Annotated in this window: 57 protein-coding genes and 3 pseudogenes (2 of these 60 only partly in view); 36 read left to right on the top strand and 24 right to left on the bottom strand. The window is 59.2% G+C overall.

Annotated elements, in window-relative coordinates:
• Positions 1-1818: the 3' portion of an RHS repeat-associated core domain-containing protein gene (locus GH657_RS14490; protein ID WP_153101561.1), read on the top strand. Its footprint begins 3006 nt before the window's first position; the window shows 1818 of its 4824 coding nt (coding positions 3007-4824); its start codon lies off the left edge, out of view; it ends in the stop codon at positions 1816-1818.
• A gap of 11 nt (positions 1819-1829) precedes the next feature.
• Complete coding sequence (locus GH657_RS14485) at positions 1830-2324, top strand: hypothetical protein (protein WP_153101560.1); 495 nt, start codon at positions 1830-1832, stop codon at positions 2322-2324.
• Positions 2325-2358: 34 nt separating this feature from the next.
• On the opposite strand, the pseudogene GH657_RS18565 reads toward GH657_RS14485, so the two are convergent.
• Positions 2359-2775, bottom strand: a pseudogene (locus tag GH657_RS18565) (site-specific integrase); the annotation flags it as partial.
• Here GH657_RS18565 and GH657_RS18560 point away from each other — a divergent pair.
• The 8 genes and pseudogenes from GH657_RS18560 to speG form a co-directional block, all read left to right on the top strand.
• Positions 2776-3036: pseudogene (locus GH657_RS18560) on the top strand (RHS repeat-associated core domain-containing protein); the annotation flags it as partial.
• Between the two features lie 418 nt (positions 3037-3454).
• Positions 3455-3733 carry a hypothetical protein gene (locus GH657_RS14475; RefSeq protein ID WP_153101558.1) on the top strand — a complete coding sequence of 93 codons (279 nt, stop codon included), beginning with the start codon at positions 3455-3457 and terminating at the stop codon, positions 3731-3733.
• Positions 3734-3790: 57 nt separating this feature from the next.
• Positions 3791-4663 (top strand): RHS repeat-associated core domain-containing protein, encoded by an 873-nt coding sequence (locus GH657_RS14470; RefSeq protein ID WP_246174087.1) that lies wholly within the window; start codon positions 3791-3793, stop codon positions 4661-4663.
• A 428-nt stretch (positions 4664-5091) separates the two neighbouring features.
• Positions 5092-5607 carry a PAAR domain-containing protein gene (locus GH657_RS14465; RefSeq protein WP_153101556.1) on the top strand — a complete coding sequence of 172 codons (516 nt, stop codon included), beginning with the start codon at positions 5092-5094 and terminating at the stop codon, positions 5605-5607.
• A gap of 3 nt (positions 5608-5610) precedes the next feature.
• Positions 5611-6372, top strand: coding sequence for a hypothetical protein (locus GH657_RS14460; protein WP_153101555.1), 762 nt, complete (start codon positions 5611-5613; stop codon positions 6370-6372).
• On the top strand, positions 6372-6995 hold the full coding sequence (locus GH657_RS14455) for a hypothetical protein (RefSeq protein ID WP_153101554.1): 624 nt from the start codon (positions 6372-6374) through the stop codon (positions 6993-6995). Before GH657_RS14460 ends, GH657_RS14455 begins: the two co-directional genes overlap by 1 nt.
• A gap of 278 nt (positions 6996-7273) precedes the next feature.
• A complete protein-coding gene (locus tag GH657_RS18045) occupies positions 7274-7558 on the top strand; it encodes a hypothetical protein (protein WP_174769957.1) in 285 nt (94 codons plus the stop codon).
• Between the two features lie 11 nt (positions 7559-7569).
• Positions 7570-8112: a spermidine N1-acetyltransferase gene (gene speG / locus GH657_RS14450; protein WP_153101553.1), complete on the top strand. Its 543-nt coding sequence runs from the start codon at positions 7570-7572 to the stop codon at positions 8110-8112.
• 29 nt (positions 8113-8141) lie between these two features.
• Here speG and GH657_RS14445 read toward each other — a convergent pair whose 3' ends face one another.
• Positions 8142-8771, bottom strand: coding sequence for a LysE family translocator (locus GH657_RS14445; RefSeq protein ID WP_153101552.1), 630 nt, complete (start codon positions 8769-8771; stop codon positions 8142-8144).
• A 306-nt stretch (positions 8772-9077) separates the two neighbouring features.
• Here GH657_RS14445 and GH657_RS14440 point away from each other — a divergent pair, with 306 nt between their 5' ends.
• The 6 genes from GH657_RS14440 (at position 9078) to gshA (ending at position 14760) form a co-directional block, all read left to right on the top strand.
• Positions 9078-9218, top strand: a complete 141-nt coding sequence (locus GH657_RS14440; protein WP_153101551.1) for a hypothetical protein — start codon at positions 9078-9080, stop codon at positions 9216-9218.
• Positions 9219-9266: 48 nt separating this feature from the next.
• On the top strand, positions 9267-9605 hold the full coding sequence (sap1, locus tag GH657_RS14435; RefSeq protein ID WP_153101550.1) for a surface attachment protein Sap1: 339 nt from the start codon (positions 9267-9269) through the stop codon (positions 9603-9605).
• 333 nt (positions 9606-9938) lie between these two features.
• Entirely contained in the window at positions 9939-10493 is a 555-nt protein-coding gene (locus GH657_RS14430) for a YaeQ family protein (protein ID WP_153101549.1), read from the top strand.
• A 338-nt stretch (positions 10494-10831) separates the two neighbouring features.
• Positions 10832-11923, top strand: a complete 1092-nt coding sequence (ada, locus tag GH657_RS14425) for a bifunctional DNA-binding transcriptional regulator/O6-methylguanine-DNA methyltransferase Ada (RefSeq protein ID WP_153101548.1) — start codon at positions 10832-10834, stop codon at positions 11921-11923.
• Positions 11923-12849, top strand: coding sequence for a DNA-3-methyladenine glycosylase family protein (locus GH657_RS14420; protein WP_153101547.1), 927 nt, complete (start codon positions 11923-11925; stop codon positions 12847-12849). The genes ada and GH657_RS14420 overlap by 1 nt, the downstream gene beginning before the upstream one ends.
• A 282-nt stretch (positions 12850-13131) precedes the next feature.
• A complete protein-coding gene (gshA, locus tag GH657_RS14415) occupies positions 13132-14760 on the top strand; it encodes a glutamate--cysteine ligase (RefSeq protein ID WP_153101546.1) in 1629 nt (542 codons plus the stop codon).
• Between the two features lie 124 nt (positions 14761-14884).
• Here gshA and GH657_RS14410 read toward each other — a convergent pair whose 3' ends face one another.
• From GH657_RS14410 to GH657_RS14375, 8 genes are all read right to left on the bottom strand, one after another.
• Positions 14885-15835, bottom strand: a complete 951-nt coding sequence (locus GH657_RS14410; protein WP_153101545.1) for a hypothetical protein — start codon at positions 15833-15835, stop codon at positions 14885-14887.
• Between the two features lie 7 nt (positions 15836-15842).
• Entirely contained in the window at positions 15843-16292 is a 450-nt protein-coding gene (locus tag GH657_RS14405; RefSeq protein WP_153101771.1) for a YchJ family protein, read from the bottom strand.
• A gap of 93 nt (positions 16293-16385) precedes the next feature.
• On the bottom strand, positions 16386-17513 hold the full coding sequence (locus GH657_RS14400; RefSeq protein ID WP_153101544.1) for an acyl-CoA dehydrogenase family protein: 1128 nt from the start codon (positions 17511-17513) through the stop codon (positions 16386-16388).
• Between the two features lie 12 nt (positions 17514-17525).
• Entirely contained in the window at positions 17526-18203 is a 678-nt protein-coding gene (locus GH657_RS14395; RefSeq protein ID WP_153101543.1) for an SDR family oxidoreductase, read from the bottom strand.
• Between the two features lie 82 nt (positions 18204-18285).
• Entirely contained in the window at positions 18286-19482 is a 1197-nt protein-coding gene (locus tag GH657_RS14390) for an acetyl-CoA C-acetyltransferase (RefSeq protein ID WP_153101542.1), read from the bottom strand.
• Positions 19475-20251 carry a carbonate dehydratase gene (gene can / locus GH657_RS14385; protein ID WP_153101541.1) on the bottom strand — a complete coding sequence of 259 codons (777 nt, stop codon included), beginning with the start codon at positions 20249-20251 and terminating at the stop codon, positions 19475-19477. The genes GH657_RS14390 and can overlap by 8 nt, the downstream gene beginning before the upstream one ends.
• Positions 20252-20363: 112 nt before the next feature.
• A complete protein-coding gene (aceK, locus tag GH657_RS14380; protein WP_153101540.1) occupies positions 20364-22196 on the bottom strand; it encodes a bifunctional isocitrate dehydrogenase kinase/phosphatase in 1833 nt (610 codons plus the stop codon).
• 98 nt (positions 22197-22294) lie between these two features.
• A complete protein-coding gene (locus GH657_RS14375) occupies positions 22295-22729 on the bottom strand; it encodes a MerR family transcriptional regulator (protein WP_153101539.1) in 435 nt (144 codons plus the stop codon).
• A 132-nt stretch (positions 22730-22861) separates the two neighbouring features.
• Between GH657_RS14375 and GH657_RS14370 the strand changes: the two genes are divergently transcribed.
• Positions 22862-23929: an MBL fold metallo-hydrolase gene (locus GH657_RS14370; RefSeq protein ID WP_153101538.1), complete on the top strand. Its 1068-nt coding sequence runs from the start codon at positions 22862-22864 to the stop codon at positions 23927-23929.
• A 37-nt stretch (positions 23930-23966) separates the two neighbouring features.
• On the opposite strand, the gene GH657_RS14365 is transcribed toward GH657_RS14370, so the two are convergent.
• The 5 genes from GH657_RS14365 to argS form a co-directional block, all read right to left on the bottom strand.
• Positions 23967-25550: an ABC transporter substrate-binding protein gene (locus tag GH657_RS14365; RefSeq protein WP_153101537.1), complete on the bottom strand. Its 1584-nt coding sequence runs from the start codon at positions 25548-25550 to the stop codon at positions 23967-23969.
• Positions 25551-25856: 306 nt separating this feature from the next.
• Positions 25857-26636, bottom strand: coding sequence for an SDR family oxidoreductase (locus GH657_RS14360; RefSeq protein WP_153101536.1), 780 nt, complete (start codon positions 26634-26636; stop codon positions 25857-25859).
• Between the two features lie 30 nt (positions 26637-26666).
• Entirely contained in the window at positions 26667-27305 is a 639-nt protein-coding gene (locus GH657_RS14355) for a thiol:disulfide interchange protein DsbA/DsbL (protein ID WP_153101535.1), read from the bottom strand.
• A gap of 173 nt (positions 27306-27478) precedes the next feature.
• Complete coding sequence (locus GH657_RS14350; protein WP_174769956.1) at positions 27479-28255, bottom strand: SPOR domain-containing protein; 777 nt, start codon at positions 28253-28255, stop codon at positions 27479-27481.
• Between the two features lie 65 nt (positions 28256-28320).
• The gene (gene argS / locus GH657_RS14345) at positions 28321-30111 is read right to left on the bottom strand and encodes an arginine--tRNA ligase (protein WP_153101533.1); all 1791 of its coding nucleotides are present in this window, start codon (positions 30109-30111) and stop codon (positions 28321-28323) included.
• Between the two features lie 363 nt (positions 30112-30474).
• Between argS and GH657_RS14340 the strand changes: the two genes are divergently transcribed.
• Positions 30475-30801: a DUF1840 domain-containing protein gene (locus GH657_RS14340; RefSeq protein ID WP_153101532.1), complete on the top strand. Its 327-nt coding sequence runs from the start codon at positions 30475-30477 to the stop codon at positions 30799-30801.
• A gap of 239 nt (positions 30802-31040) precedes the next feature.
• On the opposite strand, the gene metH is transcribed toward GH657_RS14340, so the two are convergent.
• The 5 genes from metH to GH657_RS14315 form a co-directional block, all read right to left on the bottom strand.
• The gene (gene metH, locus GH657_RS14335; RefSeq protein ID WP_174769955.1) at positions 31041-33758 is read right to left on the bottom strand and encodes a methionine synthase; all 2718 of its coding nucleotides are present in this window, start codon (positions 33756-33758) and stop codon (positions 31041-31043) included.
• Between the two features lie 109 nt (positions 33759-33867).
• On the bottom strand, positions 33868-34938 hold the full coding sequence (locus tag GH657_RS14330) for a homocysteine S-methyltransferase family protein (protein ID WP_153101531.1): 1071 nt from the start codon (positions 34936-34938) through the stop codon (positions 33868-33870).
• Between the two features lie 188 nt (positions 34939-35126).
• Positions 35127-35384 (bottom strand): BTH_I0359 family protein, encoded by a 258-nt coding sequence (locus tag GH657_RS14325; protein WP_153101530.1) that lies wholly within the window; start codon positions 35382-35384, stop codon positions 35127-35129.
• A 254-nt stretch (positions 35385-35638) separates the two neighbouring features.
• Positions 35639-36799, bottom strand: a complete 1161-nt coding sequence (locus GH657_RS14320) for a DUF3108 domain-containing protein (protein WP_246174086.1) — start codon at positions 36797-36799, stop codon at positions 35639-35641.
• A 259-nt stretch (positions 36800-37058) separates the two neighbouring features.
• Positions 37059-37901, bottom strand: a complete 843-nt coding sequence (locus GH657_RS14315; protein ID WP_246174085.1) for an IclR family transcriptional regulator — start codon at positions 37899-37901, stop codon at positions 37059-37061.
• 198 nt (positions 37902-38099) lie between these two features.
• Between GH657_RS14315 and GH657_RS14310 the strand changes: the two genes are divergently transcribed.
• The 6 genes from GH657_RS14310 (at position 38100) to rfaE2 (ending at position 43320) form a co-directional block, all read left to right on the top strand.
• On the top strand, positions 38100-39092 hold the full coding sequence (locus GH657_RS14310) for a fumarylacetoacetate hydrolase family protein (RefSeq protein WP_153101527.1): 993 nt from the start codon (positions 38100-38102) through the stop codon (positions 39090-39092).
• 20 nt (positions 39093-39112) lie between these two features.
• A complete protein-coding gene (locus tag GH657_RS14305; protein WP_153101526.1) occupies positions 39113-39301 on the top strand; it encodes a hypothetical protein in 189 nt (62 codons plus the stop codon).
• 22 nt (positions 39302-39323) lie between these two features.
• Positions 39324-40022, top strand: a complete 699-nt coding sequence (locus tag GH657_RS14300; RefSeq protein WP_153101525.1) for a PhaM family polyhydroxyalkanoate granule multifunctional regulatory protein — start codon at positions 39324-39326, stop codon at positions 40020-40022.
• 52 nt (positions 40023-40074) lie between these two features.
• Positions 40075-41235: a patatin-like phospholipase family protein gene (locus GH657_RS14295; protein WP_153101524.1), complete on the top strand. Its 1161-nt coding sequence runs from the start codon at positions 40075-40077 to the stop codon at positions 41233-41235.
• A 525-nt stretch (positions 41236-41760) separates the two neighbouring features.
• Positions 41761-42633, top strand: a complete 873-nt coding sequence (locus GH657_RS14290; protein ID WP_153101523.1) for a ferritin family protein — start codon at positions 41761-41763, stop codon at positions 42631-42633.
• Positions 42634-42837: 204 nt separating this feature from the next.
• Entirely contained in the window at positions 42838-43320 is a 483-nt protein-coding gene (gene rfaE2 / locus GH657_RS14285; RefSeq protein WP_153101522.1) for a D-glycero-beta-D-manno-heptose 1-phosphate adenylyltransferase, read from the top strand.
• A 5-nt stretch (positions 43321-43325) separates the two neighbouring features.
• Here rfaE2 and GH657_RS14280 read toward each other — a convergent pair whose 3' ends face one another.
• The 3 genes from GH657_RS14280 to GH657_RS14270 form a co-directional block, all read right to left on the bottom strand.
• Positions 43326-43565 carry a hypothetical protein gene (locus tag GH657_RS14280; protein WP_153101521.1) on the bottom strand — a complete coding sequence of 80 codons (240 nt, stop codon included), beginning with the start codon at positions 43563-43565 and terminating at the stop codon, positions 43326-43328.
• 72 nt (positions 43566-43637) lie between these two features.
• Positions 43638-44528, bottom strand: coding sequence for a type III pantothenate kinase (locus GH657_RS14275; RefSeq protein WP_153101520.1), 891 nt, complete (start codon positions 44526-44528; stop codon positions 43638-43640).
• Positions 44525-45430: a biotin--[acetyl-CoA-carboxylase] ligase gene (locus GH657_RS14270; protein ID WP_153101519.1), complete on the bottom strand. Its 906-nt coding sequence runs from the start codon at positions 45428-45430 to the stop codon at positions 44525-44527. Before GH657_RS14270 ends, GH657_RS14275 begins: the two co-directional genes overlap by 4 nt.
• A gap of 94 nt (positions 45431-45524) precedes the next feature.
• On the opposite strand from GH657_RS14270, the gene GH657_RS14265 reads away from it, so the two are divergent.
• The 9 genes and pseudogenes from GH657_RS14265 (at position 45525) to GH657_RS14225 (ending at position 53548) form a co-directional block, all read left to right on the top strand.
• The gene (locus GH657_RS14265; RefSeq protein ID WP_153101518.1) at positions 45525-46652 is read left to right on the top strand and encodes an MlaE family ABC transporter permease; all 1128 of its coding nucleotides are present in this window, start codon (positions 45525-45527) and stop codon (positions 46650-46652) included.
• Positions 46652-47560 (top strand): annotated as a pseudogene (locus GH657_RS14260) (ABC transporter ATP-binding protein); the annotation flags it as partial. The gene GH657_RS14265 and the pseudogene GH657_RS14260, both read left to right, overlap by 1 nt.
• A gap of 91 nt (positions 47561-47651) precedes the next feature.
• Complete coding sequence (locus GH657_RS14255) at positions 47652-48629, top strand: MlaD family protein (protein ID WP_153101516.1); 978 nt, start codon at positions 47652-47654, stop codon at positions 48627-48629.
• A gap of 19 nt (positions 48630-48648) precedes the next feature.
• Positions 48649-49290, top strand: coding sequence for an ABC-type transport auxiliary lipoprotein family protein (locus GH657_RS14250; RefSeq protein ID WP_153101515.1), 642 nt, complete (start codon positions 48649-48651; stop codon positions 49288-49290).
• A 20-nt stretch (positions 49291-49310) separates the two neighbouring features.
• The gene (locus GH657_RS14245; RefSeq protein ID WP_174769954.1) at positions 49311-50483 is read left to right on the top strand and encodes a VanZ family protein; all 1173 of its coding nucleotides are present in this window, start codon (positions 49311-49313) and stop codon (positions 50481-50483) included.
• 141 nt (positions 50484-50624) lie between these two features.
• Positions 50625-50948 carry a (2Fe-2S) ferredoxin domain-containing protein gene (locus tag GH657_RS14240; RefSeq protein ID WP_153101513.1) on the top strand — a complete coding sequence of 108 codons (324 nt, stop codon included), beginning with the start codon at positions 50625-50627 and terminating at the stop codon, positions 50946-50948.
• 8 nt (positions 50949-50956) lie between these two features.
• Positions 50957-51601 carry an alpha/beta hydrolase gene (locus tag GH657_RS14235; protein WP_153101512.1) on the top strand — a complete coding sequence of 215 codons (645 nt, stop codon included), beginning with the start codon at positions 50957-50959 and terminating at the stop codon, positions 51599-51601.
• 374 nt (positions 51602-51975) lie between these two features.
• The gene (locus tag GH657_RS14230; RefSeq protein WP_174769953.1) at positions 51976-53211 is read left to right on the top strand and encodes a D-alanyl-D-alanine carboxypeptidase family protein; all 1236 of its coding nucleotides are present in this window, start codon (positions 51976-51978) and stop codon (positions 53209-53211) included.
• Between the two features lie 76 nt (positions 53212-53287).
• Positions 53288-53548 carry a DUF493 family protein gene (locus GH657_RS14225; protein ID WP_153101510.1) on the top strand — a complete coding sequence of 87 codons (261 nt, stop codon included), beginning with the start codon at positions 53288-53290 and terminating at the stop codon, positions 53546-53548.
• A gap of 20 nt (positions 53549-53568) precedes the next feature.
• On the opposite strand, the gene GH657_RS14220 is transcribed toward GH657_RS14225, so the two are convergent.
• Positions 53569-54549 carry a transcriptional regulator GcvA gene (locus tag GH657_RS14220; protein WP_153101509.1) on the bottom strand — a complete coding sequence of 327 codons (981 nt, stop codon included), beginning with the start codon at positions 54547-54549 and terminating at the stop codon, positions 53569-53571.
• A gap of 99 nt (positions 54550-54648) precedes the next feature.
• Here GH657_RS14220 and GH657_RS14215 point away from each other — a divergent pair, with 99 nt between their 5' ends.
• The 3 genes from GH657_RS14215 to lipA form a co-directional block, all read left to right on the top strand.
• The gene (locus tag GH657_RS14215; RefSeq protein ID WP_153101508.1) at positions 54649-54975 is read left to right on the top strand and encodes a DUF2917 domain-containing protein; all 327 of its coding nucleotides are present in this window, start codon (positions 54649-54651) and stop codon (positions 54973-54975) included.
• A 262-nt stretch (positions 54976-55237) separates the two neighbouring features.
• Entirely contained in the window at positions 55238-55966 is a 729-nt protein-coding gene (gene lipB / locus GH657_RS14210; protein WP_425495758.1) for a lipoyl(octanoyl) transferase LipB, read from the top strand.
• On the top strand, positions 55963-56486 hold the 5' portion of the coding sequence (lipA, locus tag GH657_RS14205; RefSeq protein ID WP_153101506.1) for a lipoyl synthase. It continues 472 nt past the right edge of the window; only the first 524 of its 996 coding nucleotides appear in the window; it begins with the start codon at positions 55963-55965; its stop codon lies off the right edge, out of view. Before lipB ends, lipA begins: the two co-directional genes overlap by 4 nt.

Below are 56486 nucleotides of genomic sequence, written 5' to 3'. Positions count from 1 at the left end.
AACCAGCGCATCGCCACCGTGCGTCCGGATGGCCACCGGGTCAGCTGGCTGACCTACGGCAGTGGCCACCTGCTGGCTCTGCAGCTGGACGACCGTGAGCTGATCGGCTACGAGCGCGACGACCTGCACCGCGAGGTGGCGCGCCTGCAAGGCAACCGCCTGCTGCAGACCCAGAAGTGGGACGCCCTGGGCCGCCTGAGCGAGCAGGTGCTGGCCCACGAGGCCAAAGGCCGACCCGGACAGACTGCCGGCGGCGACCGCCTGCTGGTGCGCAGCTACCGTTACGACGCCAGCGGTCAGCTCACCGACATCAACGATACCCGCCGCGGCCAGCTGGCCTACCGCTACGACCCGGTGGGCCGGCTGCTGGAGGCGCAGAGCCGCCTCGGTCTGGAGACCTTCGCCTTCGACCCTGCCAGCAACCTCATCGACCCGCAGGAACAGCGCGAGGCCGATCGCGAGCACCTGCCACGGCCGAAGGCGCTGGACAACCTGCTCAAACAGTACGCGGGCACGCACTACCAGTACGACGCGCGCGGCAACCTGACCCAGCGCTGGCGTAACGGCGAAGCAAGCCGCTACACCTGGGACCTGTTCGACCGGCTGACCCGCTACGAAGACGAGCGTCTGGCCGTCGATTACACCTACGATGCCCTTGGGCGCCGGCTGTCCAAGCACAGCCAGGCACACTACCCGGAGCACCGTGAGGCGGGGCCGCACTGGAACCGCGCCGAGCGCGTCAAGCACAACCGCGAGCTGCAATGCGGCTTCACGCTTTACGGCTGGGATGGCGACGCCCTGGCATGGGAGAGCAAGATTGCCGACGAGGACGGTCTGGGTGCACGCACCACGCATTATGTCTACGAGCCGGGCAGTTTCGTGCCGCTGGCGCAGGCGGTGCGTGAGGAAGCTATCGCGCTGATTGGCCAGCCGGTATACGGCGACTACTACCGGCAGGACGAAGACCCGCTATTCTTTCCCCCGCCGCCTGCGCCAGCGATCGACAGTCTGGCCTGGTATCAGTGCGACCACCTCGGCACGCCGATGGAGCTGACCGACGAACAGGGGGAGATTGTCTGGGGCGCGCAGTACCGCGCCTGGGGTGTTGCGCAAGAGGCCATTCGAAAAGCGGCGGGCAAGGCATCTAACCCCATCCGTTTCCAGGGGCAATACCATGACCACGAGACGGGGCTGCACTACAATCGCTATCGATATTACGATCCGGAGGTGGGAAGGTTTGTTAGCAAGGACCCGATTGGCTATGCGGGTGGGTTAAGTCTCTATCAGTTTGCCCCGAATCCAGTGGGGTGGGTGGATCCACTGGGGTTAAGTGGCGCAGTAGCGGTTCCAGCTCCGATTTCGCTACCCAAAGTCGTACCCGTACCATCTGTGAAGCCAATAGGACTGCTATTGCCACTCCTGTTGACAGGTGATACACCTAATCGTCTGCCTTATCTCCATGCAACTTACACACGAACGCATCCAGTGACAGGCCAAGTCTATTGCGGGCGAACGTCGGGATATGGAGACCCCAATGTGCTGGTACATAGGCGGGGGCTGCAGCAAGGGCATCTAAATGCTGAAGGCTTCGCGCCCCCAGTGCTGGACAATTTTTCAGTGAACAGAGATGCCATCCGAGGCCGAGAGCAGCAGCTTATCGACTTCCACGGCGGAGCCCAGAGTGTTGGAGGTACGGCCAGAAACAAAATTAATGGAGTGTCCGACATTAACCCGCTAGGAAAACTGTACAAATACTACTCCATCAAAGAATTTGGAGAACTGCCAGATAACTCTCCGCCCAGGGCGCGAAATTGGTAAGTGAGGTGTATGTGAAGAGCGAATCGAAAACTAGGCAGGAAATTATCAGCCTGATGCGAGTTGTTGATAGGGTGGACAAAATTTTATGCAATCTTAACCATGTAGATGCATCCCTACTCAGAGATGGATTTGGGATATTGAAGGCCCAATGTGAGCGCTATATCAGTGGTGAAAAACTAGACTTCAAACTATCTGAGTTGCTAGCTGGGATGAAACAGGGGTTGCGGGAAATACCGCAACTTCAATTATTGCGTGACGCTCCCGCTGAGGTGCGAGGGAAGTTCTTAGTCGAATTTGCTGCGGTCGTGAAATCTGAGCTTCCTGGATTTTTTGAAAAGGAAACTGAAAGAGCAAGAAAAATTATTGCTCGCGGAAAAATAAGAAATCCTGAAGAGTTCTATCTGATCGAATTCGTTTTTGAGCAATTGCACGAGGTAAATCCCGACCGTGGAGACTCCGCCACTCTTCGTCGAATGATGGATGACTTCGAATTTGGAACCCGGTGACCTTGCGCAAGGCGCACAAACAAGCCATACAGACTTATCGACCCAGATACACCGCCGTAATCTGCGTCAGCTCATGTCCCCGTTCGCGGCTGATTTCTTGGCGCGCCTGCGCGTCCGTGACTCGCTGCGCGGGTGTGAGTGATCGTGCAGAAGGGCCGCCGACAGCCGGGGCCTTCCAGCCCGTCAATACTTCGTAGCGGTCCTGCACGTACCGATACCGCAGCCCATGGTTGCTCAGGCCAGCCGCTTTGCTCTGCCCATCGTAGGTGTGGCGCTGCTGGATGTAGCTCTTGTGTGCCGAGATCAACGAACCCGCTCCAGCCAGTTGGTGTACCAGATCGAGAACTCGTTACTGCTCGGCCGTGGTGATCGGTACGGAGCGCTCACGTCCGCCCTTGGTCCAACTGCCTTTGAGGGCGATGTGGTCGCCCCGGTCCGCATAGCCAGGTTGGAGATTGTCTGGGGCGCGCAGTACCGCGCCTGGGGTGTTGCGCAGGAGGTCATTCGAAAAGCGGCGGGCAAGGCATCTAACCCCATCCGTTTCCAGGGGCAATACCATGACCACGAGACGGGGCTGCACTACAATCGCTATCGATATTACGATCCGGAGGTGGGAAGGTTTGTTAGCAAGGACCCGATTGGCTATGCGGGTGGGTTAAGTCTCTATAAATATGCCCCAAATTCTATAAATTGGGTTGACCCACTTGGCTTAGACACCTACATCATAAACAGAGACCTCGCTGCGTTCGGCGACTCTGCTCGCTCTCGTTGGAATATCGTTACGCATACATTCACTGCGACTACTAAATCGGACGGCTCCATTGCGCATACCTACAGTTGGGGAAATGATGCCAATCTAATGGGGTGGAATCAAGATCAACTATTAGATATAAAGACCGCCCGCGAAGCGATAAATCAAGGTTTAGCTGAAAAAGTAGGTGGGCCGGAGATGGATCTTGCCATATTTCAAGCCTATCGTGATCTTGACAGGAAAGAAAATGAGCATGCCAATTGGATTTTATTTAGAAACTGCAAGACGGAAACAGGTAAATTGCATGACAGAACTAGGGAGATCATGCGATCTAGGCACAATTAACAATAATAAGATTCTCGTGTAAAAGGAGATGAAAATGGAAAGCCTGGTTATGTCTGTCGTGGGAATCTTGGTAGTGGCAGTAACATTCATAGTCGCCATCTATGGTTATGCAATTCCAAAATACTTTCCATCATTTAAAACTTATTCGTTTTTAATTTATACAGCTATTGCATCTGCCGCTTTTTGTGGATATAGAATATATGTCTCAATTGAAGCGTGGCGATGGTCCATAGCGATAGTTGGATCATTTATTTTAACGATACTAATTTATATTATTTCTATTTTTATTATTGTGAATATTAGAGGGGCGTAGCTTTACAATTAAAAAGCACAGCGCGAGGCCGACCGTGAGCACCTGCCACGGCCGAAGGTGCTGGACAACCTGCTCAAACAGTACGCGGGCACGCACTACCAGTACGATGCGCGCAGCAACCTGACCCAGCGCTGGCGTAACGGCGAAGCAAGCCGCTACACCTGGGACCTGTTCGACCGGCTGACCCGCTACGAAGACGAGCGCCTGGCCGTCGATTACACCTACGATGCCCTTGGGCGCCGGCTGTCCAAGCATAGCCAGGCACACTACCCGGAGCACCGTGAGGCGGGGCCGCACTGGAACCGCGCCGAGCGCGTCAAGCACAACCGCGAGCTGCAATGCGGCTTCACGCTTTACGGCTGGGATGGCGACGCCCTGGCATGGGAGAGCAAGATTGCCGACGAGGACGGTCTGGGTGCACGCACCACGCATTATGTCTACGAGCCGGGCAGTTTCGTGCCGCTGGCGCTGGCGCTGGCGGTGCGTGAGGAAGCTATCGCGCTGATTGGCCAGCCGGTATACGGCGACTACTACCGGCAGGACGAAGACCCGTTATTCTTTCCCCCGCCGCCTGCGCCAGCGATCGACAGTCTGGCCTGGTATCAGTGCGACCACCTCGGCACGCCGATGGAGCTGACCGACGAACAGGGGGAGATTGTCTGGGGCGCGCAGTACCGCGCCTGGGGTGTTGCGCAAGAGGCCATTCGAAAAGCGGCGGGCAAGGCATCTAACCCCATCCGTTTCCAGGGGCAATACCATGACCACGAGACGGGGCTGCACTACGATCGCTATCGATATTACGATCCGGAGGTGGGAAGGTTTGTTAGCAAGGACCCGATTGGCTATGCGGGTGGGTTAAGTCTCTATCAGTTTGCCCCGAATCCAGTGGGGTGGGTGCCGTGTCGCAGACCTGAGTCTGGCTGCCTCTGATGGCTTGCTAAAGGCTCCGAACGTCTCTCATCTCATTGTTCAGAACCTTCCTATATGATTCTGGTAATCATATTAAAAACCAGATAAATCCTTATTTTTTTAGGATATGTCCGGTTTACTTTCTAGTCGGTAACGGATTAACTCATGCTGGTGCTATTTACTCTCTTTGGTGGGGATAATTCATTTTTTTGATGCCTAATAGGACGAGTGAGAGGGTGAGTGAGTTATACGGGTGCTTTCTTGATATTTTTGACATGGATGATAGCGAAAATCAATCTGTTATTTCAAGCCGTTCTCGAATCTATATAGCCTCAATGCTGAAAAAGAGAGGTTCCATCTGCTCATTAATTGAAAAGTTGTTAAAAGATTATAAATAATAAAATCTGAACAGAGTCAGGTTTCAAACCATGAAAAATATGGAGTAATCGATGCGAGTCAATCTATTCGGTCGGGCCCAAAGTGTATTGGGAGATATGACCTCTCACGGAGGCGTTGTCATTTCTGGTAACCCGTCTCATACGTGGCACGGCATTCCAATTGCACGCCAGGGCGATCTTGTGACCTGCCCCAAATGCCCACCTCATATTTTCAAAATCGCGGAAGGTCTCGTCATGTCCCTAAGTGGCGATCAACCTATGGCTACCGAAGGACATAAAACGACCTGCGGAGCCGTCCTTATTGCTCAGACGGCATCGGCAAATATAGTCACCGCACATACCGCATTCGCTAACGGTTGTGGCTATGATGAGCAGTTTATCCTGCATGATTTGGACGATAATCCAATTTCAGAAATGCCTTATAAAATTACGGCAGCCGACGGCTCTGTTTATCGAGGTATCACCGATATAAATGGACGCACAGAGCGCGTATTTTCCATCGATACACAAGGCTTAACCATTGAGCCAGATTTTAATCGACTGCTTGCAAATAATAGCGGGGTTTAAACGATGGCGAATCTCTCATGGTCTGGCAGTTCCACAACCAATACCATTCCCCTTAGCGCCCAAAGGGTAGAGGCTGATGTTGTTCGCTACGTCAACAAGGTTGACACCGACAGCGGTTGGCTACTTGTCGGGAGTGATGATTTCCCACGTTCTCAGTGGAAATCACTTTTCAAGTATTGCAAAGTTATGCTCATCGGAAGCAAGGGCAGCCGGACATACTTCAAGGTGCTTGAGGGCGAATCGAAAGGGAGAATATTATATTTGTCTGATGCCAATGCAGATGAGTATCTTGGGAAAAAAGCTCCCAAGCAGCAGCCTATCGAGTTGATTGTAACCTATGGACGTCTTGACCCCAGTTGGCTCTCAAAGTCTCGAAATAAGCGTTTTCAACAACAATTGGCAAATGGAGTTCTCGGTGGCATTAATTTTGAAGTTTCGATGAACACTAGTTGGAATGGTACCTTCTATCCCATTCCGTCTGGGACATACTCAATTTTATTGCCTGATTTTCCTCATACGAAAGATTACACCAATCAATATAAGGCCGAGTATCCACGATTGTCCCACCATCAAGTATGGTTTCCAATTGCGTATGGCAACAATAGTCGATACGTTCATGTGGGAAATGTATCTGAAGGTTGCACCACTGTCTTGAGCTTAAGTAGCTGGTCTTCAATTCACGAAATGCTTGTCAGCCATCGTAGCGCTGACGGGAACGGCGTGGGTATATTGACTGTCAAGGGCAAGCCCGAAAGGAATGTGTAATGATCAAGAAATTGGTGTATTTGGCTTGTCCACTCTTGTTTTTCTCTGTGCCCTTCAATATTCATGCTTTTGAGTCAGATTTGAATGGGGGTGTTGTTATTGATTGGATGGATTTCAGAAATACGTTAGAAAACTACAAGAGGAAAATTAAATTGAGGGGCAATGTTGAGCAAGCAACCGAAGCAGAGAAGAGGGGAAGAAGATACTTCCTCGAAGGTCGGTACGAAAACGCCTACTTTCGTGGCTATCAAGATGCTATAGGTTACATTCCAAGGCCAGAGTATTTTTTTATAGTCGGTGACATAAAGCTAAGAACAACACTGTCACTCCATAGCGACTCTCCGCATGCTCCGCTTGAATATACGGCATGCTGGGACAAATATCAGTTTGCGATGGATGTAAATAGAGATTTGGAGTCTCCATTTCAAACAGGATTTGGCTTAGTGGCGGAGCTGAATCTATCGAAAACCAAAGATTCGAAAATTTATAAACAAGCCATGATCAACGCATCTTGCTTTGCTCGATTAACGAGTAAGTATTTAGAACAGATGGGGCCGCAGTGCGTATCTATTGAGGAAGTAAAAGCATGCCTTGGAAGTCCGCTCCTGTTTCTATATTACTAAAGTATTCGCCTCAGCTTGGAGGAGGCAGCTTCATACGTATCGTTTTTCACGGCCCCGTTACCGCCCCAAATACACCGCAGTAATCTGCATCCTCTCGTGCCCAAGCTCGCGGCTGATGGTTTGCCGGGCTTGGGTATCCGAAGCGCGCTGCGCCTGCGTCAGCGACCGCCCCGAAGCTCCACCTGCTGCCAGAGCCTTCCACTCCATCAGCGCCCTATAACGATCCTGCGCGTCAGATATTTCTGGACTCAATGCCGATGCCGCCAGGTGCGTAGAGGATGACGCCAGTCAAGCTTACGGCGACGCGGGCCTTGATGATTTTGCCGATGCTCGTGCCAAAGCTCGTCGGAAAAGAGAAATGCCACGATCAACAGGGGTACGACCAGGAAAACGCCGAGTATCAGATTTTCGATCACGATAATCTCCAGACCGGCAACGCTCGATTGTTCTATTGTAGGCAGCCGTTTTCGTTTTGCCGTGCAATCCAGGTGTTTGTCCTATGCTCCTGCATTCCGCAGATGTCCCTGCGCGTCATACCGAATAATTTTCAACCCACTTTTTGATGGAGTGACCGATGACAACCCAGCGTACTCACACGCTTACCTTGCGGCCGCTTGAGCGGGAAGACCTGCGCTTCGTTCACGAAGTGAACAACAACGCCAAAATCATGCGTTACTGGTTTGAGGAGCCTTATGAAACCTTCTCTGAGTTGTCGCAGCTTTATGACCAGCACGTCCACGACCAGCGCGAGCGCCGTTTCGTGGTGATTGGCAAGGATGGTATAACGGTCGGTCTGGTGGAGCTGATTGAGCTGGATTACATCCACCGCCGTGGTGAATTCCAGATCATCATCGCCCCTTATGCTCAGGGTCATGGCTATGCGACGACAGCGACAAGGCTGGCCATTGATTACGCATTTTCTGTGCTGAATCTGCGCAAAATTTATCTAATCGTTGATAAATCGAATGTAGCGGCCATTCACGTATACGAAAAATGCGGTTTTCAACACGAAGCAGAATTAATCGAAGAATTTTTCGGCAATGGCGCGTATCACAACGCGTTGCGCATGTGCTTATTTCAAAGTGATTTTCTGAAGGCCAGCAAGAAAGCGCTTTAACGCATGGGCCTGGGCGCGCGTGATTGGCATTAGCCGTATGTCTTTTTCCACATGGCAGCCAATACGCCCGCAGCCATTAGCAAGCTGCCGCCAGTGCGATTAACGGCGCGCTGCACGCGCGGTTGCCGGATCAGGCGGCGTGCCGCCGATGCCAGCAAGGCATAAGCCAGCGCATTGGCCGTTGCTAGCAGAACAAAGGTGGCTTCAAAAACGACGATTTGCGGCGTGATAGCGGTATGCGGATCAATAAATTGCGGCACGAAGGCGACAAAGAAAATAAGGCTCTTCGGATTGAGTGCGGTGACCGCATACGCATGCACGAAAATTCGCCGGGTGTTGGGCGCCGCCGCCGTGTGCGAGGTGTCGAGTGACGTGGCTGGCGTCCGCCACAGCTTGATGCCGAGGTATACCAGATACGCGGCCCCTAGCCATTTCAGCGCTGTAAACAACATCGCGGAAGCCGCGAGAATCACACCCAGGCCGAGCATTGATGCCGTCATCGAGGTCAGGTCGCCAAGCGCTACGCCTGCTGTTGTTGCCAAGGCGTATCGCCGGCCATGCCCCAGCGCGTAAGAAATAACTAATAGCACTGTGGGCCCGGGAATGGCGACCAAAATGACAGAGGCCAGCGCGAAGGGAAGCCAGTGAGCAAATGTCATGGATGGGCTTTCTGAAAATGTGACCTGATTAATCCATGAACATTTTTCGCATGCAAGTGTAATCCGATGTTTTTTGCCGTGTGAGTGGGAGCTGGCATCGTTCTTGTTCTACATGTGCTGCATTCATCAGCTTTTTTGCGCCTACTACCCGATGACTTTGTGTGCGATGCAGCAAATGTCTTTTAAGGGGGATGGCTGGGGCTTCCGGGGAGACACGATCGTCGTGGTTTCTCCGGAGACGAATGCGTCATGGCGTTGCTGCAGAAGGTGTGAGGAGGGTTGCCGGATGAGCTCGATGGTGGGGGGATGAAGTTTGATTATGCGGATGAAGGCAGAAAAGCCGATGCGATTTGGGGTGCGACAATTCGTCACTATTGCAAACGCACACAAGATGTTCTTGCTGCGGCGCCAGCTTCTTCTACAGTGCAAGGTGAGCGTGACTTATAACGTTAAGCAGATAGTTAAACCAAATTGTTCCCGCACGGAGGCCCAACAATGAAAAAGCAAACCGTGATTTTTTTCGCCCTGATGGGATTGATCGCTACCTCGGCAGCCGAGGCTTACGATGTGATTAAGCCGCAACAGACTATTCGGCTTAAACCTAATTCGTATGGCTGCCTTTCCAGAGACAAACTTAATGCGGCTAGTCGTCATGCCGAGGCAGGTGAGCAGCAAAAAATGCAGGAATTCTTTTCAGGTTTTCAATGTATTTCAACACCAGAGAATGCGAGTTTTCGTGTAGTTCGTGTTGTCGGACATGATGTCGAATTCGTTAATGCCGGAAATAGCGATACGCAGGGTTTATGGACTAGTGATCGTTTTGTCAGGCAATAAACCCTATGCCATCCTGATGGATTGGCAGCCGAAATAATTGATCCAGGCATAACCAGGCGGGGCAATTCGTTGCAGTCAACGAATTGCCCCGTTTTTTTACCTCTTTGTCGCACGTAGTTTCATCTTCGCGTAGTGAATCGCCCACAGGGCCGCTGCATTGGGTATCATCACGCCGCCGGCCGTGCTGGCTGGCCTCATGTCTCTCGCGTTAGGCACGCATGGCGCACAGCCCGCGAGCTTTCATCCCGATGCACGCTAGTTTTCAACATATTGCTTGCGTGTTTACTTTCATCCGTTTTTATCTGGTCCGCGAATGCGGATCTTCGGTCTCGCATGGCGCTCAAATCTACGATTTATAAAGCAGAACTCCAGATTGCCGATATGGATCGGCATTATTACGCTAATCACGCGCTGACTATTGCCCGTCATCCGTCTGAAACCGATGAGCGCATGATGGTCCGCGTGGCGGCTTTTGCCCTTTTTGCCCATGAACGTCTTGAATTTTGTAAAGGCTTGTCGGATATCGACGAGCCTGATATCTGGCAAAAAGATTTAACTGGCGCGATTGAGCGCTGGATTGATGTGGGTCAGCCCGAGGAGCGGCGGATTGCCAAGGCGAGTGGACGTGCCGATGACGTGCTGGTGCTGGCTTATGGTGGCCGGACATCGGAGATCTGGTGGCAAGGCGTGCGCGGCAAGGTGGAGCGTCTGCGCAATGTCACCGTTTGGTCATTAGCTGAGGGTGTAGCGGCGGCGCTGGGTGGCTTGGCGGAACGCACGATGCGTTTGCAATGCACGGTGCAAGATGGCGCGGCATGGCTTGGCAGTGCCGAAGCGGATGCTGTAGCGCTTGAGTGGACCGTGTTGAAGGCACCCGCGAACGCATGAAATGCCACGACGGGCAAAAAAAAGCCTGCTCACGGAGAGCAGGCTGAATCCATATCAGGAGGAGACATGGAGGAGACAAAAATGACTATACACACGGGGTTGATGCGACGCAATATTTTTTTAAGGGAAAACCCGGTGCGGTGGCAATTTGTCGCAGAAGCGCGGCGAGTCTGGCCGACATCGTTTGTCACTATTGGGTCGCCGTGACATAACAGTGACAAAGCAGTGACAGAGTCATGACAGGATGGTGACGTAGCAATGACAGAGCAAGAAACGGGACGTCACGATGACACTTGCACGCTACAGTGGTTGTTATCCGAACCGTCTTCGAAGCCGCGATGATAACCACCGATTCCTCCTATTCCACCGATGCTGAACGCTGGCGTGCCGTTGCCAGTCACGATGCCGAGGCGGATGGTGTCTTTTTTTATGCGGTTAGGACAACCGGCGTGTTTTGCCGTCCATCCTGCGCATCACGCCAGCCGCGTCGTGAGAATGTCCAGTTCTTCAATTCGGCCGATGACGCGTTGGCTGCGGGTTATCGCACCTGCAAACGCTGTCAGCCAGGCAAGCTGCCACGCGATCTGACACTCGTTCAGCGCGCCTGCGCCGTACTGGACCAACTCGCGCCGCAACGCTTGACCTTGGCCGAGTTGAGCCGTGCGGTGCATGTCAGCCCTTTTCATCTGCAGCGGGTATTTACTCGTGTCGTCGGTGTCTCTCCACGTCAGTATCAGGCTGCCCGGCGTGGCGCGGCGTTGCGCAGCGCGCTTCACGAAGGCCGGAGCGTGACCGGCGCAAGTGCCGATGCCGGGTATACCGCGACTTCACGTTTATATGACGCGGTTTCTGGAGAGCTGGGAATGAATCCTTCGTTATTTCGCCGCCAGGGGGCTGGGCTGATCGTGCATTACACGCTGGCGTCCACGCCATTGGGCCTCGTGCTGATCGCCGCGACAGGTAAAGGGATTTGTCAGATCGCTTTCGGTGATGAGGGTGACGCGCTGGTTGATGCGTTGCGCATCCTGCTGGCACAGGCTGAACTGCGTGCCGATCCCGTGCGGCTCGAGCCCTTTGTTGCGCAAGTGCTGGCGTATCTGGAGGGCTCGCGTCAGCAGGTTGTCCTGCCGCTCGATATTTCGGCGACGGCATTTCAGCAACGGGTTTGGAAAGCGTTGCAGGCTATTCCCTATGGCGAAACCCGCAGTTACTCCGAAATCGCGGCCGCCATTGGTGCGCCGCGTGCAGTGCGCGCGGTGGCCAGTGCTTGCGCGGCGAACCCGGTTGCGCTGGCGATTCCATGTCATCGCGTGAAGCAAAAAAGCGGTGCGCTAGCAGGGTTTCGCTGGGGGCTTGAGCGCAAGGCCGCGCTGCTCGCGGCTGAGGCACGTGCAACTGACGTTGCCGTTCAGCAAAACGACGCTGCTTGATGCGCCGTCTTCCGTCATCGTCTGCCACGGCAACGTTCGAGTTGCCATTTAAACCGCCCTTCGACTGGCCGCGCCTGCTACGTTTTTTTGCAGGACGGGCAACGCCGGGCGTGGAGTTCATCGACGACCATCGTTATCGTCGTGTCATCGACTGGTCTGGCGATAGCGGCTGGCTGACGGTGCAATGCGATCCGCTACGTCATGTGTTGTGCGTCCGGCTCGATGGCGAGGTGAGCCGGCATGCTAAGGCGTTGGTTGAACCGCTTTCACGGATGTTCGACTTGCAGGCTGATCCGGATGTCATCCGGGCTCATTTTGCAGCGGATGTCTGGCTCGGGCCGCTGATTGCCAAAGTGCCTGGCCTGCGCGTACCTGGCGCATGGTCGGGCTTCGAGCTGGTCGTGCGAGCGATCGTCGGCCAGCAAGTTAGCGTGAAAGCGGCGACGACGCTCATCGGACGTCTCGTGCAGCGCGCAGGCGAACGTCGTGCTGACGTGGGGCCCACTGTGCCGGAATGGCGCTTTCCTACACCTGAGCGTCTGGCCACGGCGGATCTGACGCAGATCGGGATGCCTGGCAAGCGTGTCGCCGCGCTTCAGGGGTTCGCGCAAGCGGTGGCTTGCGGCGCGTTGCCGCTTGAACAGGCGGATGCCGATCTGGCATCGTTGCGCGCGATGTTGCTGGCGCTGCCGGGCATTGGTCCATGGACGCTCGAGTATGTGGCGATGCGCGCCTGGCGTGATGCGGATGCCTGGCCGGAGACCGATCTTGTGCTGATGCAGGCCATCGCGGCGCGCGAGCCTGGACTGCTGCGTCCGGCACAACAGCGCCGCCGCACGAACGCATGGCGGCCCTGGCGGGCGTATGCGGCGATGCATCTCTGGAATGAGATCGCCGACAGGGCTGGAGCGGCGCGCGGTGGGTAGGTTGGGCGATGCCTGGCGATAGTGAATAGTGGTGAGGGCAGCCAGGCGCGTGTCGAAAACGTTTCCTGTTCACGTCGTCATGCGTGTCACAACAGCGGACACGTGGTCAGAAAAACGGTGGAAAAATGGTGAGAAAGCCCGCCAGACAGGGTGTCAGGTGACCTCAAGCAGCGTGCGTGGCGAGATGTTAAAGTGGCCCGCTAGACGACATTGCACCGGCCGTTTTTGTTCGTATCACGGTGCGATTACAACGCATTGGCCGCCAACATTCCACTTGCCTCAATGTCAAACCCAAACAGCCCACTTTCGCGTTACCCCGATGCGCTTGAGCATCGCCTGACGGTGCTTGCCGCCGCGTCACTCCAGCCCAATCCCTTGTTGCGGGGCCTGCGCGGCATCGAAAAAGAAAGCTTGCGTGTCACGGCCACAGGCCAGCTCGCGCTGACGCCGCATCCTCACAAGCTGGGCTCGGCATTGAGCCATCCTTCGCTGACCACCGATTATTCCGAAGCCTTGCTCGAACTCATCACACCGGCTGAACCGGATGTCGCTATCACGCTCGACAAGCTCGATGAACTGCACCGTTTTGTCTATGCCAGCCTGGATGAGGGCGAGATGTTATGGAATAACTCGATGCCGGGTTTGCTGCCCGCGCGGGACGAAGATATTCCGCTGGCGCAATACGGTACCTCGAATATTGGCCGCTTGAAGCGCGTGTATCGCATGGGTCTTGCGCTGCGCTATGGCCGCACGATGCAATGCATCGCGGGCATTCACTATAACTATTCGCTTCATGAAGAAACATGGCGTGTGTTGCATGCCGACCAGCAATCCATGGCGAGTGCCGTGGATTTCCAGTCCGAACGTTATCTCGCGCTAATTCGCAATTTCCGCCGGACCAGTTGGCTGCTGATGTATCTGTTTGGCGCATCGCCCGCGCTGGACCGACGTTTTTTGCGCGGCCGTGCGCATACGCTGGAAACATTCGACGCCGACACCTTGTATCGCCCTTATGCCACGAGCTTGCGCATGAGCGATCTAGGGTATTCAAATACGTCGGCGCAGGCCGCGCTGCATGCGGATTACGACACGCTGCCCGGTTATCTCGATGGGCTCGCACAAGCGGTCAGCCAGCCGTATCCCCCATATGAGGCGATAGGCACGCGGCGCGATGGTGAGTGGGTGCAGATCAACACCCATGTGTTGCAGATCGAAAACGAGTTTTATTCGACGATCCGGCCCAAGCGTGTGACGCATTCGGGTGAGCGTCCGCTGCATGCGCTGGCTGCACGAGGGGTGCAGTACGTCGAAGTGCGCTGCATGGATATTGATCCATTTGAGCCGACTGGCATTTCGCTCGAAACCTCGCGTTTTCTGGATGCCTATTTGCTGGTCTGTGCGCTCGATGACAGCCCCGCCTTGCCGCCCGGTGCTTATGCCGAAGCCAATCAGAATTTCGGCCTGGTGACACTGGAAGGACGCAAGCCTGGGCTTGAGCTTGTGCGTGACGGCGAGCCGGTAGCGATGCGTGATTGGGCTGACGCGCTGATGGCGCAGATCGAGCGTGCCGCGGCGGCACTCGATGCGCTGCGCGGTGACGACGTGCATGTCCGTGCGGTGGCAACGCAGCGCGCCAAGCTGGCGGATGCCTCGCTGACGCCATCGGCGCGCGTGCTGCAAACGATGCGCGAACGGCAACAAGGGTTTCTCGCGTTTGGTCTGGCGCAAAGCCGTGCGCATGCGGCCTATTTTATTGAGCGGCCTTTGGCCGCAGCGCAAGCCGAAGAGTTCGCCCGGCTTGGCATTGAGTCACTCAGGGAACAGGCGAGGCTTGAGCGGGAAGAGGCGGATTCTTTCGATGACTTTATTGCGGCTTATGGGGCGTATACGATTAATCGCTTTAGCGTTTGAGACAGGCTTGAGGCTAAAGCTGAAGGTGCTGGTTTGACGAATTGAATATTACCTGGTGCGGCACAGTTCAAAGGAGAAATTTGCAACGGTGCCGCAGCGTTTCAGGAAATTAATGGCCCTGAAATTAAGTGAGTATTATTTGATCCCGAATTTCATCTAGCATTTTATTCTGTTCAATAATTTTGTCTTCCTGTTTTTTCGCTGTACTTTTGTCTCGGCTTGGCAGGGAGTTTATTGCCCCATGATGGTACAGGGCTTCACATATGTTATCGAGTATCTGGATTTTTTCCTCGAGCCGGCTGATTTCGTCGACAATTTCATTGGGGGTTTTATTATGGATGTTTTTATATTGATCAATTTGTTGTTCTTTTAAATCAACTATATGCCAGCGCAGAATATAGAGCATCGTGTGACCATGTTCATCTTGCAGGTTAGGGTCGACTCCATAGTGAATGGCTCTTTTAATCATATCGCAATTGTTTTTGAATTCGAGAGGTGATTTTTTGAACTCTGCGAATCCGAAAAAATTCTTGGTCATATTTCCCTGCAGTGTTTTTGCCTGGGGTTTTGACGGCGATGGAATATCCCGGAGGGTGTTTTTAAAAGATGATTCTGAGGGCTCGGAATGGAGGGATTGACTTTTTCTGATAGAAAATATTATTTTTTTCCCGGATGATGTTGATAAATCGCTGTCATTTTCATCGTCGAGGTTGAGTTTGTCATCGCCCAGTTCTGATTGAGCTGAAATACGCCATTCCCCATTAATGTCTCTCCCTCGTTTTTCCCTGGTGGATTTGTCAAGGGAAGCTTTTTTGACAGAGAGACCAGCAAAAAACTTTTTAATGGTTTGAAGCGTGCTTCGCTTGCCAGAAGGTTCGCCGATTTCTTTTTTGCCCTGCAGTCTGCCAGTATTTTCCTCGCCGTTAAGCGAGTCTTGGCCCTTTAGCTGGCCATACGCATGACTGTTTCCTGAGATTTTGCCAAACAAGCCCATTGCATTCCTCCATCGTGACTGTTTAAGCGGATGCTTAGTAGGTAACACTTTGGCTGGGAGCGTTCCATTATCTGCTAACAAGATTGCTTCAGGCTTGTGTCACATCACCTTCCAGATAACGCCAGGCGCCATCATCGTTGCGGACAAAGCGGCTGACCTCATGCAAACGGTACGCCCGCCCATGCAACTTGTAGCGTGCGATGAACTCCACTTCGGCATGCGTTGCATCCTGCTCAACGAAGCGTTTGATTTGCAGCCCGAGCCAGCGCGGCGCATCCGGTGCTTTGGGGTCGACATCGAGCATCGCAGGGCACGTCTGCTCAGCCCAGCTTGCACGCAGATACGCTGCATCACCCAGCACATAAGCGCTGTAACGCGAACGCATGAGTTCAAGCGCATTGGCCGCTGTTGCACCGTTGTCTAAAAAGCGCCCGCAACATTGCGTGAAAAGCGGTGCGCTAAAACGTTGTTTGCTCGCAGGTTGATCTGACGTTGGCGTGACGCCGCCGCAAGGGCAAAGCGCTGGCCGTGGAGGCATGGGTTTTTTCACGTTGAGTTCAGCAGAAAAGCAGGAAGGCGGAAACAAGGCTGCGCGGATACTGATGCTAATGATGTCAGCGATTGTCATCATTCAGGCCAGCCCGCGTGCGATCAGGATTTTTTGAATGTCACTGGTGCCTTCGTAAATCTGGCACACGCGGACATCGCGGTAAATCCGTTCCACCGGAAAATCATTCAGATAGCCATAGCCGCCATGTACTTGCAGCGCCGCCGAGCAAATCCGCTCAGCGGCTTCGGAGGCAAAGAGTTTGGCCATCGCGGCTTCGGTCAGGCACGGCTGCCCCGCATCCTTAAGACGTGCCGCATGCCACACCAGTTGTCGCGCGGCTTCAAGCTGCGTTGCCATGTCCGCGAGCCGGAACTGCACCGCCTGGTGTGCAAAGAGCAGTTGGCCAAAACTCTCGCGTTCTTTGGCGTAGGCCAGTGCGGCTTCGAATGCGGCTCGTGCCATGCCGACACTTTGCGCGGCAATCCCGATGCGTCCCCCTTCGAGTCCAGACAGGGCGATGCGATAGCCTTCGCCCTCCGCGCCGATACGATTGGCGGCTGGAATGCGGCAGTTGTCGAAAACAATCTGTGCGGTATCGGATGAGTGTTGGCCAAGTTTGTCTTCGATGCGCCCGATGATGTAGCCCGGTGTGTCGGTGGGCACGATAAAGGCGCTAATGCCGCGTTTGCCTGCGGCGGCATCGGTCACGGCCAGCACGATGGCTACCTGGGCGTTCTTGCCGCTGGTGATGAACTGTTTGACGCCGTTCAGCACGTACATGTCATCGTCGCGTATCGCGCTGCTGCGCAAAGCTGAGGCATCCGAGCCCGCTTGCGGCTCCGTCAGGCAAAACGCGCCAAGCATTTCGCCGCGCGCCAGCGGTGTCAGCCAGGCGCGCTTTTGCATTTCATCGCCGTAGTTCAGCAAGACGCTGCACACTGGGCAGTTGTTCACCGAAATGGCTGTCGAGGTACCGCCATCGCCCGCCGCGATTTCTTCAAGTATGAGCGCGAGCGCCAGTGTATCGAGCCCGGCACCGCCATATTCCTCAGGCACGAGCACGCCATAGGCGCCAAGCTCCGCCAGTTGGCGATGGACCTCGTATGGAAAGGTTTTTTCCCGGTCCCATTGGGCGGCATGCGGGCTGACCGCCTGGCGCACGAAGGTGCGCATGGCGTCCTGAATCATCTGGTGGTCCTGGTCAAGCATGCTCGCCTCTCCTTACCATTCGATCGGTGTGCCGTCGTACTGAAAGAAGCGTCCATTGAACGCCTCACGTGCGTTGTGCGCCTGGGCAAGGACTTCACGCATGCCTGCAACGCTGTGCTCGGGATCGAGCGCCGCTTGCGTGCCACCCATATCGGTGCGCACCCATCCGGGATGCAGCGAGAGGCACACCGCGTCACGCGCTTCTAGTGAGGTGAGTTTGAGTGCGGCGTTGAGCGCAGCTTTGCTGACGCGATACAGCCAGCCCGAGGTGCTGGCGACTTCGCTGATGCTGCCCATCTTGCTGGAGAGCACCGCCAGCACGCCGTGCGCGGCTTCGACACGCGGCAGCAACTGTGGCAGCAATTGCATGGGGCCACGGACATTGGTGTTCATCACGTGCGCGAAATCTTCGGCGTTGATACTTTGCACGTTGTCGGTGCGCGGACCGTATACCCCGGAAACGATGAGTGCGAGATCTAGCGGCACGTCACCGATCTTCTGCATGAAGGCCGTGATCTGGTGCGGCTCGGTGAGATCCAGTGCGAACGTTTTTGCGCCAAGGGCCGCGAGCTCGTCGAGTGCGGTGTGCTCGCGTGCCGTGGCGAGGACGGTCCAGCCAGCCTGAAGATACTGCTGCACGAATTCATGGCCAATGCCGCGTGATGCTCCAACGATCAATGCTGTTTTCATGTTCGGGCTCCTTGCTGAAAGGCAAAACAGAATGCACCGGATGGGCCTGATGTGCCGCGCCGCCGCGCGTTTTGCGCGACGCTTACACCATGAGTTCGACACCCATTGCCGTGGCTTCGCCGCCGCCGATGCACAGGCTGGCGATGCCGCGCTTCATCTCGCGTTGCCGCAGTGCGTTGAGCAAGGTGACGAGAATCCGGGCTCCCGATGCGCCAATCGGATGCCCGAGCGCACACGCACCGCCGTTCACATTGACCTTGCCGTGCGGCAGATAGTGCGCCTGAATCGCGGCCATGACGACTACGGCGAACGCCTCGTTGATTTCGTACAGATCGACTTCGCTGACGCGCCAGTTATTCTTGTTGAGCAACTGTTTGAGTGCGCCCGAGGGCGCCGTGACGAATTGAGCGGGGGCTTGCGCGACAGTGGTGTGTCCGACGATCCGCGCGAGCGGAATGACGCCAAGCTGTTCTGCCGTGGATGCCCGCATCATCACGAGCGCCGCTGCACCATCGGCAATCGACGATGCATTCGCTGCTGTCACCGTGCCTTCCGCGGTAAATGCGGGCTTGAGAGTCGAGATCTTGTCGAGATCAGCCTTGAAAGGTAACTCGTCGTCGTCGATGGTGATTTCGCCGTGACGCTGCGGCACGGTTACGGGAGCGATTTCCCATTTGAAGGCGCCGTTTTCGATCGCGTGCCGGGCACGCTTGAACGACTCCAGGGCGAAGCCATCCTGAGCTTTGCGCGACAAGTGCAGCGCAAGCGCGGTCTCATCAGCGAAAGAGCCCATGAGGCGGCCTTTTTCATAAGCGTCTTCGAGGCCATCGGTGAACATGTGGTCGAGCATCTGGCCGTGGCCCATGCGCATGCCGCCGCGTACCTTCGGTAGCAGATACGGCGCGTTGGTCATGCTTTCCATGCCACCAGCGATAACGATTCTGGCCGAGCCCGCGAGCAGCATGTCGTGCGCGAACATCACGGCGCGCATGCCGGAACCGCACATCTTGTTGACGGTGGTCGCGCCCACGTTGAGCGGCAGCTTTGCCGCGAGCGTGGCCTGGCGGGCAGGGGCTTGCCCCTGGCCCGCGCCCAGCACGCAGCCCATGACCACTTCGTCCACCTGGTCGGGTTGCACACCCGAGCGTTCAAGGGCTGAGGCAATGGCCACCGCGCCCAGTTGCGAGGCACTGAGCGTAGCGAATTGACCTTGAAAGGCTGCCATTGGCGTGCGTGCGACGCCCGCGATAATAACGGGATCAGCCAGGATTTCACTCATGTTTAAGCTCCTTGATGACACCTGCTACTACGGCGGGCACATCGCCTAACTGCGCCGCATCGGCTGCGACGACATCGTTATCGGTGGCATGCGCCCGGCCTGCCGAGACTGCGTTCACACAATGCTCATAAGTGGCATTGAGCGTGTTGATCTCCCTGATTGTCATGCCCAGGTTGCGTACACGGCCATCATGCACGCCATATGCCCAGCCATGCACCGTCAGTTCCTGGCCACGCGCCCAGGCATCGTTGACGATGGTGGTGCGGCAGACGTTGACGACTTGTTCAATCGTGTTGAGTTCGACCAGACGCCGGTGCCGTGCTTCGCCCAGCGGCCATTCCTCGAGCAGCGCGGCATGCTTGGCGCACACATCCTGCACGTGATGCAGCCAGTTGTCCGCGAGGCCGACGCGCCGTCCATGCAGGGCTGCGCCCACACCGGAGCAGCCGTAATGGCCGACGACCATGATGTGTTTGACCTTCAGCAGATCAACCGCGAACTGGATCACAGACAGGCAGTTCAGGTCACTGTGCACGACGACGTTGGCAATGTTTCTGTGGACGAAGACTTCTCCTGGTGGCAAGCCGATGATCTGGTTGGCCGGGACACGTGAATCGGAGCAGCCGATCCATAAATATTCGGGTGTCTGCTGATCCGCTAGCCGGGAGAAATATTCAGGATCTTGCGCCAGCTTGCGCGTGACCCAGGCATCGTTGTTATCGAACAGGTGTGCAAGCGGGTTGGGCAGAGAAGATGGATTTGAGTTCATGAGCGAGAGGACGGTTCGGCAGGTGGACCGATAGACCGGTCCGAGTCAGTGCAGGAGGCGCGTAACGCGTAACAACAGACGAAACGCAACAGCTTGGATAACGGATTCAGGTTCAGGACGTATTTTTAGCCTTGCCGGACATCGTACTGGTTGCCGTGGCCACGTTCGCGGCTGAGCCGAAACACTCCGGATAACGAAGACAAAAACGGATGCTGGGTTCGTAAGGGAAAAAATCTGGCAGTTCGCCTTGCAAAAGATGATCTTTGTGCCGTTGCCACAGCGCGGGCTCGAAGAAATCGGGGTGGTGCTTCATGAAGGCTTCGCGTACCCGCGGGTCCCCCAGCAGGAACGTGCCATAAGTTTGCGGAAAGATATCGTGCGGCCCCACGCTATACCAGGGCTCGTCCGACATTTCGTCTTCCTCGTAACGCGCTTGCGGCACGGCACGCACGTTGCAGTCGGTTAAATATTCGATCTCGTCGTAGTCGTAAAACACCACGCGGCCATGGCGTGTGACGCCGAAATTCTTGTACAGCATGTCGCCAGGGAAGATGTTGGCCTGGATCAGTTCTTTTACTGCGTTGCCGTACTCGCGGATGCCATGCTCCACATCCGCATCGCTGCCGTTTTGCAAAAACAGGTTGAGCGGCACCATGCGGCGCTCGATATATAGATGGCGAATCACCAGGCTGTCGCCTTCGTATTCGATCATCGAGGGCGCTTCTTTTTTCAGTTCGCGCAGCAGCGCGTCGTCGAGCCGCGCGAGGGGTAACGCGACGCTCGAATATTCAAGCGTATCGGCCATACGTCCGAGGCGGTCATGGCGTTTGACGAGCTGGTACTTCTCCTGGATCTGCGCCCGCGTGGTTTCCTTGGGCGGCGGAAAGCGATCCTTGATCAGCTTGAAGACATATGGAAACGACGGCAGCGTGAACACCAGCATCACGAGCCCTTTGATGCCTGGCGCGATGATAAACGGATCGCTTGAGTGCGACAGGTGGTGCAGCAAGTCCCGGTAGAACAGGTTTTTACCCTGCTTTTGCAGGCCTACCGAGGTATAAATTTCGGCGCGAGGTTTGCCTGGCATGATCGTGCCAAGAAATTCGACGTAGGCCGAAGGCACTTCCATATCGACCAGAAAATACGAGTGCGAGAAACTGAAAATAATCAGCAATTGCTCGCGTTTGAGTAGCACCGTATCGAGTGCCAGCACACCGGGCGTGATGTGGCGCAATGGCATGGCGAAGGGCAGCACGCTATCGCCATTGATGATGCGCCCGACGATATACGCCGACTTGTTGCGATAAAAGAGCGACGACAACACGTGAATCTGAAAGTTGGCCGCCGGCTCGAACGCACCAAACGCTTCGTGGATCGCTTGCATGGTGCAGCCGACATCGCGTGCCAGGTTGTCGAAGCGCGGCTTGAGCTGGAAGTTGGTGACGATGCGCTCCAGCGTTTGCGCGAGGCCATCGCGCGTCGGGTAGTACGCGCGATAGGTGGGTTTGGCGGCGGGCTGGTCGTTCTCGATGTATTCGGTCGAGATCGCAGGCCGCACGAAAATGAAATCGTTATTGAAGTACGAGCGATGCAGGATTTTGCAGCAAACCGAATTGAAAAAGGTTTCCGCGCATTCGGGTTGGTGGTGCGTGGTCAAGAGACCGATGTAATGCAGTTTGATTTGCTGCCAGATGTCGTCGTCGATGTTTTCTGCGTCATATTCGTCCTCGAGATGCTCGACGCATTCCTGTACGCGTTCGTCGTAAGACGTGATGCGTTCCCGCGCGAGTTTTTGCAGGCCATGCCAATCGGCGGCTTCAAACAGTTCCCTGGCGCGCTGTGCCGCCGCGCGGAAGATCTGGTAATGCCGGTCAAAGCCTTCGAGCATCGTCTGCGCGATGTCGAAGCCGATCTGCGATGACAGCAGTTTGGGAAAGTGATTCATATCGGCTACGCATTCATCCAGTGTCGTGAAAGCTCAGGTGATTTTAGCGCCCGGGTATCGTTGCGGCATGCCATTACCCGCCGTTGTTCCCCATGGTTTTACCCCGGCTGGTTTATCCGGGCGTTGACGTCGTTGATGTCGTTGACGTCAGCGTTTCTTTCGAGTAGCCGCCGGGCATCGGCTTCGTATTGCGTGAGGTCTTTGAGCGTGGCGGTCAGATCTTCGAGCTGGCGCTCCAGCACATCGCGGTGCCGCGTGAGCGTGGCGAGAAAAGCCTGAAGCTGCGGCACGGTGTCAGTTGGCGAATCGTAGAGGTCGAGTAGCTCCCGGACCTCGGACAACGTGAAGCCCAGACGTTTACCGCGCAACGTCAGCCTTAGCCGGGTGCGGTCGCGCCCCGAGTACACCCGGCGCAGCCCGCCCGTGCCTTCGCGGCTGGGGGTGAGCAGGCCCTGGTCTTCATAGAAGCGAATGGCGCGGGGCGTCACGTCGAATTCACGCGCCAGCTCGGTGATTGTGTATTGCGAATTCATCGGGATATTCCGGACAGGCAGTGCGGCAAGGGGGCGATAAAATCGGCGTTTACGTTATCGTCAACCTGATTAAAGCGCAACCCAGGCCAGGCCGCATCGCCGCCGTGTGGCCGCGGAAGGAGCTCCCCCACCATGAATGCACTTGAGCATCAGCTGGATTACCCGTTCGCCGAGCGGTTGCCGCTCGCGGGAGAGACCTGCGAGGTCGCGCCAGGCGTGTTCTGGCTGCGCATGCCGTTGCCGTTCGCGCTGGACCACATCAATCTGTGGCTGCTGCGCGATGAAGTGGAAGGGCAGCAGGGCTGGACCCTCATTGATTGCGGTATCGCCTCCGATATCCTCAAGGCGCACTGGGAGCAGGTGTTCGATACGCGGCTGGAAGGATTGCCGGTGTTGCGGGTGATCGTCACGCATTGCCATCCCGATCATCTTGGGCTCGCGCACTGGCTGTGCGAAGGCGGCGAACGTCAACGCTGGACGGTGCGGCTCTGGATGTCGCTGGGCGAATACATGATGGGCCGCGTGATGGCGGCGGGCGATTCAGGCGCGGGCGGCGCGAGCGCCGCCCGTCACTTTGCCCGTCATGGTGTGACGGATGAGGCCTCGCTCGAGGCCTTGCGGCAGCGGCACGGTTATTACGCGGATCTGGTTCCCGCATTGCCCAGCCAGTACCGGCGCATACGCGATGGTGACACGCTCATGATCGGCGGGCGCCGCTGGCAGGTTGTCACCGGCTTTGGTCATTCGCCGGAACACTGTGCGCTGCATTGCGCCGAGGCCGGGGTATTGATCTCGGGCGATATGGTCTTGCCACGCATTTCGACCAATGTCTCGGTGTTCGATATCGAACCGGAAGGCAATCCGCTGGGGCTCTATCTGGAAGCGCTAGGCCGTTATGAAACGATGGCCGCCGATACGTTGGTGCTGCCTTCGCATGGCAAGCCGTTTCGCGGTTTGCTGACGCGTATCCAGCAGTTGCGCGAGCATCATGCCGCGCGTCTCGCCGAAGTCCGCGAGGCCTGCGCAGCGAAGCCGCAGAGCGCAGCCGATATCGTGCCGTTGATGTTTCACCGCGCACTCGATTTGCATCAGATGACATTCGCGCTGGGCGAAGCGCTCGCGCATTTGCATGTGCTGTGGCTCGCGGGCGAACTGACCCGCTCACACGATGCCGACGGGGTGCTGCGTTTTTCCGCGTAGTTCCCGGCGGCATCAATTAAGGGGCACTTCATCGAAACTAGCGCACCACGACCGCGGTGAAATCCTGGCGTCCGAACGGGCTGACGTGATAGCCGCTGACATCGGCGCGCGTGATGGCGGCGGCAGTGGGATAGCCCAGCGGAATCCAGAGCGCTTCGTTATGGATGATCTGCTGTGCTGCTTCGTAGGCCTGGGTCCGCGCGGTCTGGTCGGGCGTCGCACGGCCGGCCGTGATGAGCCGGTCGAGCTGCGCGTTGCAATAGCGCGAAAAATTAATACCTGATTTCACCGCATTGCAACTGAAGAGCGGCGACAGATAGTTATCCGGATCACCGTTGTCGCCGGCCCATCCCATGAAGAGCGTATCGTGCTGGCCCTGTTTGGCCTGTTTGATTAACTCGCCCCATTCGATCACCTTCACTTGGGCCTTGACGCCTATTTTGGCGAAATCGGCTTGCAGCAATTCGGCACCGGCTTTCGGGTTGGGATTGAGTACGCTGCCGTTCGGCCGTACCCAGATCGTCGTCTGGAAGCCCTTGGGATAACCCGCTTGCGCGAGAAGCTGTTTGGCTCTCGCGGGGTCGTAAGGCCAGGGCTTGATCGACTTGTCGTCACTCCACGTGTTGGGCGGCCATGGGTTGGTGGCGGCGGTGGCGGTGTTATCGAAGACGGCTTTCAGATAAGTCGTGCGATCGAATGCCATGTTTAGCGCGGTGCGGACCCTGACGTCATCGAGGGGTTTTTTTTGCGTGTTGAGTGCGACAAACGCTGTCATGAACGCAGGCGTTTGCACGATCTTCAGCGCCTTGTCGCCTCTGGCGCGAGCGAGGTCTTGTGGTTTGGGCGAAAGCGCGATCTGGCATTCACCGGCTTTGACTTTTTGCGCCCGTACCGTGGCGTCTGGCGTGATGACGTAAATCAGGCCGTCGACCTTGGGTTTGTTGCCCCAGTAGCTGGGGTTGACGTCATAGCGAATCACCGCATCCCGGGTATAGCTTTTCAGCATGAAAGGACCGGTGCCAACGGGCTGGGCGTTCAGTTCGGCAGGCTTGCCCGCCTTGAGCAACTGGTTTGCGTATTCGGCGGAATAGATCGATGCAAAGCCCATCGTCAAAATCGAAACGAACGTGGCGTTAGGCTCGCTGAGTTCGAACTTGACCGTCTGGTTATCGACCTTCGTCACGGCCTTGATGAGTTTGGGCAAGCCCATCGACTGCGCATGAGGAAAGCCGCTCGCGCCCGTTATCTTGTGCCACGGGTTGCGTTCGTCGAGCATGCGCCCGAAGGAAAACACGACGTCATCGGCATTGAGCGCACGGCTCGGCTTGAAGTAACGGGTCGTCTGGAAGGCCACATTGGGCCGTAGATGGAAGGTGTAAGTGAGGCCATCCGCGCTGACTTCCCATTTGTCGGCGAGTGCCGGGATGATTTTTTTGGCGGCTTCGTCGTAAGCCACGAGTGAATTGAAGAGGACATCCGCAGAAGCATTGGTCGTAACGAGCGAGTTGAACTGGACGACGTCGAAGCCATCAGGGCTGGATTCGGTGCAGACGGTGAGCGGCCTGGCGAGTGCGAGCGCCGGGACCGTGACAAGCAGGGCGGCAAGCAGTGTGAAGCGCATGAGATCTCCCATGTCGAGTGTGAGTGGAGCGCAGCGCTGGTTTGGGGCAAGGCGGCTGGGCGTTCCTGGATGTTCTGGGTGTTGGGGGCGGTTCGGATATCGGGCCGGGCAGCGTGACAGATACAAAAGCTGTCAGGCGGTATCGAGCATCGGGCAGAAAGCTTAGCGAATGACACGCCGGGCGACAACGACTTAATTTGTATACCGATATGGCGTATGGACCCGATGTCGCGGGGTATTAATGCACGTACTTCATGCGCCTGAGTACCCGGGCTCAACAGAATCGAGCTGGGCCCGATGCTGGGCTCATGGCAGCGCGTCGGGCGCACGCGGTTTGCGCGGCGCTTTTTCGAACAGGCGGTCGTACAGCCAGCGCGGCATGGCGTGCAGCAGCATCGCGGCGATGCGCATCGGCCACGGATAGACCGCGAACGAAACCTTGCGGGCAATGGCATCGGCGACTTTCACGGCGAAGCGCTCCGCGTCCATCAGAAAGGGCATGGGATAGGGATTGTGTTCGGTCATCGGCGTGCGGATATAGCCGGGCGCGATGGTGACGACGCAGACCCCCTGGGGACGCATCTCGACGCGCAACGCTTCGAGATATTTCAGGGCGGCGGATTTGGACGCGCTATAAGCCCCGGAGCCGGGCAGGCCACGCACGCCGGCGACACTGGCGACGCCCACCAGAGTGCCGCGCCGTGCGGTGCTCATGGTTTTCACGAACGGCTCGAACGTGGCCACCATGCCGTAATAGTTGACGTCCATGACCTCGCGGAAAGCGGCGAGATCGCCGTGGCCGGTCAGTGCGCCACGGCTGATGCCCGCGTTGGCGAGCACGATATCGGGGCAACCGTATTGGGCGATGAACTGCGCGGCGGCGCTAGCCAGCGCGTCGGCGTCACGCACATCGACGCTATAAACCGCAATGGAATGCTGGGGATGGGATTGCTGGAACTGGCGCAGTACGTCGCCGCGACGGGCGACCAGGCCGAGAATCGCGCCGCGCCGTAGATATTCGGTGGCGAGCGCGAGACCAATACCGCTTGAAGCACCGGTAATGAAAACCTTCAGAGGCGCGTTCATTCCGGTGCCTTGGCGGTGATGTCAGGGGATTTACATCTTTTTGGCGCGGACTTGTGTGACCAGATAATCCAGCACCTGGATCGTGCCTGGCAGGCTATTGGTCGCGCTTGGGCCGGTGACGTACTTGCCTTGCACGATCAGGGTGGGCACGCCCTCGATCTTGTAGGCGGCCATCATCTTTTTATCGCGCTGCACCGCGCTTTGTGTCGAGAATGAGTTGTAGGCCTCCATGAATTTTTTAGTGTCAACGCCGTTCTTGGCGAGGAATTTGGCCTGTTCTTCCGGTGTCATCAGATAGTTCTTGTTGACATGGATCTCATTGAATATTTTGGGTGTGAGCTGTTGCAGGAGGCCCATGGCGTCAAGCGCGTGATAGAGCTTCGAGTGCGGAATAAAGTCGTCTCGAAACGCGACGGGAACGCGCTTGAAGCTCACGTCCGGGCCTTGGCGTTTGATCCAGGTTTCGAGAAAGGGATCGAATTCGCTGCAATGAGGGCAGCCGTACCAGAAAAATTCGATGACTTCGATCTTGCCTGCGGGGGCTTCGATGGGTTGAGGGGCTGCGAGGACGGTGTAGTCCTTGCCTGCGACGGGGGCCGCTGGTGCGGCCTGCGCTGCTGCCGTGATGAACCCAAGCGAAAGCAGCATGATGCTGAACAGTTTTTTCATTTCTGGATGACCTGTTGAATGAAGCGAATTAAGTGAATTAAGCGAATTGAACGGCGCTAAAAATGAGATGTGTGACTGGTTTGCGGTGGCGTTGAAACAGTGAGCATGAGCAGGCCGTTGCTGTGATTGAGACCCGCGCCGCCAAAGTAAGGTTCAGAGGCGGCGCGTCAGAATCACTGTTTGGTAAAGCGGATAACCGCAGTATCGACCCCCGCGCCAGACAAGCGCTGGCGGGCGGCGTTCATCTCATCGAATTTTGAGAAGGGCCCGATGCGCACACGGTAATACGTGACGCCTCCTGAGTCGCGCAACGTGACTTTCGATTCGAAGCCCTGGAAGGCCAGTCGGGCGCGCTGTTGCTCGGCATCGGCCGAGGTTTTATAGGCCCCGACCTGAAGGAAATAGCCGGTATTGGCATCGGACGCGCTCTGCGGGCTGGGCTTCGCCGTGCCTGGAGGCGGCGCGTTGCCGTTGATGGCTGAACTCGCGCTGGTAGCGGGGGTGGGTGGTTTTTTCACCGGTACGGGTGCGGCGGAGTCTTTTTCAGCAGCGGGTTTGGGTGCGACCGCTACCCCGTTCGCGCTGGTGGGCGGAACTTCGACGATTTGCGGTTCATCGAGCAGGCCCGTGCTTTGCGTCTGGTTGCTGGTGGCGCCAGGCGCCGTGTTGGGCGGCGTGGGCTGGGCTCCTTGTGGCGCGACGGGCTGGCCGGGCATCTTGCCTTGCAGCGGGCGGTTGGGGTCGAACTGCGGCGAGGGCGCGGCAGTATCGGTGGGGGGAGCGACTTTCGAGACAAACGGCGTAGGCGCACGCGTGATATAGAGCGCCACCACAACCGCGACGGCGAGGCCGACGATCAGTCCCAGCACGATACCGAGAAAAGTGCCTCCGGTTTGTTTCGATTGCTTCGTTGCACGGCGTGGTTGTGCCATCGTATGAATCACCTGCAAAAAAATCCTGGAACGGCCGCCGATTATAACGACGGCCACACGCATGGGGTGGTTTGGCGGGGCGCTTACATCTTGAGGGGCGCTGAGACACCGATTAACGCCAGGCCGTTGGCCAGCACCTGACGGGTTGCCGCGAGCAGTGCGATGCGGGCGTTGCGGCCTGTTGCCTCGTCGATCAGCACGCGCTCGGCCCGGTCATTGTAAAACGAGTGAAATTCACTAGCGAGTTCGCGCAGATAGAACGCTACCGCGTGCGGCGCGAGTTCGGTGGCGGCATGTTCGAGCATGTCCGGGAATTCGGCCAGTTTTTGCAGCAGCGCCATCGCCCGTTCGCTGGTGAGCGGCGTGACGTCGATTTGCGCGAGGTGGGCTTCGTCGCCCTGGTAGCGCGTTTTCCATTCATTGAGCACCGAGCAGATACGCGCATGCGCGTACTGGACGTAATGCACCGGGTTTTCGTCGTTTTGCTTGAGCGCGAGGTCGATGTCGAAGACGAATTCGGTATCCGCCTTGCGCGAGATCAGGAAGAAGCGCACCGCGTCGCGGCCACGGCGGATCGTGGCTTCATCGGCTGGCGCCTGGGCCGTGTCGCTGCCCGGGGTGACGCCGCCCGACCATTCGATCAGGTCGCGCACGGTCACATAGCTGCCCGCGCGTTTCGAGATTTTGACTTCCTCGCCGTTACGCATCACCGTGACCATCTTGTGCAGGATGTAATCCGGATAGCCTTGCGGGATGCCAAGGCCCAGCCCTTGCAGCCCAGCCCGCACGCGCGCAATGGTGCCGTGGTGATCCGAGCCCTGCACGTTGATTACCTTGGTGAAGCCGCGTTCCCATTTGACCGCGTGATAGGCGACGTCCGGCACGAAATAGGTGTACGTGCCGTCGGATTTGCGCATCACGCGGTCTTTGTCGTCACCGTCGTCGGTGGTGCGCAGCCACAGGGCGTTGTCCTGCTCGTAGGTTTTGCCTGCGGCAATGAGCGCGGCCACTGTTTTTTCGACACGGCCTTCCTTGTATAGCGAGGATTCGAGATAGTACTGGTCGAACTGAACGCCGAACGCCTGAAGATCCATGTCCTGCTCGTGGCGCAGGTAGGCCACGGCGAAGCGGCGGATTGCCTCCAGGTTGCCGATCTCGCCTGCGCCCTTGACGGGCTCGCCATCACTGGCGGCGACGGTTGCGCCATTGAGGTAATCGCGGGCGATATCCGCGATGTATTCGCCGTTGTAGGCCGCTTCGGGCCACAGCGCGTCACCGGGCTTGAGCCCGCGCGCGCGCGCCTGGGTGGAGAGGGCGAGGGTCTGGATCTGGACCCCGGCATCGTTGTAGTAAAACTCACGGTGAACCGCATAGCCTTGCGAGGCCAGCACATTCGAGAGCGCATCGCCCAGCGCCGCCTGGCGCCCGTGGCCGACGTGCAGCGGGCCGGTGGGGTTGGCCGAGACAAATTCGACCAGCACACGGCGGCCCGCTTCCCGGGCGACGTGGCCAAAGCGCGTCTGTTCGGCGAAGACGGCGGCGATGACGGCCTGCTTGGCCGTGGGCGTGAGCCGGAGATTGATAAAGCCGGGGCCTGCGACTTCCGCATCCAGTACCAGTTGCCGCGCGCCCGGCTGCATGAGCAGGGTCTCGACGATGTGTTGCGCGAGCTGACGCGGATTGGCACGCAGCGGTTTGGCGAGCTGCATCGCCACATTGCAGGCGATGTCGCCATGGGCGGCGACTTTCGGCCGCTCAAGCGTGATGGTGGGCGCGACGAACTCCGCGTTGGCTTCACCCTGCATGGTTTGGGCGACCTGCTTCACGGTATCGCTGAACAGGGTTTCGAGGAAATGTTTATGTGCGGGCAACATGCGTGTGATGAGTCCAGTGAGGCAAATCCGGGTAAAAACGGAACGCTAGCGGGTGCTTGGCACGCAATGGTAGTGTCCGCCAGGGGAATACAAAAGGGTTGTGCCGCGCTGTCGTGGCCGCGAGGCCCTGGGGTGGGCACTCGCTGCGCCTGGGGCCCGGCTGGCTGTCGCTGCCACGGAGTAATAGCCGCGAATAGCAGCCCGGGCAGCCCGGCGCCGTTCGATCTAGCCGGATTTTAGCAGGTGCTATATATTCGGCGACTTGCCTATCAAGGGCTGTAGGCCGCCAGTTCGTGCCGTCGCGTGAGCGGCGGTACGCGTGCATCAAATTTCAACACTGAACAACGAACAGAGGAAACCGTTATGCTGATTACCTTTAAATGCCAAGCTGCACCGGACGTGATGATGCTGGGAGACTTGGCCCAGTATCTGCTTGGCATCATCGGCAAACGTCTGGGTGAACGTGGGGTGATCACCCACGACGAGCTACCTGCGGCGATTACCAAGCTCGAAGGCGCGATCTCAACTGACAAACAAACGCGTGCTGAACACGATGGCCATTTCCATGAAGGCGAAGAAGGCTATGAGCATCATGAGATTCCACTAGGCCTGGCGCAGCGGGCGTTTCCGTTTCTCGACATGATGCGCGAGGCGCATAAGGGGAATGCGGATATCGTTTGGGGTGTTTGAGCCTGATTGACGCGAGTAGGCTCTGACGCTGCGGCAAGGGTCACTCGTCAGGAAGAGCCGGAAGTTGGCGGCAAAGTCAGCCGCGATGTTTCAGCGCGAAGCAAAAAACGCTTTTTGAACTGCACCCCAGGAGTCGGACATCGGTCTGGCTCCTGGGGTGTTTTTTTGGGCGGAACGCTTGTGCAACAGGTTCGTGGAGGTCCCCGCGCCGTCTCATGATGCGGCGATGGAACTCAGCCTCACAGCAAAGGCGCCAGCGCCCGTTTGGCCTCGGCTTGCGAGAGCCCCATGCGCTGGGCGTAATCATCCAGTTGATCCTGCGCAATTTTGCCGACCGAAAAATACGTGCTATCCGGATGCGCCAGATAAAAACCGGAGACGCTCGCGGCGGGTAGCATCGCCAGCGATTCGGTCACGCTCATGCCGATCTCGCTGGCTTGCAGCACATCGAACATCGCCTGCTTCACCAGATGATCGGGGCATGCGGGATAGCCTGGAGCAGGCCGGATGCCCTGGTATTTTTCGGCGATCAGGTCGTCGTTGGTGAGCGTTTCCTGGCTGGCGTAGCCCCACAGGTCGCGCCGCACGCGCGCATGCATCGCTTCGGCGAAGGCTTCAGCCAAACGGTCCGCGAGCGCCTTGAACATGATGGCGCTGTAATCGTCGTGATCTTTTTCGAACTGCTTTTCTTTTGCTTCAACACCGAGGCCTGCCGTGACCGCGAACAGGCCAATATAGTCCGCTAGCCCGGAGGTTTTCGGCGCGATGAAATCCGCCAGCGAGCGGTTGGGCCGCTTCACGCCATCGACCACCGGCCGCACGCTTTGCTGGCGCAGGTTGCGCCAGGTGAGCGCCACCTCGGTGCGCGATTCGTCGGTGTAAATCTCGATGTCGTCGTCATTGACGGTGTTCGCGGGCAGCAGCGCAATCACGCCATTGGCCGTGAGCCAGCGCCCCTGGATCAGCCGCGCCAGCATCGCCTTGCCGTCGGCAAACACGCGCCGGGCGGATTCGCCGACGATCTCATCGGTGAGAATCGCCGGATAAGGCCCGGCCAGATCCCACGTCTGGAAAAACGGCGCCCAGTCGATGTATTGCGCCAGCTCCGCCAGATCGAAATTCTTGAATACGCGCCGTCCAATGAACTTGGGCTTGACCGGTTGCCAGGCGTTCCAGTCGAGCGGTGTTTTATTGGCCCGGGCTTCGGCCAGTGTCACCATCGGCTGGGCTTTTTTGTTGGCGTGCTGCTCGCGGATGCGCTCGTAATCGGTTTTCAGTTCGTCCAGATACTTCGTCGCGCCGTCGTCTGATAGCAGGCTCGACGCTACCGATACCGAGCGCGAAGCATCCGGCACGTACACCACGGGCCCGTCGTAATGCGGCGCGATCTTGACGGCGGTATGCACCCGCGAGGTGGTCGCGCCGCCAATCAGCAGCGGTGTTTTTTTCTCGCGGAAATAATCGTCGCGCTGCATTTCCGCGGCGACGTATGACATTTCTTCGAGGCTGGGCGTAATCAGCCCGGATAGCCCGATGATGTCCGCGCCTTCAGCGCGGGCTTTGGCCAGGATGTCGGCGCACGGCACCATCACGCCCATGTTGACCACTTCGAAGTTATTGCACTGCAGGACCACTGTAACGATGTTCTTGCCGATATCGTGCACATCGCCCTTGACGGTGGCGATCACGATCTTGCCTTTGGCGCGCACGTCGCTGCCGGCGGCGGCAAGGCGCTGCTTTTCTTCTTCGATGAACGGAATCAGATGAGCGACGGCCTGCTTCATCACACGCGCCGATTTGACCACCTGCGGCAGGAACATCTTGCCCTGACCAAACAGGTCGCCCACGATGTTCATGCCATCCATCAACGGCCCTTCGATCACGTTGATGGGCCGCCCGCCTGTGGCGGCGATCTGCGCGCGGGCTTCTTCGGTGTCTTCGACGATGAAGTTCGTGATGCCGTGCACCATCGCATGGGCCAGACGTTTTTCAACGGGCTGGTTGCGCCATTCGAGGTTTTCTTCTTTTTTTGCCGCGCCGGTTTTGAAGCGGTCGGCGATTTCGAGCAGACGGTCGGTGCCATCGGCACGGCGGTTTAGCACGACATCCTCGACGCGCTCGCGCAGCTCAGGGTCGAGATCGGCATACACGCCTAGCTGGCCCGCGTTGACGATGCCCATGTCCATGCCTGCCTGGATCGCGTGATACAGGAACACGGTGTGAATTGCCTCGCGCACCGGGTCGTTGCCACGAAACGAGAACGAGACGTTCGACACCCCGCCGCTCACCTTCGCATACGGCAGGTTTTGCTTGATCCAGCGCGTGGCATTGATGAAATCGACCGCGTAATTGTTGTGTTCCTCGATGCCGGTGGCGATGGCGAAAATATTCGGATCGAACACGATGTCTTCTGGCGGAAACCCCACTTCATTGACCAGAAAATCATAGGAGCGCTGGCAGATCTCTGTCTTGCGCGCGAAAGTGTCGGCCTGGCCCTGCTCATCGAAGGCCATCACCACGGCGGCCGCGCCATAACGGCGGATCAGGTTCGCGTGATGGCGGAAGGCGGCCTCCCCTTCCTTGAGCGAGATCGAATTGACGATCGCTTTGCCTTGCACGCATTTCAGACCGGCTTCGATCACTTCCCACTTCGACGAATCGATCATGACCGGCACGCGAGCGATATCGGGCTCGGACGCGATCAGGTTCATGAAGCGCTCCATGGCGGCCTTTGAATCGAGCATGGCTTCGTCCATGTTGACGTCGATCACCTGCGCGCCGTTTTCGACCTGGTGGCGCGCTACCGCGAGCGCCTCGTCGAACTGGCCGTTGAGAATCATGCGGGCGAAGGCCTTCGAGCCGGTCACATTGGTGCGTTCGCCGACGTTGATGAAAAGCGTACCAGGCGAGACGTTGAAGGGTTCGAGCCCGGAGAGGCGCATGGTGTGATCGGTCATGGCAGTGTGCTAAGGCTGGCTGTGAAAGCGGGGGAATAGGAGCAATAGGGGCAATAGGGGCAAGGAGCGGCTTGGGAGAAGACGCGGCGCTCAGCGTGCGAGCCGTGCGTCAGGCGGCATCGCGGTACTGGCCTGGCCACTGGCGCGGCTTGATCTCGGCGAGTGCCTTGGCAATGGCCGCGATGTGTTCTGGAGTGGTGCCGCAGCAGCCGCCTGCGAGGTTCACGAGGCCCGCCTGAGCGAACTCCCGCAGCAGGCCGGAGGTGTCGGCGGGCAGCTCGTCGAAGCCGGTGTCGCTCATCGGATTGGGCAGGCCCGCATTCGGATAGCACGACACATAGGTGTCGCACAGACGCGCCAGCTCGGCGATGTACGGACGCATGAGCGCTGCGCCCAGAGCGCAGTTCAGGCCGAAGGTCAGGGGCTTGGCGTGCCGCAGCGAATTCCAGAAGGCTTCGACGGTTTGGCCCGAGAGAATACGCCCCGAAGCGTCGGTGACCGTGCCGGAAATCATGATGGGGAGGCGCTCGCCGGTGTTTTCGAAAAGCTCATCAAGGGCGAACAGTGCGGCTTTGGCGTTGAGCGTGTCGAAAATCGTTTCGACCAGAAACAGGTCCGCGCCGCCATCGAGCAGCGCTTGCGCCTGTTCGTAATACGAGGTGCGGAGTTCGTCGAAGGTGACGTTGCGCGCGCCTGGATCGTTGACGTCGGGTGAGATGCTGGCGGTTTTCGGTGTGGGGCCGATTGCGCCTGCGACGAAGCGTGGCTTGTCGGGCGTCGAATATTTGTCGCACGCGGCGCGCGCCAGCCTGGCGGATTCGAGATTCATCTCGATGGCAAGGTTTTCCATGCCGTAGTCGGCCTGGGCCACGGTGGTCGCGCCAAACGTGTTGGTTTCGATGATGTCCGCGCCGGCCGCGAGATATTGCTCGTGGATTTCGCCGATGATCTGCGGTTGCGTGAGCGATAACAGTTCGTTGTTGCCTTTGATATCGCGGCCGTAATCCTGGAAGCGTGCGCCGCGGTAGCGGGCTTCGTCGAGCTTGTAGCGCTGGATCATCGTGCCCATCGCACCATCGAGTATCAGGATGCGTGACTCGAGCAGCCTGGGGAGCGCGGCCCCCCGTGTGTAAGCGCGAGCGCTGGGGGCGGAAGCGGCGGGGCGAGCGGGCTGGTTCATGGCGAGTCGGGCGGGAGGGCGGCTGGTTCGGGAAAGTTCGTTATTGTAGTCGGAGCAGTGCTTTGCCTGAATGCGGGCAATGATGGGAAATTAATTGCGTGAACAGTAAAAACCCCCGCCAGGCTTTGCCTGGCGGGGGTTGGGCGCACCGGGGTGCTGAATAAAAAACAAGAAAGGCTGAACCGGGATCAGTGAGAAATCACAGGCTGGGTCATCAGGCTGTCGAACTGGCCGAGAAACTCGTCGACCTCATCGAGCGAGGGCTCTTCTGCGATGAGCCTTTGCACATGCTCACGGAAACTGGCGGCCATTACGCCATCAATATAGATTTCGCGTTGCATGTTTTTATCGACGATCTCGTAACCGCCAGACCTCATGGCGAAGTGCCCGTCTTGCGGGGGAAATTCGACAACGCAGTAGTTCTGGCTGTTGTAGATCATTTGCATGGCGTCACTCCTGTTCCTGTATTCGTGGGCTCCTGGCCGTACAGCGCCATAAATGGAGCGAATGAAATGGAATTCAAGGGGGCGTCTACTGGACGTGGACGCAAAAATAAAAACGGCCCCTTTTTTCGAACGTTTCAGGTCGTGCGACAAAGCGAAGCAGGCTGGTGAGGCTGAGGTTAGCGCGGAATGCGCTGGCGGCAGTATGAACTGAAATACGCAACAGCGTGCGAGTGTCAATGTGCGCTGCCGGGGTTTTAGGGCTTGCTGTACAGGTTTTCAGGCGCAGCCGGCGTTGGGCCGGAAGGGGTACGCGCGCTGCCCGGCGGGCGTTGGCCGCGCCACACAAGCTCGATTTCCGCGCCGTTGGGTTCGGTTTGCATCAGCCGGGCGGGCAGCCAGCCGAGGGAGGGCGCGAGCCAGATGTCAATGCGCCGGGTGTCGCCCGCGCGGCGCGGTAATCGTCGGAAGTGACGGGCACTGATGAGGCCTTCGGCGGTGTGAACGGTTTCGTCGCCGATTGTCTGGATGGGCCAGGTTTCGCCACTGTTGCTATCTGTCACGAAGAATTCGCGCGTGACACCGGGCACGTAGGCATCGGGGTTGCCGCGCACGAGGCCCGCCAGTTGCATCAGCATGCTGAAACGGTCCTGCGCGCCTTCGGGCAGTGCTAGCCGCATGGGCGTGCGGGTGAAAACGATTTGCCGCTCGTCGCGGTTGAAGATCGTGACATTTTCCGCACTTCGGCCGCGCTGTTCGATGTATTGCTCAGGCGCGAGGCCAAAGGCATCGATTTGGCCATGGCTGGAATAGCGATAAGTGCCGACGAAGGGCAGCGGAATAGCGATGGCAAGCGTGTAGGTGTGGCCGTCGCTGTGCCAGCGGATCGTGCCAGACGGGTTGCGCATGCCGTTGTAGTACGAGTCGTATTCCAGATCGCCCGATGGCGGCACGGAGAATTTCACGCCGCTCTGCGCCTGGGGGCCCGGGGTCGTGGCGTCTTTGCTGGCATCGCCGGTGCCGTTCAGGCCGCTTGAACCGGTTGAACCAGCCGGGCCGGAGGCCTCGTGGGCTACGTTGGGGGCGCTTTCGTTCGCGGTTGAAGTGGGCGTTTCGGTGCGCGTGACGGGGGTGGACCGGGGTCGCGCCGCCTTGAGCGCGGGCTCGCCACGCGTTCGGCCTGGCGTTCGCTCCGGGGCTGGCAAAGGCACGGAGGGCGAAGCTGGCGACGTAGGGGAAACAGGCTTGCGTTCGATGCGCTCCGGTTTGAGTAGTGCGATTTGTACGGGCGGAGGGGCTTCAGGCGGCTCAAACCGGATACGGCTGTGTCCGATCCATAGCCCGGCTATTCCATGCAGGCACAGCACGGCAACGAGCGTGGCAATCCAGCGGCCAACACGTCGCGGAGAGCGTTTCACTGCCCTGGCTCCGGCCTCGGCGGTCGGCTTGGCAAGACGGGATGGAGGCGAAGACGGCATCGGATTGAGAGGGTGAGAGGAATGGCCGAGCGAAATCGTGGATTGCCAGGACTGCCTCGATCATTCCGCGCCGTGCAAGACCGGATGGCTGCGAGCGGGGTATTTTACCGGGCGTGTTTTCCCGATGCCGTGGTCGCGGTTGTCTTGAGCGTGAAATCAGTGCTTCGTCGAGTCCAGCATGGCAACCTTGTCCGCTGCATTAAACCTTTGCACTAAAACCCAATTCATAAGACAGCCGCTGGGCGCACTCATTTAATGCCGCTCGGGCTTCGCTTTCCCAGTGAATCTCGAATGCGCTTTCGCGGCCTAGCGCAATCAGCCCAAGCGCGAGGTTGCCTGCCGCATCGAACACGGGCACGCAGAACGCGTTAATACCGGGCAGCAACCGGCCTTCAACCCGTGCGGCGCCGTGCGTGCGGACCTCTGCGAGCAGGCGTTCGATGTCGTCCTGGGTCCGGGGCAGGCCCGGCGTGGCATGCGCGGGAGGGGGTTCGCGCTGTTGTGCCAGTTCGCGCTCAAGCATCGGTGCGGTTTTGCTGCGCGGTAAATAAGCGGCGAACAGCAGACCCGTCGCGGAACTCAATAGCGGCATGACATCGCCGAGCTTGAGCGAAGCCTTGGCCGGATAGCTCGATTCGATCCAGTGCACCACGGTCGGCCCCTGATTGCCCCACACGGCAATGCCCACGGTCAGATCCCGTTGCTCATGCAAGACGGCGAGCGCCTGGCGCGCGAGTTTGACGCCATCCACGCGCGCCAGCCGCGCCAGCCCAAGCTGCAAGGCGAAGCCGCCTAGTTCGTAGCGGCCGGAGAGCGGGTCTTGTGCGACTACGCCAAGCCGCGCAAAGCTCACCAGGTAACGGTGGGCTTTGGCCGGGCTCATTTGTGCGCGTTGCGCGAGATCGCGCAGCATCATGGCGCGTGGTTCGTGGGTTAGCACCTCAAGCAGCCGGAAGCCCACTTCGATGGACTGAACCCCTGAGCGAAGTTTTTCTTCGCTCGCATCGTGTTCGTGCGCGCAGGCCTCGGCGAGGTTTGCCATGTCAGTGGTTATGTCAGTACGGAGGGCGCGGCGCGTGTGCGAGGAGGAAGGCATGAGCGAAAGCGTTGGGTAGACCAATGGAAGAGAGGGACGAAACGGAGGAGTAGACCAGGACGGCGGCGCCAGCCGACGAATTCACCATCGTAGAATAGATTCCTTCGAGCGTCACTTCCTCCCCCTCCTCCTATTTTTTGTCTTATGAAACTAGCGACCCTGAAAGACGGCACGCGCGACGGCCAGTTGATGGTTGTGTCCCGCGACTTGCAAACGGCGGCGCTGGCCGACGCGATTGTGGCGACGTTACAGCGCGCGCTCGACGACTGGCCGTTTTACGCCCCGCAATTGCAAGAGGTGTATGACGCGCTGAATCAGGGGCGCGCCCGCCATACTTTTGCGTTCGATGCTGGCCAGTGCATGGCGCCGTTGCCCCGTGCCTATCAGTGGGCGGATGGCTCGTCGTATGTGAACCATGTCGAACTGGTGCGGCGCGCCCGCGGCGCTGAGATGCCCGAAACGTTCTGGAGCGATCCGCTGATGTACCAGGGCGGCAGCGATGATTTCATTGGCCCCAAAGATGACATCGTGTGCGCGTCCGAGGCGTTTGGCATTGATTTCGAAGCGGAGGTCGCGGTGCTGACCGCGGATGTGCCGATGGGCACGACACCCGACCAGGCGCTGAACAGCGTGCGCTTGCTGACACTGGTCAATGATGTGTCGCTGCGCAACCTGATTCCGGCGGAACTGGCCAAGGGTTTTGGGTTTTTTCAGAGCAAGCCCGCGACCGCCTTTGCCCCGCTCGCCATCACCCCGGATGAGCTCGGCGCGCACTGGCGCGAAGGCCGCCTGCATCGGCCGATGCTGGTGCACTGGAACGGGAAGAAGGTCGGACAGCCGGATGCGGGCAGCGACATGGTGTTCCATTTCGGCCAGTTGATCGCGCATGCGGCGAAGACGCGTAACCTGCGCGCAGGAACGATCGTCGGCTCAGGCACGATATCGAACAAGGACCCTAAACGCGGCTACTGCTGCATCGCGGAAAAACGCTGCCTCGAAACCATCGAACATGGCGCGCCGAAAACCGCGTTTATGCAGTATGGCGATACCGTCAAAATTGAAATGCTCGATGAAGCGGGCAAATCGCTTTTCGGTGCGATTGAACAATCTGTCGCGCCGCCTGATTCGGCAGCCTGATAGCGCCGCTGGTGCACGGTATGATCGGACGAATTCGCCTGGCTGATACCGATACCGATACCGACACCGACACCGCTGCGGCTGTTTTTGATCTCGCTGACGCTGTCCATATTGTCTGGATGACAGCCGTCGTTATGTCGTTCTGTCGTCAGGTCGTTACCTTGCTACGTCGCGCCACGGCTTGCTATCGTCAGCGTTCCTTTTTTTGATTTTTGTTGCGAGGAGATCCGCATGCCCGATACACCTGGTTCTGCTTTCCCATTCTTTTTTCCGGGCTTCCAGGGCGTTCCGCCGGGCGGGATGCTTGAGCAGCTCTGGGGCCTGATGCCGCTCGCACCGGGGCTTTCTGGCGCGGCGCCTGCTGATTTCCCTGGCATGATGGCGCAACTCACGAATGTCGAGGAACTCGAACGCCGGATCACCGATATGCGTGCCGTCGAGCAATGGCTCAAGCTGAACCTGAATATGTTGCAGTCGGCGATTCAGGCGATGGAGGTTCAGCGTGCGACGCTGGCCACGTTGCGCGCGTTTGGCGCTTTTGCGCAGGGGGCAGCGGCTCAGCCGCAGGCCGACGCTGCGGCTTCGGCTTCTGCTTTTACTTCAGCCGCAGCCGATGGCGCAGAGGCAGCCGATGCCGCGTCGCATGCCGCGGGCGCCGGGGCGGTTGATCCTTCGGGCTGGTGGAATATGCTGCAAGCGCAGTTCAACCAGATCGCGCAATTCGCCATGGCCCAGCCGGACGCGGCTGAACCTGCGGCATCTGCTGAGCCGGCCGCATCGGCCGCGAAATCTGCCAAATCTGCGGCTTCCACGACAGCTTCCACCGCTCGACCTTCAACCCGCTCTACGGCTGCACGCAGTGGCGCGGCGAAAAAGACGGCAGCAAAAAAAACACCGTCGAAAAAAACACCGTCGCCTCGCACGCGATGAGCGCCCAGCAAGCAGCGGCTAAAGCGTTGGACCTGATGTTGGTGTTGCCGGCATGCGTCTCGCGCTAGTGCTCATGGGGGGCGGTGCGCGTGCCGCTTATCAGGTGGGCGCGCTGCAAGCGCTCGCCGAAATCGCTCGCACCGTCGCGCCCGCACGCCGGGCCTCGCCGTTCAGCGTGATATGCGGCACGTCCGCCGGGGCGATCAATGCAACTTCCATGGCGAGCCATGCTGACGATTTCACGCGCGGCGCTGCGCGTCTGGTGGACGTCTGGTCCGGGATGCGCGCCCATCATGTGTATCGGACCGACTGGCCTGGCGTGATGCTGGCCGGGGCGCGCTGGCTCGCGGCCATGACCGTGGGCTGGGCCGCGCATCAGTCTCCGCGCGGCTTGTTCGATTCCACGCCGCTCGCGCATCTGTTGCGTGAGGCGCTCAGTTTTCACCGCATCGAGCAGATGCTTGAACAGCGCATGCTGCATGCGCTTTCGGTGACTGCGCTGAGTTACTCATCGGGCCAGCATCTGACGTTTTATCAGGCTAGCGAGCCGATTCACGCCTGGCGGCGTGCGCAGCGTTCCGCGCGAATGGTGGCGCTTACGCCTGAGCATTTGCTGGCGTCGGCCGCGATTCCGTATGTGTTTCCGGCGGTGCGGCTCGAACTCGATGGACATCACGAATATTTCGGCGATGGCTCGATCCGCCAGATTGCGCCGCTGAGTCCAGCGATTCACTTTGGGGCGCAACGCATTCTTGTGCTTGGGGCGGCGGCACCGCGCCCGGAAGTGCCGCCAGCCGGGCATGAGAACGGCTATCCATCGCTCGCGCAGATTGGGCAGCAGGTGCTGGCGAGTGTGTTTCTCGATTCGCTTGGCGCGGATATCGAACGCGTTGAGCACGTGAACCGCATGGTGCGGCATCTGCCGCTGGCGGTTGCGCCGGAGAGCGGCTGGCGTCAGATCGAGGTGCTGGCGATTGCGCCCAGCGAACGTATCGAGCTGATCGCCGCGCGTTACCTCAAATGCTTGCCGCGCACCGTGCGCGGGCTGCTGGGTGCAGTGGGGGGGAACCGTGCGTCGGGGGCTTCGTTTGCGAGCTATTTGCTGTTCGAGCGCGAATTCACATGCGAACTGATTGAACTGGGGCGGCGCGATGTGCTGGCTCAAAGCGAGGCGATTGCGCGCTGGGTTAAACCGCCTGAGGCAATGGGCTAAATGGCCCCGGCTGCCCCGGCTTAAACGACATCTCGTGCATCGTTCGTTATTCTGAGCAGGACTTTGCGTATTTTCCGGTGGATTTTCAGTTTTTTCGTAACCAGGGGCTGGCTAATGCCTGCGGCATTTTGGCTATCCTGGGAGGCGAGGGCCTCGTGTTACCATCGTGAAAGCTTTTGCCGATCTTTTTTGCCGTTTTTTTTTCAGGCCCGCGGCTGGCAGTGGATGCCCGCTGCCATGACGCGCTTTCAGCTTGCACAAAAGTAATGACATAAAGGTTCACAAGCTGTCAGGCATTTCTTTCTTCCGGTTTGGCCTGGTTGCGCAGCATGTGCCGGGGCCTCCATCCCTTTGCCGCAGCGGGTGCAAATGATGCACGACCGATAGCATTGGGCTCCTGATACCCGCGTAAAATCCAGGATTTGGGGTAACGCTCGGGCCTTCGCACTGATCAAGCCATTACCGCAGTCTCAATCACAGATAACCAGCCGTAGTAACGAACGCGCAGAAACAGGGGGTGGGACGATGAACACCATGCTTTATCCAGAGCTTTACAAATCACTCGAATCGGTTCGCTGGGACATGGAAAAAGACATTCCCTGGAGCACATTCGATCCCACGCTGCTCACCGACGAGCAGGCCGCCACCATCAAGATGAACGCGATCACCGAATGGGCCGCGTTACCCGCCACTGAAATGTTTCTGCGCGATAACCATCACGACAGCGATTTCTCGGCGTTCATGAGCGTGTGGTTTTTTGAAGAGCAAAAACACTCGCTGGTGCTGATGGAGTATCTGTGCCGCTTCAAGCCAGAAATGATGCCCAGTGAGGAAGAACTGCATGCGGTGCGCTTCGAGTTCGATCCGGCGCCACCGCTCGAAACCCTGATGCTGCATTTCTGTGGCGAAATCCGCTTGAACCACTGGTATCGCCGCGCTGCCGAATGGCACACCGAGCCGGTCATCAAGCAAATCTACGAAACCATCTCCCGCGATGAAGCCCGTCATGGTGGCGCGTATTTGCGCTACATGAAAAAGGCGATGGCGCAAAGCGGCGATGTCGCACGGGCGGCATTTGCCAAGATCGGTGTGTTGATGGCCTCGGCCCGGCGGACGGACAAACCGCTTCATCCAACCAATCTGCACGTCAATCAGGCGCTTTTTCCGCGCGACACAGTTCAGTCGCGCTTGCCGGACCCGGAGTGGCTCGAACGCTGGCTCGACGAGCAAATCCGCTTCGACGACAGTTGGGAAAAGAAAGTCGTGGAGCGCATCTTGCACAACCTGTCGGTGCTGTTCGAACGCACGTTCAATACCGCCCAAGAGTTGAACCGCTATCGCAAGGAAGTGGTCCAGCGTTTGCAAACTGAACAGGCTGCCGCGCAGCAACCGGTGTAAAGGCCGGCCCGCTCGCCGGCTTGGCTTATGTGCGTTGTTCATGTGCGCGAGGTGGCCCGCGCGGCGCTCAAACGCAGATCAACGGCCCAGCATGCATGTGCATGCTGGGCCGTTGTCGTTGCGGGGGCCACTTGATTTATCCCGTTGATTTATCCCGTTGAGTTATCCCGTTCCTGTGAATCTTTTATTTCTGGGTACTGATCCATGTCTGCCATTTTCGAGCGCAAGCTGACGACGCGCGAGGCGCTCACACAACGCCGTTCCACCCTGGCCGGGCCGGTGGTATTTACCAATGGAGTGTTCGATATCCTGCATCGTGGCCACGTCACCTATCTGGCGGCGGCGAAAGCGCTGGGCGCGTGCCTGATCATCGGCGTGAATAGCGATGCCTCGGTGCGGCTGCTGGGTAAGGGCGATGACCGGCCCATCAATCACGAAGCGGACCGCATGGCGTTGCTGGCGGCACTGGAAAGTAGCGATTGGGTTGTGCGCTTCGATGAACCGACGCCACTGGCGCTGATCGAGGCATTACATCCCGATGTGCTGGTCAAGGGCGGGGATTACGACATGGATGTGCTGCCTGAAGCCGCGCGGGTGCGTGGTTGGGGGGGGCGGGCGCTGGCGATTCCGTTCGAGCACGAGCGCTCGACAACCGCGCTGCTAAAAAAAGTCCGGGCGCACGGTTGAGATTTTCACGGCATGAGCGCTGAGGCCGCGACCGGCGCTTCGGGCATGGGGCTGCCAATCACGACCTGATCGGCGGCTTCAGCGGCGGTGATGGGGCGCACCTTGAGCCATTCAGGATGTAACTGCCGGTTCAGGTAATGCGCTTCATGCGGGCTGGCCGAAGGCAGTGGGCCAAATGTGCCACGCACGGCAGCGAAGGCGCCCAGGTTAGCGAGTAGCAAGATAGCAATCAGCCAGCGCAGCATGGTTGAAAACTCCATCGAAAAAGTAAAAACATAAACAGCGTAGCGTCAGGGCGTTCGGGCCGTGCATGCCGCTCACAGCGGCGCGGCAAACGCGCCGGACGCCGGGCAAAGGCTGGCGGCGGCGATTCGTGCGAGGCCCGACAGCACCAGTGTGTCATGACGCGTGTGCGGCACTTGCAACATCGTGCTGACCTCATCGGCGGCGCCGCCGCCGAGTACCAGACGCACGGGGGTTTGCCACGTATCGCTCAGGTCATGCCACATGCGTTCGATCAAACTGGCTTGCGCCAGCGCGCAGCCCGCTGACACCGAATGCCGGGTATCGCTGGCAAACCACGGGCCATGTTGCGGACTGTGCGCCAGCAGGCCACGCGCGGCCTGGGCGTCGAGCGTGGGTAACTGGGCTGTGTGTTCGCCGAGCGAGCGCATCATGAGCGACCAGCCCGGCGCAATCAGTCCGCCGATGAAACTGCCATCCGCGCGCAAGGCTTCGAGCGTGGTGGCGGTGCCCAGGGTTGCAAGCAAAAGCGCTTCGCCAGGAAAGGCCGCGTGAGCGCCAATCAACCCGGCCCAGCGGTCGCTGCCTAGCGTGGAAGGCGTGGTGTAACCGTTAGTGACGCCGCATTGATGCGCCTGCGCGCGGATGGTGGTGCAAGGCAGGCCGGGCCAGTGTGCGTTGAGCAGGGCGGTGAGACGCTGCGCGACGGCCGCACCTGCAACATTCGACAGCCATACGCTGCCTGGCCGGGGCAGTTGCCGCCAGGCGGCGATGCTAGCCGCCAAAGATGCTGCGGCTTCGGCCGATTGGGTCGATTGGGTCGCTTCGGCCGCGGTATGTGCACCCGGATCCGGAGCATGGGTGAAAGCGCCGGTCTGTGCCACGGTTCCGTCGGCCTGTGCTAGCGCCCACTTGACGCGGCTATTGCCCGCGTCAATCAGCAAGAAGGGCGCGCTCGCGCTCATGGGGCACCGCCGTCCGTGGCGAGGCGCAGCGAGACATCGCCTGTCGCAATTGTTTCGCGGCCGGTGGCGGTGTCGAGCAGCAGTTGCCCGCGCGCATCCACGCCAGCGGCCACGCCGCGTGCCACTTCGATACCTTGCTCCAGCAACACGACTTCGCGGCCCGCATAGGCATGACAGGCATTCCAGCGCGGCTGGAACGGTGCGAAACCCGCTTGTCCAAAACGTTGCAAGGCGGCCTCAAGCGCATTGAGTTCAGCGGCGAGCGTATCGGTGAGATTGGCTGAGGGCAGGGCGCGCGAGAGCGTCGTCGGCGTCGTGCCAGGCGTTCGCTCGCCGCTATTGAAGGCGCTGACCTTGGCTGCCAGTTGCTCGCCGCCTTTCACATTCGTGCCGATGCCGATGACCACCGCACTGGCGCTAGCCGTGCTCCACGCGGTTTCGATCAGAATGCCCGCGAGCTTGTCGCCTTCCAGCAGTACGTCATTGGGCCATTTCAGCGCGATTTGCCCGGGGGCGGTGAGGGGCAGTGAGCGTAGCCCGTCCACCAGCGCCACGCCCACGGCGAGACTGAGCCCCGCGAGGTTTTCGAGTGGCCGGGGTAGCACGCAGGCCACCGAAAACAGCAGCGCATTGCCCGGCTCAGCATACCAGGCGCGCCCCCGGCGGCCCCGGCCTGCTGTTTGCAGATAGGCGACGCGCACAATGGGCCGTGGCAGCGCGCTGGCGCGGCGTGGCAGCGCTTTCATGCGCGCCATCAGGTCGGCATTGGTCGAGCCGGTTTCCTCGACGATTTCGACAGGCCAATGGTGTGCGGCAGGGCCAAACAGGGCGACGGCGCGGTCGCGGTCGATGCGCCAATCGTCCGTATGGGCTGCATGGTGGGGGGCGGTGGGGGCATTCATGCCGCGTATTGTAGCCATAGGGCATGTTGGCCAGTCGTTTCAGACATAGCTTCGTTACAATGGCCCCTGTTCCTATAACTGAATCCCGCGATCCTTGAACTACGACACTCCGCCCGGCCTCGATATCGCCGCAGACAACCAAGGCAAGATTGTCCGGCTATCTGGCCAGTGGACCACGCTAGCGCTGGCACACGACCGTGCCCGAGGCGGCATCGTGCTGCGCTTGCGTGACCTGACGCCGCAAACGGTTCATCAGTGGGATTTATCGCGTGTCGAGCGCATGGATTACGTGGGCGGCCAGGCGCTGTGGCGTGTCTGGGGGCGTCAGCTTCCTGCCGGCATCGCGCTCACCGAGACCCAGCGCGACATCTTCAGCCGGATTGCGCTGCTCGATACGACCCGTACCGCGCCCGAGCCGGTTCCGCGCATTGATCCCATCACTCGCCTCGGGCTGGGTATTTTTTCCTTTGCCGAGAATTTGTCGGGTGGCCTGACGATGCTCGGCCGTGTCGTGCTGGATTTTCTGTCAATTCTGCGGCATCCCAAAACCACACCTTGGACCGAAATCTCCGCCAACATCTATAACGCGGGCGCGAAAGCGCTGCCGATCACCGCGCTGGTCGCGTTTCTGATCGGTATCGTGCTGAGTTATTTATCCGCGCAACAGTTGCGGCTGTTCGGCGCCAACCAGTTCATCGTGAATATCCTCGGGCTCGCGGTGATCCGCGAACTGGGGCCTGTGCTGTCGGCGATCCTGGTGGCAGGGCGCTCGGGTTCGGCGATTACCGCTCAAATCGGCGTGATGCGCGTGACCGAAGAGCTCGATGCCATGCGCGTGATGGGCATTCCGCATGGTTTGCGCCTGATCTTGCCGCGTGTCGTGGCGCTCGGGGTGGCGATGCCCTTGCTGGTGATGTGGACCAACATCATTGCCCTGACCGGTGGCGCACTGGCCGCGAAGATCGTGCTGGGCATCGACATGACGTATTTCGCCCGCTCGCTGCCCAACGTCGTGCCCATTGCGAACCTGTGGATTGGACTTGGCAAAGGGGTGGTGTTCGGCATGCTGATTGCGATCGTCGGCTGTCATTTTGGTTTTCGCATCAAGGCGAATTCACAAAGCCTCGGCGATGGCACGACCGCCTCGGTGGTGACGTCGATCACCGTGGTGATTCTGGCCGACGCGGTCTTTGCGATCATGTTCCAGAGCGTGGGGATCTGATGTCGACGCCGTCCGCTACCACGGTCCCATCGCCGCCGTCATCGTCGCCGTCATCGCCGCCGTCATCGTCGCAGCAGCCGTCGCAGGGTGCGCGGCAGGCCGTGATCGAAGTCCGCGATCTCACGAAACGCTATGGGCGTAACCTGGTCCATCAGCATTTGAATCTCGATGTCTGGCGCGGCGAGATTCTGACGCTGGTCGGCGGTTCGGGCTCGGGCAAAACCACGCTGCTGCGACAGATTCTCGGTCTGGAACAGCAAACGTCGGGCACGATCAAGGTTTTTGGCGAAGACACCCTGACGATCGACCCTCGCGCCGCACGCCTGATGCGGAGCCGCCTCGGCATGCTGTTTCAGCAGGGCGCGCTGTTTTCGTCGCTGTCCGTCTTCGACAACATTGCACAGCCGCTGCGCGAACTGGGCCGGGTGCCGGAAGACCTGCTGCGTGACATCGTCATGCTCAAGCTGCAAATGGTCGGGCTGCCCTGCAAACACGCGTCGAAGATGCCCTCGGCATTGTCGGGGGGAATGGTCAAGCGGGTGGGTATCGCCCGGGCTATCGCGCTGGAACCTGAGCTGCTGTTTCTCGATGAGCCTACCGCGGGGCTCGATCCACGCGCTTCCGATGAATTTGTCGAACTCATTGGCATGTTGCGGCGCGCGCTTGGGCTGACCGTGGTGATGGTGACGCATGACCTCGACACGATGGTGGCGCTCTCGACGCGCGTTGCGGTGCTGGCTGACCGTCGGGTCCTGGTGGCGGCGCCGGTGGAAGAAGCGGCGGCAGTCGATCATCCGTTTATCCGCGAATTTTTTCTGGGCCGCCGCGGCCGCCGTGCCTTGCAGGCGCTGCCGCCGGAGCGCCGGGCCAAGCTGCCGCCTGCGGCGTTTGAAGAGACGTTCGAATCGCCGCCTGGGGCGTCGTTCGATGGGGTCTTGTCGTCGTTCGATGGGGCGTCATCTGACAAACCACATACCGCTGTGAATCGGGGAAGCTGATATGGAAAACAAGGCGCATGCCTTCTGGGCGGGGCTGTTTACCGTGGCGCTGCTGGTGGCCATTGGGCTGGCGGCGTTTTTATTCAACGTCGATCGCTCGGTGCGCGTGCCCTACGACCTGATTGCGCGCACCAATGTGACGGGGCTGTCGGTCGATGCCGCGGTGCGTTATCGCGGGCTGGGCGTGGGCAAGGTGCAATCGATCCGTTTTGACCGCGAGCATCCCGGGCAGATCGTGATTCGCATCATGGTCGACAAAAACACGCCGATCACGCAATCCACGTTTGGCACCCTTGGGTTTCAGGGTGTGACAGGCATCGCTTTCGTGCAACTGGACGATACCGGGCACGATTCTGCGCCGCTGCTTTCGTCCGGGCAGACGGTGGCGCAGTTGCCGCTGCATCCAGGGCTTTTCGACCAGTTGCAAAAACGCGGCGATGTGCTGTTGAGCAAACTCGAAAAAGTCGCCGGCGATGTTGACCGGCTGCTGTCCGATGATTCCCAGCGGCAATTGCTCTCCACGATGGCAAGCCTGCAACATGCCGCCGATGGCGTGGCCACGTTGACGCAGCAAATGGCTCCAGCCGCAGGCAAGCTGCCCGCCACGCTTAACCAGCTCAACCAGACGCTTGCCAGCACAGGGCAGTTCATGAGCGGGTTGAACCGGCCGGATGGCCCTTTCACCGTGAATCTCAACAAGGTTGGAACCGCGGCGGAGCAAGCCGGTGTGGCGCTGACGTCGATGGATTCGGCCTTGCAGGATCTGTCGGGCCGAGTCGGGTATGAGACGCTGCCGCGTTTTAATGGCATGGCGCAAGACGTGCGCGCGGCAGCGCGTTCGCTCAATCACGCCGCCGACACCTTCAGCGCGAACCCGAACAGCGTTCTCTTTGGCGCACCCCGCGCGATACCCGGCCCGGGCGAGCCCGGTTTCACCTGGCCTGCTGGCGCGCCGGAACGCCCGTCCAACGCACCTTGATCTCTGGGAAGATTCCGTCATGCCGCTCTCGTTTTTATTTCCCCCGTTGTCCGCGCGCACGCGTGTTACCGCGTTGCTGGCCACGCTGACGTTGCTCGCGGGATGCGCGGGCACGTCCGTTGGCTCCAATATGCGCTACGACCTTGGGCCGCTCGTGCCGCCTTCGGTGGTGGGCACGCGGCCTGCAGTCAAGGTGCTTGATGTGGATGCTTCGGATGCGCTCGATTCCGACAAGCTGGTTTACCGCCTCAGCGATATCGACGCGCAACAGACCGGCGCTTATGCACACAGCCACTGGATCATGCCGCCAGCGCAATTGTTGACGCAGCATTTGCGCATGGCGCTCACGGCAAATGGGCCGGTGCTGAGCGGTGGCGACAGGGTGCGGGCGCCGGTGCTGAAAATCAGCCTCGACGAATTCGAGCAGGTGTTCGACGGACATACGCAAAGCCATGGTGCGGTGACCGTCCGCGCCACGTTGTTGCATCATGGCGTGCTCCTGGGCCAGCGCACGTTTATCGCCCAGGCACCCGCCAGCACGCCTGACGCAGCCGGCGGAGCACGGGCGCTGCGCGCCGCCAGCGCTGAGCTGATTGCGCAGATCTCAGCCTGGGTCAGCGCACAGACGCAGGCGGCGCCTCCGGTTACGCCGCCGCCCTAAACGCCTGCAGCATCGGCATCGTGAATTCTCCGCTGTGGCCGCGCCATCCCTCTGCGTTCGCGCGCCAGACGTTGGCGCTGTATGCCGCACTGATTGTGTATGCCTCGTGGTACCCGTTTGCGGGTTGGCGCTCGCAGGGCATCGGCCTCTTCGATTATTTGACGAACCCGCTGTCGCACTATCTGAGCGTCTTCGACATCGTCATCAATGTGCTCGGTTACATGCCGTTCGGTGCGCTTCTTGTGCTGGCGCTGTATCCGCGCTGGTGCGGCGCTCGCGCGGTTGGGCTGGCGTTGGGTCTCGGTACCTTGCTGTCGGCTGTCATGGAAGCGGGGCAAACCTGGCTGCCCACGCGCGTGGCATCCAATCTCGATCTCGTGGCGAATGTACTGGGCACGCTGCTGGGCGCGGTGCTGACGGCGCCTGTCGTGAGCGGGTTGCTGGAGCGAAGTCGCTTGCGGCGTTTGCGTTTGGCCTGGTTCGAGCGCGATGCCACGGCGTTGCTCGGTTTTGCGGCGTTATGGCCGTTAGCGACGATTTTTCCGACGCCCTGGCTGTTTGGCATGGGCACCTGGCCGAGTGAGCTGTGGTCGCGTTTCGATCCGGCGATGCAGGACGCGTTGCTCAACGGGCTGCCTGATGCGGTGTGGCATGCGTGGGAGAGGCACGCGGCGTGGCCAGCGAGGTTAGGCGCGATGCTGCCCGATGCGACATGGGAGGCGCTTGTCACAGGCTTGAGCCTTTTTGCGGCGGGTGCGCTGGCGTCGTTGCCGATGCGTCCGCGAGCGCCGCAAGTGCGCTTGTTGCTGGCGCTGATCGCACTGACGCTGCTGCTCAAGCTCGGCGTGAGTGGCTTGCAGTCGCGCGCGGGCCTGGTCTTCGAATGGCTGACGCCAGGCGCTCGCTGGGGGCTGGCATGGGGCACGCTGGCGTTGTGGCTCGCGCTGCGGTTATCGCGGCGGTGGCGCGCAGTCTGCGCGGCGCTCGCGCTGATCGTCGCACTGTTGCTGGTGAACCTGTTGCCACAAAATCCGTATTTCGATGTCGTGCTGGCCGACTGGCGTCAGGGGCGCTATGTGCATCTCAATGGGCTGGCGCGCTGGCTGGCGTGGGTTTGGCCGTATGCGGCCCTGGCATGGCTGGCCTTCGCGGCGGAGCGCAACTGGCTGGCGCGCCGCCGCAGCAAGGGCTAAGCGCGGCCGTGCTGGGCATGGCGCTCGTATAATTCGCGGCACGCCGGGGCGCTTGGCCCTTGCCTGCGTAATGTATTCCGATGGCATTCCGATGCATTCCTGACGTTTTGTATTTTCCGATTTTCGATGGCGAAAGACCCCATGGATTCCTTCTATAAGCATCACGTTTTTTTCTGCCTGAACCAGCGCGAAGCGGACGCCGGGCGCCCAAGCTGCGCCAACTGCAACGCCCAGGCGATGCAGGAGTATGCGAAAAAACGCGTCAAGGAACGGGGCCTGGCCGGCCCCGGTCAGGTACGCATCAACAAGGCCGGCTGCCTTGACCGTTGCGAGGAAGGCCCGGTGCTGGTCGTGTATCCCGAAGGGACCTGGTACACCTATATTGACGAATCCGATATCGACGAAATCGTCGATTCCCATCTGGCGCGCGGCCTGGTTGTCGAGCGTCTGAAGCTCGACCGGTAAGCCACACGATGAACGTTCATACACAAAAATTCCTGCTCGATGGCCCGGTTGGCAAGATCGAAGTGGCCTGCGATCTGCCCGACGGCCTGCGCGAGCATGGGAGCGCGCCGCGCGGCATTGCGCTGGTCGCGCATCCGCATCCGCTTTTTGGCGGCACGATGGACAACAAGGTGGCGCAGACGCTGGCACGCACGCTGGTGCAACTGAATTACGTGACGTACCGCAGCAATTTTCGCGGGGTGGGGGCGACCGAAGGCGAGCATGACAATGGCCTGGGTGAGCGCGATGATCTGCGTGCCGTGCTTGACCATATGCGTGCGCAGCCTGGTCTGGCATCGTTGCCGCTGGTGCTGGCGGGGTTTTCGTTTGGCACGTTCGTGCTGTCGCATGTCGCCGCGCGTTGGCTCGAAGAGGGGCAGGCGCTCGAACGCATGGTGCTGGTGGGCACCGCCGCGAGCCGCTGGGAGGTCGCCGCGGTGCCGCAGAACACCCTCGTCATCCACGGCGAAACCGATGAAACCGTGCCGCTGCAGTCGGTCTACGACTGGGCGCGGCCACAGGAGTTGCCGGTGGTGGTGATCCCCGGCGCCGAGCATTTTCTGCATCGCAAGCTGCATGTGCTCAAGCGCATCATCGTGGATGCATGGCACTAAATCCGCTGGCTTTGCGCGGGCCTTGAGCTTGTTTAGCGCTTGCCTGATCCCGGCTTCGTGCGTACTTTCGGAACGTGCGAGCGGCGCCTGGCATGTCAGCGACGAATCTCGCGTGCGTATAATGAGCGCTCATTTTTAGGCTCAATCCGGCCAGGTTCAGCAGGCCTTCACGCTGCAAGCCCACGCGAGTGGCGAGTGACGAGTGACAACGCAGCGTGTTGCGCGAACCGATCGCGTGGCCGAAAGTCGAATGGGCTTCGCACGACACCCACGGGTTTCATCATGTTTCGCGGTGTCCCGTGCGAAATGCTCGCCGACCGGCTCTTCCAAACTGCGCGCCCTGTGCGCGGCTCATTTCTGCCCGACTCGATCCTATGCGTTTTCCTTTCTCTGGTTCTGCACCGATTTCGCCGTCCACGTCTTTATCTTTTGCTCCTCAAGCCTGGCGCCGCAAGATGACGCTCGCGCTGCTACTGCCCGCATCGCTCATCGCAAGCACGGCGCTGGCGCAAGTGCCGCCGCCTGCTGTCAATGCGCGCTCGTGGGTGCTGGTGGATGCTACCGCCAACCAGGTGCTGGCATCCGGTAACGCCGATGAGCGTGTCGAACCGGCTTCGCTGACCAAGCTCATGACAGCGTATCTGGTGTTCGAAGCGCTACAGGCCAAAAAAATCACGATGGAGCAAACCATTTTGCCCAGTGAAGCGGTTCGCCGTGTGCGCAACGACGAATCCCGCATGTTCATCGAAGCGAACAAGCCGGTGACGGTGCATGACCTGGTGTACGGCATGATCGTGCAGTCGGGCAATGACGCCGCGATCGCCCTGGCTGAACTGGTGGGCGGCAGCGAAGCCCAGTTCGTCAACATGATGAATACCGAAGCACAACGTCTCGGCATGAAGCACACGCATTTCGCCGATGTGAATGGCATGCCCGATCCGCAGCACTACACCACCGCCGGTGATCTGGCGCTGCTCTCGACGCGCCTGATCCGTGATTTTCCCGACTACTACAACATCTTTTCGGTCAAGGAATTCACCTACAACAAGATCCGGCAACCTAATCGCAACCGCCTGCTCTGGCTGGATCCAACCGTGGACGGGTTGAAAACGGGGCATACGCAAGCAGCGGGTTATTGCCTGATCGCTACGGCCAAGCGTCCGCTGCCCGGTGCAACCGATGCCTCACGCCGTCTGGTGACCGTGATGATGGGCGAGGTCAAGGAGCACGACCGGGTACAAGACAGCATGAAGATGCTGAACTATGGCTACACCGCGTATGACACGGTGCGCCTGTATCAGGCGGGTCAGGTCATCGAAACCCCGCGTGTCTACAAGGGCACGAAAGACACGCTCAAGGTGGGGGTGAAGCGCGATCAGTACATCACGGTGCCCAAGGGCGTGGGCGACAAGGCCAAGCCGCAAATCGTGCTGACCAGCCCGCTGCTGGCACCGCTGGCCGATGGTCAGGCCGTGGGCTCAGCGAAGGTCGTCGTGGATGGCAAGACGCTCACGCAGTTCCCGGTGGTCGCACTCGAAGCCGTGCCGCAAGCGGGCGTTGCCGGCCGCATGTGGGATTCGATCGTGCTGATGTTCAGCAAAAAGAAGTAAGCCAGCATGGCTGTCGTGTGTCGTGTGTCTCGTCTGGCACGTGATATGCGGCGGCCGGGCATCAAGGACTTTTCCCGTGGATGAATCTTTATTCAAGTTTCCCTGCGATTTTCCGATCAAGGTGATGGGCAAATCGCATCCTGAGTTCAGGGACGCCATTGCAGCGGTGATCCAGCAGTTCGACAACGGTTTTGCGCCCGAGCAGCTGGAAGTTCGGCCATCGGGCAGCGGTAATTACACGGGCCTCACCGCCACGGTACGCGCGCTGAACCGCGAGCATCTCGATGATATTTACCGGGCCCTGACCGGGCATCCGATGGTGAAGGTGGTGCTGTAGCGCCGCCGTGAGGGGGCGCGCTAGCGTTGCGGCGGGGTGGTGGGTGGGGCGGGCGTGAGTTGGGCGAGGCTGGCGCTACTCTGGTTTTCAGCGCACGCATGTTCGAACAGCAATCTGAAGCGCGCAACTTCGGCAAACACCCAGTCCCGGAATGCCTTGACGCGCCCGGTTTGGATCATTTGCGGCGAGCAGATGAAGAAGTACTGCCATGGGCTGGGTCCGTCGATATCGAACAGCCGCACCAGGCGGCCCGCGGCGATTTCATGCATCGCCAGCGAGCGCCGCGTAAGCGCGACGCCCTGGCCATCAATCGCGGCTTGTAGCAGGTTCGATGAATCCTGATATAGCACGCCCCGCTTCGGTTCTGGCCAGTCGCCAAGGCCTGCTGCATCAAACCACGGACGCCACAATTCCTCGTCGGAGCGCAGCAGCGGCACATGGGCCAGATCAGCGGGCGTTTGCGGCAGCGCGCCGCCGTTAAAGTCTGGCGCACAGGCCGGAAAGAAAATCTCTTCGAGCAGCAGTTCGGCATGCAAGCCGGGGTAGACGCCAAAGCCAAAACGGATGGCAACATCAATGTCATCACGGGAAAAATCGGCTAGCGCATTGGTTGACAGCAGCTCCAGATCCCATTGCGGATGGGCTTCGATAAACCCGCCGATACGCGGCGTGACCCAGCGCGCGGCGAACGATGACAGCATCGACACCACGAGCCGCCGCTCGCGGTCTCCGGCGCGAATCTCACGGGTGGCATCCGCGAGCGTCATCAAGGCTGCGCGCACCTGCGAGGCGTAACGGCGCCCTATTTCAGTGAGCTGGATGCGCTTGCCCGCGCGGGTGAACAGCACGACGCCCAGTTCGGCTTCGAGCGCCCGGATCTGATGGCTAACGGCGCCGTGGGTGACGAAGAGCTCGTCGGCGGCGCGGGAAAAGCTTTCGTGACGGGCGGCAGCCTCGAATGCCTTGATGGCGTTCAGCGCGGGGAGTTGTCTCAGATCCATCGTAGTTTTTCTCACATAAGCGTGAAATTTGATCGTTTTGTCAGAGCGCTTGCAGTGCCTAGGATTGTAGGCATCAAACGATTATTGGCGGAGGCGGTCATGCGAGAAATTTCTTCTAGCATCACGTTCGAAATCACGGCGGGCGAAACCGTGCCGATGAGCGTGGCGCGCAGTACGAGCCTGACGCCTCACGGCGGCGCGGTGTGGGTGACACGCAGCGACGACGTTGAAGATTACTGGCTTGCGCCGGGACGCACTTTGCATTTGCGGCGCGGCGAGCGGTTGTGGCTGAGCGTCGATGGCGCGGCTCAGGCGCAGGTGTCGTTTGCGCTGCCTGTGCAGTCTGAGGAGAAGGCGCTGCACGGCCTGGCCTGGCTGGCTGAGCGGCTGACGGCGAGGTGGCGCGGTGGTTTGCGCACGGTGTGAAAGATGTTGGATGCGGGGCGGCGTGGCGCTAGCAATGAGGCGAGTTCCGTGATGTTGCCTCTGGTTTTTCAGGCGCTTGCAGTGACACGCCTTTCCGGCGCTCCCTCGGCGCGGCGGTGCGGTTTTCGGTAGACTGGCGCCACTATGCGTCTTGCGTTTGCTGTTTCTGCGTTGGCCATTTTTTTTGACTTTTCGCCTGGCACCGGTTGCTTTGCCTGATTCTTCTCCTATTCTGCATGCGGCACCCCCGCCCCACGCTGCCGTGAGCGCTGGGGCCTCGTCTGCGTCTGCCCCAGCGCCTGGCGTGCGCTGGCTGGGCCGCGAGCCTTATGTCACCAGCTTCGCAGCGATGCGCGCGTTCACCGACCAACGCACGCCTGATACGCCTGATGAAATCTGGCTGGTCGAACATCCTCCGGTTTTCACGCTGGGCCAGGCGGGAGACCCAGCGCATTTGCTGGCGGCAAATAGCCGCATTCCTCTGGTCAAGGTGGATCGTGGTGGGCAAATCACCTATCACGGGCCCGGACAGCTTGTCGCCTACCTGCTGCTTGATTTGCGCCGCCGCAAGCTGATGGTGCGCGAACTCGTGACGCGCATCGAACAGGCCGTGATCGACACCCTTGCGGCGTATAATCTCGCGGGCGAGCGCCGGGCGGGCGCGCCGGGCATCTACGTCGCACCGGGCGAGCAGGCAGGCGCGCATGCCGGAGCGAAAATCGGCGCGCTGGGCCTGAAAATCCGCAACGGATGCAGCTATCACGGCGTCAGCCTGAACGTGCAAATGGATTTGCAGCCTTTCCTGGCGATTAACCCATGCGGCTATGCCGGGCTCGAAACCACCGATATGGCAACGCTTGGCGTCACCGCTAGCTGGGACGACGTGGCTCATACGCTCGCAGCACGACTCATTGCCAACCTCGACGGCGGTTCCGTGGCCGTCGCCCAACCCCAGGCTAGCGCCGCCAGCCTGACTGGACCCCACGAATGACCGACGTTACTCCGACTCTCACAAGCCCAGGCGCTCCCGCCGCTCCCGCCGCTTACGACGCCACCGCGAAGCAAAAAGCACAAGCCAAAACCGCACGCATTCCGATCAAAATCATTCCCATTGAAAAGCTGAAAAAGCCCGACTGGATTCGGGTGAAAGCGGCGACCGGCAGTTCGCGTTTCTATGAGATCAAGCAGATCCTGCGTGAGCACAATCTGCATACGGTCTGTGAGGAAGCGAGCTGCCCCAATATCGGCGAATGCTTTGGCAAGGGCACGGCGACGTTCATGATCATGGGTGACAAGTGCACGCGCCGCTGCCCGTTTTGCGATGTGGGCCATGGCCGCCCGGACCCGCTCGATGCGGACGAGCCCGCCAATCTGGCGCGCACTATTGGCGCGCTCAGGCTGAAATACGTGGTGATTACCAGCGTTGACCGCGACGATCTGCGTGATGGTGGCGCGGCGCATTTTGTCGAGTGCATTCGCCAGGTGCGGGAGCATTCTCCCGAAACCCGCAT

The sequence above is a fragment of the Paraburkholderia hayleyella genome, from assembly GCF_009455685.1.
Classification (GTDB): domain Bacteria; phylum Pseudomonadota; class Gammaproteobacteria; order Burkholderiales; family Burkholderiaceae; genus Paraburkholderia; species Paraburkholderia hayleyella.
This window is presented reverse-complemented; position numbering and strand designations above follow the sequence as displayed.

Bases quoted from the DNA above. Each gene is read 5' to 3' on its own strand.
- GH657_RS14475 (WP_153101558.1), top strand. From the start codon at position 3,455: ATGGAAAGCCTGGTTATGTCTGTCGTGGGAATCTTGGTAGTGGCAGTA.
- GH657_RS14465 (WP_153101556.1), top strand. From the start codon at position 5,092: ATGCGAGTCAATCTATTCGGTCGGGCCCAAAGTGTATTGGGAGATATG.
- GH657_RS14460 (WP_153101555.1), top strand. From the start codon at position 5,611: ATGGCGAATCTCTCATGGTCTGGCAGTTCCACAACCAATACCATTCCC.
- GH657_RS14455 (WP_153101554.1), top strand. From the start codon at position 6,372: ATGATCAAGAAATTGGTGTATTTGGCTTGTCCACTCTTGTTTTTCTCT.
- GH657_RS18045 (WP_174769957.1), top strand. From the start codon at position 7,274: ATGACGCCAGTCAAGCTTACGGCGACGCGGGCCTTGATGATTTTGCCG.
- speG (WP_153101553.1), top strand. From the start codon at position 7,570: ATGACAACCCAGCGTACTCACACGCTTACCTTGCGGCCGCTTGAGCGG.
- GH657_RS14445 (WP_153101552.1), bottom strand. From the start codon at position 8,771: ATGACATTTGCTCACTGGCTTCCCTTCGCGCTGGCCTCTGTCATTTTG.
- GH657_RS14440 (WP_153101551.1), top strand. From the start codon at position 9,078: ATGAAGTTTGATTATGCGGATGAAGGCAGAAAAGCCGATGCGATTTGG.
- sap1 (WP_153101550.1), top strand. From the start codon at position 9,267: ATGAAAAAGCAAACCGTGATTTTTTTCGCCCTGATGGGATTGATCGCT.
- GH657_RS14430 (WP_153101549.1), top strand. From the start codon at position 9,939: ATGGCGCTCAAATCTACGATTTATAAAGCAGAACTCCAGATTGCCGAT.
- ada (WP_153101548.1), top strand. From the start codon at position 10,832: ATGATAACCACCGATTCCTCCTATTCCACCGATGCTGAACGCTGGCGT.
- GH657_RS14420 (WP_153101547.1), top strand. From the start codon at position 11,923: ATGCGCCGTCTTCCGTCATCGTCTGCCACGGCAACGTTCGAGTTGCCA.
- gshA (WP_153101546.1), top strand. From the start codon at position 13,132: ATGTCAAACCCAAACAGCCCACTTTCGCGTTACCCCGATGCGCTTGAG.
- GH657_RS14405 (WP_153101771.1), bottom strand. From the start codon at position 16,292: ATGCCTCCACGGCCAGCGCTTTGCCCTTGCGGCGGCGTCACGCCAACG.
- GH657_RS14400 (WP_153101544.1), bottom strand. From the start codon at position 17,513: ATGCTTGACCAGGACCACCAGATGATTCAGGACGCCATGCGCACCTTC.
- GH657_RS14395 (WP_153101543.1), bottom strand. From the start codon at position 18,203: ATGAAAACAGCATTGATCGTTGGAGCATCACGCGGCATTGGCCATGAA.
- GH657_RS14390 (WP_153101542.1), bottom strand. From the start codon at position 19,482: ATGAGTGAAATCCTGGCTGATCCCGTTATTATCGCGGGCGTCGCACGC.
- can (WP_153101541.1), bottom strand. From the start codon at position 20,251: ATGAACTCAAATCCATCTTCTCTGCCCAACCCGCTTGCACACCTGTTC.
- aceK (WP_153101540.1), bottom strand. From the start codon at position 22,196: ATGAATCACTTTCCCAAACTGCTGTCATCGCAGATCGGCTTCGACATC.
- GH657_RS14375 (WP_153101539.1), bottom strand. From the start codon at position 22,729: ATGAATTCGCAATACACAATCACCGAGCTGGCGCGTGAATTCGACGTG.
- GH657_RS14370 (WP_153101538.1), top strand. From the start codon at position 22,862: ATGAATGCACTTGAGCATCAGCTGGATTACCCGTTCGCCGAGCGGTTG.
- GH657_RS14365 (WP_153101537.1), bottom strand. From the start codon at position 25,550: ATGCGCTTCACACTGCTTGCCGCCCTGCTTGTCACGGTCCCGGCGCTC.
- GH657_RS14360 (WP_153101536.1), bottom strand. From the start codon at position 26,636: ATGAACGCGCCTCTGAAGGTTTTCATTACCGGTGCTTCAAGCGGTATT.
- GH657_RS14355 (WP_153101535.1), bottom strand. From the start codon at position 27,305: ATGAAAAAACTGTTCAGCATCATGCTGCTTTCGCTTGGGTTCATCACG.
- argS (WP_153101533.1), bottom strand. From the start codon at position 30,111: ATGTTGCCCGCACATAAACATTTCCTCGAAACCCTGTTCAGCGATACC.
- GH657_RS14340 (WP_153101532.1), top strand. From the start codon at position 30,475: ATGCTGATTACCTTTAAATGCCAAGCTGCACCGGACGTGATGATGCTG.
- metH (WP_174769955.1), bottom strand. From the start codon at position 33,758: ATGACCGATCACACCATGCGCCTCTCCGGGCTCGAACCCTTCAACGTC.
- GH657_RS14330 (WP_153101531.1), bottom strand. From the start codon at position 34,938: ATGAACCAGCCCGCTCGCCCCGCCGCTTCCGCCCCCAGCGCTCGCGCT.
- GH657_RS14325 (WP_153101530.1), bottom strand. From the start codon at position 35,384: ATGCAAATGATCTACAACAGCCAGAACTACTGCGTTGTCGAATTTCCC.
- GH657_RS14315 (WP_246174085.1), bottom strand. From the start codon at position 37,901: ATGGCAAACCTCGCCGAGGCCTGCGCGCACGAACACGATGCGAGCGAA.
- GH657_RS14310 (WP_153101527.1), top strand. From the start codon at position 38,100: ATGAAACTAGCGACCCTGAAAGACGGCACGCGCGACGGCCAGTTGATG.
- GH657_RS14305 (WP_153101526.1), top strand. From the start codon at position 39,113: ATGATCGGACGAATTCGCCTGGCTGATACCGATACCGATACCGACACC.
- GH657_RS14300 (WP_153101525.1), top strand. From the start codon at position 39,324: ATGCCCGATACACCTGGTTCTGCTTTCCCATTCTTTTTTCCGGGCTTC.
- GH657_RS14295 (WP_153101524.1), top strand. From the start codon at position 40,075: ATGCGTCTCGCGCTAGTGCTCATGGGGGGCGGTGCGCGTGCCGCTTAT.
- GH657_RS14290 (WP_153101523.1), top strand. From the start codon at position 41,761: ATGAACACCATGCTTTATCCAGAGCTTTACAAATCACTCGAATCGGTT.
- rfaE2 (WP_153101522.1), top strand. From the start codon at position 42,838: ATGTCTGCCATTTTCGAGCGCAAGCTGACGACGCGCGAGGCGCTCACA.
- GH657_RS14280 (WP_153101521.1), bottom strand. From the start codon at position 43,565: ATGCTGCGCTGGCTGATTGCTATCTTGCTACTCGCTAACCTGGGCGCC.
- GH657_RS14275 (WP_153101520.1), bottom strand. From the start codon at position 44,528: ATGAGCGCGAGCGCGCCCTTCTTGCTGATTGACGCGGGCAATAGCCGC.
- GH657_RS14270 (WP_153101519.1), bottom strand. From the start codon at position 45,430: ATGAATGCCCCCACCGCCCCCCACCATGCAGCCCATACGGACGATTGG.
- GH657_RS14255 (WP_153101516.1), top strand. From the start codon at position 47,652: ATGGAAAACAAGGCGCATGCCTTCTGGGCGGGGCTGTTTACCGTGGCG.
- GH657_RS14250 (WP_153101515.1), top strand. From the start codon at position 48,649: ATGCCGCTCTCGTTTTTATTTCCCCCGTTGTCCGCGCGCACGCGTGTT.
- GH657_RS14240 (WP_153101513.1), top strand. From the start codon at position 50,625: ATGGATTCCTTCTATAAGCATCACGTTTTTTTCTGCCTGAACCAGCGC.
- GH657_RS14235 (WP_153101512.1), top strand. From the start codon at position 50,957: ATGAACGTTCATACACAAAAATTCCTGCTCGATGGCCCGGTTGGCAAG.
- GH657_RS14230 (WP_174769953.1), top strand. From the start codon at position 51,976: ATGCGTTTTCCTTTCTCTGGTTCTGCACCGATTTCGCCGTCCACGTCT.
- GH657_RS14220 (WP_153101509.1), bottom strand. From the start codon at position 54,549: ATGGATCTGAGACAACTCCCCGCGCTGAACGCCATCAAGGCATTCGAG.
- GH657_RS14215 (WP_153101508.1), top strand. From the start codon at position 54,649: ATGCGAGAAATTTCTTCTAGCATCACGTTCGAAATCACGGCGGGCGAA.